Origin of the sequence: Vibrio sp. 1F263, assembly GCF_041439035.1 — a bacterium.
Lineage (GTDB): Bacteria > Pseudomonadota > Gammaproteobacteria > Enterobacterales > Vibrionaceae > Vibrio > Vibrio tasmaniensis_A.
In genome coordinates, this window is record NZ_JBGONI010000024.1 from 1 (window position 1) to 57,671 (window position 57,671).

The 57,671-nt window shown below is 44.6% G+C and carries 45 protein-coding genes and 1 riboswitch (1 of these 46 running past the window's edge); of the genes, 24 read left to right on the forward strand and 21 right to left on the reverse strand.

Going from position 1 to position 57,671, the window contains the following annotated elements; all coding sequences use genetic code 11:
- Nucleotides 1-367 precede the first annotated feature (367 nt).
- Nucleotides 368-1,015 (reverse strand): hypothetical protein, encoded by a 648-nt coding sequence (locus ACED25_RS15180; RefSeq protein WP_371695588.1) that lies wholly within the window; start codon nucleotides 1,013-1,015, stop codon nucleotides 368-370.
- 2 nt (nucleotides 1,016-1,017) lie between these two features.
- Complete coding sequence (locus tag ACED25_RS15185; protein ID WP_371695589.1) at nucleotides 1,018-1,506, reverse strand: hypothetical protein; 489 nt, start codon at nucleotides 1,504-1,506, stop codon at nucleotides 1,018-1,020.
- A 226-nt stretch (nucleotides 1,507-1,732) separates the two neighbouring features.
- Between ACED25_RS15185 and ACED25_RS15190 the strand changes: the two genes are divergently transcribed.
- The gene (locus ACED25_RS15190; protein ID WP_371695590.1) at nucleotides 1,733-3,610 is read left to right on the forward strand and encodes a hypothetical protein; all 1,878 of its coding nucleotides are present in this window, start codon (nucleotides 1,733-1,735) and stop codon (nucleotides 3,608-3,610) included.
- Between the two features lie 432 nt (nucleotides 3,611-4,042).
- On the opposite strand, the gene ACED25_RS15195 is transcribed toward ACED25_RS15190, so the two are convergent.
- Nucleotides 4,043-5,515: a carboxypeptidase M32 gene (locus ACED25_RS15195; protein WP_029225504.1), complete on the reverse strand. Its 1,473-nt coding sequence runs from the start codon at nucleotides 5,513-5,515 to the stop codon at nucleotides 4,043-4,045.
- A gap of 298 nt (nucleotides 5,516-5,813) precedes the next feature.
- On the opposite strand from ACED25_RS15195, the gene ACED25_RS15200 reads away from it, so the two are divergent.
- A complete protein-coding gene (locus ACED25_RS15200) occupies nucleotides 5,814-6,449 on the forward strand; it encodes a LysE family translocator (protein WP_017101085.1) in 636 nt (211 codons plus the stop codon).
- 108 nt (nucleotides 6,450-6,557) lie between these two features.
- On the opposite strand, the gene ACED25_RS15205 is transcribed toward ACED25_RS15200, so the two are convergent.
- Nucleotides 6,558-7,928 (reverse strand): sodium:alanine symporter family protein, encoded by a 1,371-nt coding sequence (locus tag ACED25_RS15205; protein ID WP_017101086.1) that lies wholly within the window; start codon nucleotides 7,926-7,928, stop codon nucleotides 6,558-6,560.
- A gap of 128 nt (nucleotides 7,929-8,056) precedes the next feature.
- Nucleotides 8,057-8,191, reverse strand: a riboswitch (glycine riboswitch).
- A 627-nt stretch (nucleotides 8,192-8,818) separates the two neighbouring features.
- Here ACED25_RS15205 and ACED25_RS15210 point away from each other — a divergent pair.
- Nucleotides 8,819-9,553: a chromosome segregation ATPase gene (locus tag ACED25_RS15210; protein WP_017103097.1), complete on the forward strand. Its 735-nt coding sequence runs from the start codon at nucleotides 8,819-8,821 to the stop codon at nucleotides 9,551-9,553.
- A gap of 329 nt (nucleotides 9,554-9,882) precedes the next feature.
- On the forward strand, nucleotides 9,883-10,071 hold the full coding sequence (locus ACED25_RS15215; RefSeq protein WP_012603781.1) for a hypothetical protein: 189 nt from the start codon (nucleotides 9,883-9,885) through the stop codon (nucleotides 10,069-10,071).
- Nucleotides 10,072-10,171: 100 nt separating this feature from the next.
- On the opposite strand, the gene ACED25_RS15220 is transcribed toward ACED25_RS15215, so the two are convergent.
- From ACED25_RS15220 to ACED25_RS15245, 6 genes are all read right to left on the reverse strand, one after another.
- Nucleotides 10,172-11,713: a sodium:alanine symporter family protein gene (locus tag ACED25_RS15220; protein ID WP_009846571.1), complete on the reverse strand. Its 1,542-nt coding sequence runs from the start codon at nucleotides 11,711-11,713 to the stop codon at nucleotides 10,172-10,174.
- Nucleotides 11,714-12,271: 558 nt separating this feature from the next.
- Entirely contained in the window at nucleotides 12,272-13,426 is a 1,155-nt protein-coding gene (locus tag ACED25_RS15225) for an ABC transporter permease (protein WP_371695591.1), read from the reverse strand.
- Nucleotides 13,423-14,694, reverse strand: coding sequence for an ABC transporter permease (locus tag ACED25_RS15230; RefSeq protein WP_371695592.1), 1,272 nt, complete (start codon nucleotides 14,692-14,694; stop codon nucleotides 13,423-13,425). The genes ACED25_RS15225 and ACED25_RS15230 overlap by 4 nt, the downstream gene beginning before the upstream one ends.
- Nucleotides 14,695-14,701: 7 nt before the next feature.
- Nucleotides 14,702-15,676 carry an HlyD family secretion protein gene (locus ACED25_RS15235; RefSeq protein ID WP_017101092.1) on the reverse strand — a complete coding sequence of 325 codons (975 nt, stop codon included), beginning with the start codon at nucleotides 15,674-15,676 and terminating at the stop codon, nucleotides 14,702-14,704.
- Nucleotides 15,677-15,679: 3 nt separating this feature from the next.
- On the reverse strand, nucleotides 15,680-17,116 hold the full coding sequence (locus ACED25_RS15240) for a TolC family protein (protein ID WP_371695593.1): 1,437 nt from the start codon (nucleotides 17,114-17,116) through the stop codon (nucleotides 15,680-15,682).
- A gap of 213 nt (nucleotides 17,117-17,329) precedes the next feature.
- Complete coding sequence (locus ACED25_RS15245; RefSeq protein WP_009846577.1) at nucleotides 17,330-17,557, reverse strand: hypothetical protein; 228 nt, start codon at nucleotides 17,555-17,557, stop codon at nucleotides 17,330-17,332.
- 661 nt (nucleotides 17,558-18,218) lie between these two features.
- Between ACED25_RS15245 and ACED25_RS15250 the strand changes: the two genes are divergently transcribed.
- The 5 genes from ACED25_RS15250 (at nucleotide 18,219) to gnd (ending at nucleotide 24,724) form a co-directional block, all read left to right on the forward strand.
- The gene (locus ACED25_RS15250) at nucleotides 18,219-19,829 is read left to right on the forward strand and encodes an ATP-binding protein (protein ID WP_371695601.1); all 1,611 of its coding nucleotides are present in this window, start codon (nucleotides 18,219-18,221) and stop codon (nucleotides 19,827-19,829) included.
- 69 nt (nucleotides 19,830-19,898) lie between these two features.
- Complete coding sequence (locus ACED25_RS15255; protein WP_269336130.1) at nucleotides 19,899-20,594, forward strand: response regulator; 696 nt, start codon at nucleotides 19,899-19,901, stop codon at nucleotides 20,592-20,594.
- Between the two features lie 437 nt (nucleotides 20,595-21,031).
- The gene (zwf, locus tag ACED25_RS15260; RefSeq protein WP_029222938.1) at nucleotides 21,032-22,534 is read left to right on the forward strand and encodes a glucose-6-phosphate dehydrogenase; all 1,503 of its coding nucleotides are present in this window, start codon (nucleotides 21,032-21,034) and stop codon (nucleotides 22,532-22,534) included.
- On the forward strand, nucleotides 22,531-23,247 hold the full coding sequence (gene pgl / locus ACED25_RS15265) for a 6-phosphogluconolactonase (protein WP_371695602.1): 717 nt from the start codon (nucleotides 22,531-22,533) through the stop codon (nucleotides 23,245-23,247). The genes zwf and pgl overlap by 4 nt, the downstream gene beginning before the upstream one ends.
- A 28-nt stretch (nucleotides 23,248-23,275) precedes the next feature.
- Nucleotides 23,276-24,724 carry a decarboxylating NADP(+)-dependent phosphogluconate dehydrogenase gene (gnd, locus tag ACED25_RS15270; RefSeq protein WP_004733587.1) on the forward strand — a complete coding sequence of 483 codons (1,449 nt, stop codon included), beginning with the start codon at nucleotides 23,276-23,278 and terminating at the stop codon, nucleotides 24,722-24,724.
- Between the two features lie 129 nt (nucleotides 24,725-24,853).
- Here the strand turns inward: gnd and ACED25_RS15275 are convergent, their stop codons facing one another.
- Nucleotides 24,854-26,014 carry an HD-GYP domain-containing protein gene (locus tag ACED25_RS15275; RefSeq protein WP_371695594.1) on the reverse strand — a complete coding sequence of 387 codons (1,161 nt, stop codon included), beginning with the start codon at nucleotides 26,012-26,014 and terminating at the stop codon, nucleotides 24,854-24,856.
- A gap of 423 nt (nucleotides 26,015-26,437) precedes the next feature.
- Here ACED25_RS15275 and ACED25_RS15280 point away from each other — a divergent pair, with 423 nt between their 5' ends.
- Nucleotides 26,438-26,851, forward strand: coding sequence for a VF530 family DNA-binding protein (locus ACED25_RS15280; RefSeq protein WP_012603790.1), 414 nt, complete (start codon nucleotides 26,438-26,440; stop codon nucleotides 26,849-26,851).
- Between the two features lie 155 nt (nucleotides 26,852-27,006).
- Here ACED25_RS15280 and ACED25_RS15285 read toward each other — a convergent pair whose 3' ends face one another.
- The 5 genes from ACED25_RS15285 to ACED25_RS15305 form a co-directional block, all read right to left on the reverse strand.
- A complete protein-coding gene (locus ACED25_RS15285; RefSeq protein WP_017099079.1) occupies nucleotides 27,007-27,198 on the reverse strand; it encodes a hypothetical protein in 192 nt (63 codons plus the stop codon).
- Nucleotides 27,199-27,425: 227 nt separating this feature from the next.
- Nucleotides 27,426-28,184 (reverse strand): sulfite exporter TauE/SafE family protein, encoded by a 759-nt coding sequence (locus tag ACED25_RS15290; RefSeq protein WP_371695595.1) that lies wholly within the window; start codon nucleotides 28,182-28,184, stop codon nucleotides 27,426-27,428.
- Nucleotides 28,185-28,379: 195 nt separating this feature from the next.
- Nucleotides 28,380-29,900: a tripartite tricarboxylate transporter permease gene (locus ACED25_RS15295; RefSeq protein ID WP_009846586.1), complete on the reverse strand. Its 1,521-nt coding sequence runs from the start codon at nucleotides 29,898-29,900 to the stop codon at nucleotides 28,380-28,382.
- A 10-nt stretch (nucleotides 29,901-29,910) separates the two neighbouring features.
- Entirely contained in the window at nucleotides 29,911-30,411 is a 501-nt protein-coding gene (locus tag ACED25_RS15300) for a tripartite tricarboxylate transporter TctB family protein (protein ID WP_009846587.1), read from the reverse strand.
- 247 nt (nucleotides 30,412-30,658) lie between these two features.
- Nucleotides 30,659-31,630 carry a tripartite tricarboxylate transporter substrate binding protein gene (locus tag ACED25_RS15305; RefSeq protein ID WP_009846588.1) on the reverse strand — a complete coding sequence of 324 codons (972 nt, stop codon included), beginning with the start codon at nucleotides 31,628-31,630 and terminating at the stop codon, nucleotides 30,659-30,661.
- Nucleotides 31,631-32,084: 454 nt separating this feature from the next.
- On the opposite strand from ACED25_RS15305, the gene ACED25_RS15310 reads away from it, so the two are divergent.
- The 11 genes from ACED25_RS15310 (at nucleotide 32,085) to ACED25_RS15360 (ending at nucleotide 48,086) form a co-directional block, all read left to right on the forward strand.
- A complete protein-coding gene (locus ACED25_RS15310; protein ID WP_371695596.1) occupies nucleotides 32,085-35,258 on the forward strand; it encodes an HD domain-containing phosphohydrolase in 3,174 nt (1,057 codons plus the stop codon).
- A 391-nt stretch (nucleotides 35,259-35,649) separates the two neighbouring features.
- Nucleotides 35,650-36,369, forward strand: coding sequence for a GntR family transcriptional regulator (locus ACED25_RS15315; RefSeq protein ID WP_017071741.1), 720 nt, complete (start codon nucleotides 35,650-35,652; stop codon nucleotides 36,367-36,369).
- A 96-nt stretch (nucleotides 36,370-36,465) separates the two neighbouring features.
- Nucleotides 36,466-37,362 (forward strand): methylisocitrate lyase, encoded by an 897-nt coding sequence (prpB, locus tag ACED25_RS15320; RefSeq protein WP_017100223.1) that lies wholly within the window; start codon nucleotides 36,466-36,468, stop codon nucleotides 37,360-37,362.
- Between the two features lie 146 nt (nucleotides 37,363-37,508).
- A complete protein-coding gene (prpC, locus tag ACED25_RS15325) occupies nucleotides 37,509-38,723 on the forward strand; it encodes a 2-methylcitrate synthase (protein ID WP_017100224.1) in 1,215 nt (404 codons plus the stop codon).
- A gap of 101 nt (nucleotides 38,724-38,824) precedes the next feature.
- On the forward strand, nucleotides 38,825-41,461 hold the full coding sequence (gene acnD, locus ACED25_RS15330) for a Fe/S-dependent 2-methylisocitrate dehydratase AcnD (RefSeq protein ID WP_017100225.1): 2,637 nt from the start codon (nucleotides 38,825-38,827) through the stop codon (nucleotides 41,459-41,461).
- Nucleotides 41,462-41,470: 9 nt separating this feature from the next.
- Nucleotides 41,471-42,643 carry a 2-methylaconitate cis-trans isomerase PrpF gene (gene prpF, locus ACED25_RS15335; protein ID WP_017100226.1) on the forward strand — a complete coding sequence of 391 codons (1,173 nt, stop codon included), beginning with the start codon at nucleotides 41,471-41,473 and terminating at the stop codon, nucleotides 42,641-42,643.
- 118 nt (nucleotides 42,644-42,761) lie between these two features.
- Nucleotides 42,762-44,666 carry a propionyl-CoA synthetase gene (locus ACED25_RS15340; RefSeq protein WP_017100227.1) on the forward strand — a complete coding sequence of 635 codons (1,905 nt, stop codon included), beginning with the start codon at nucleotides 42,762-42,764 and terminating at the stop codon, nucleotides 44,664-44,666.
- A gap of 147 nt (nucleotides 44,667-44,813) precedes the next feature.
- Nucleotides 44,814-45,260, forward strand: a complete 447-nt coding sequence (locus tag ACED25_RS15345; protein ID WP_017100228.1) for a hypothetical protein — start codon at nucleotides 44,814-44,816, stop codon at nucleotides 45,258-45,260.
- Nucleotides 45,261-45,498: 238 nt separating this feature from the next.
- Complete coding sequence (locus tag ACED25_RS15350) at nucleotides 45,499-45,900, forward strand: glycine zipper domain-containing protein (protein WP_004733606.1); 402 nt, start codon at nucleotides 45,499-45,501, stop codon at nucleotides 45,898-45,900.
- A 221-nt stretch (nucleotides 45,901-46,121) separates the two neighbouring features.
- Nucleotides 46,122-46,601, forward strand: coding sequence for a GNAT family N-acetyltransferase (locus ACED25_RS15355; RefSeq protein WP_017100229.1), 480 nt, complete (start codon nucleotides 46,122-46,124; stop codon nucleotides 46,599-46,601).
- Between the two features lie 72 nt (nucleotides 46,602-46,673).
- Nucleotides 46,674-48,086: an NUDIX domain-containing protein gene (locus ACED25_RS15360; RefSeq protein ID WP_017100230.1), complete on the forward strand. Its 1,413-nt coding sequence runs from the start codon at nucleotides 46,674-46,676 to the stop codon at nucleotides 48,084-48,086.
- Between the two features lie 101 nt (nucleotides 48,087-48,187).
- Here ACED25_RS15360 and ACED25_RS15365 read toward each other — a convergent pair whose 3' ends face one another.
- A complete protein-coding gene (locus ACED25_RS15365; RefSeq protein ID WP_029225401.1) occupies nucleotides 48,188-48,997 on the reverse strand; it encodes a Cof-type HAD-IIB family hydrolase in 810 nt (269 codons plus the stop codon).
- Between the two features lie 203 nt (nucleotides 48,998-49,200).
- Here ACED25_RS15365 and queE point away from each other — a divergent pair, with 203 nt between their 5' ends.
- Together queE and queC are read left to right on the forward strand one after the other, a co-directional pair.
- Nucleotides 49,201-49,851, forward strand: a complete 651-nt coding sequence (gene queE / locus ACED25_RS15370) for a 7-carboxy-7-deazaguanine synthase QueE (protein ID WP_371695597.1) — start codon at nucleotides 49,201-49,203, stop codon at nucleotides 49,849-49,851.
- A 60-nt stretch (nucleotides 49,852-49,911) separates the two neighbouring features.
- The gene (gene queC, locus ACED25_RS15375) at nucleotides 49,912-50,607 is read left to right on the forward strand and encodes a 7-cyano-7-deazaguanine synthase QueC (RefSeq protein ID WP_017100233.1); all 696 of its coding nucleotides are present in this window, start codon (nucleotides 49,912-49,914) and stop codon (nucleotides 50,605-50,607) included.
- A 2-nt stretch (nucleotides 50,608-50,609) separates the two neighbouring features.
- Here the strand turns inward: queC and ACED25_RS15380 are convergent, their stop codons facing one another.
- From ACED25_RS15380 to ACED25_RS15395, 4 genes are all read right to left on the reverse strand, one after another.
- Entirely contained in the window at nucleotides 50,610-52,598 is a 1,989-nt protein-coding gene (locus ACED25_RS15380; RefSeq protein WP_017100234.1) for a tetratricopeptide repeat-containing diguanylate cyclase, read from the reverse strand.
- A 161-nt stretch (nucleotides 52,599-52,759) separates the two neighbouring features.
- Nucleotides 52,760-53,110: a DUF2750 domain-containing protein gene (locus tag ACED25_RS15385; RefSeq protein WP_017062305.1), complete on the reverse strand. Its 351-nt coding sequence runs from the start codon at nucleotides 53,108-53,110 to the stop codon at nucleotides 52,760-52,762.
- Between the two features lie 131 nt (nucleotides 53,111-53,241).
- On the reverse strand, nucleotides 53,242-53,856 hold the full coding sequence (locus tag ACED25_RS15390) for an OmpA family protein (RefSeq protein ID WP_017103074.1): 615 nt from the start codon (nucleotides 53,854-53,856) through the stop codon (nucleotides 53,242-53,244).
- Nucleotides 53,856-55,163, reverse strand: a complete 1,308-nt coding sequence (locus ACED25_RS15395) for a TolC family outer membrane protein (protein ID WP_009846631.1) — start codon at nucleotides 55,161-55,163, stop codon at nucleotides 53,856-53,858. Before ACED25_RS15395 ends, ACED25_RS15390 begins: the two co-directional genes overlap by 1 nt.
- Before the next feature lie 400 nt (nucleotides 55,164-55,563).
- On the opposite strand from ACED25_RS15395, the gene ACED25_RS15400 reads away from it, so the two are divergent.
- Nucleotides 55,564-57,671: part of a Calx-beta domain-containing protein coding region (locus ACED25_RS15400; RefSeq protein ID WP_371695598.1), annotated on the forward strand (this coding region is incomplete at its 3' end). The annotated region continues 1,557 nt past the right edge of the window; the window shows 2,108 of its 3,665 annotated nt.

Sequence of the window (57,671 nt, forward strand, 5' to 3'; positions counted from 1 at the left end):
GGTTCACACATTGAGCGGTGAACAGCGCTTCATACGACCTCACGTCGCACGCCCCTTCCTGTGTTAGAGCTTTTCTTATTCATAGTCTGTTAGCGTTGATTTGCCATATTCTTGCTAATGTAGGCTGAAAAGGTTAATCCCAAAGTCATTTTCCGTAGAAGTCTTTTAAGTCTTTGGGTTCTGTGTAAAACAAAATAGTCGTGCTTACCTTTGAACGGTGATATCTATCTGTGAATATCGATATGGCGCCCAAGGTACACTCATGGCGTCATGCAAAGGTCGCCGCTTCTCGCCTTTGATCAGGCAAAGAAGCGACATACGCCGTTGTCAGCCCTGAGCAAATAGCCCGGGGTAGCAGGTTGGGCTGCTAACATTTGGCAGCCCGGCGCTCCTCCTCATGATGCTGCTTGTGAACCTCTGGGTTTAGAAGTTCTATGTTATCCAGATCTAACGCCTTGTCCGGATCGTCTGCCCGCCGGATTGTGTGATGAGCCTGCGCGTCGGCGGACAGCGGTTCACCGGAACGCTCGCAATGCGTCACGCCGTCCCGTGCTATTTTCTGTTTTTTAAGTGTTCTCTGGCCTTTTCTGATCTTCACCTCATTGACGCTTCGATCTCTTTCGGACTCCTGGTTATCCCGCACTTTTTCCAGGCACTGGGAGCAGTATCGCAGGTGCTCTCTTTTTTGGGCGTCGTAAGGTTTTTCGATTCGGTCATCGATTTCTTTTCTCAGGGCCGGGGTGCGAATGTACCACTCGCCGCCGGACTTGAATTTGTCTTTGTCGCGCTGTTCTGCCGTGAACTTTCTTGCGCCGACATCGTCTGTTTTCAGTAAAATTTTAGTCCCTCTGGCGTTGATCCCCGTTTTACCATCCGGGGTTCTGACGGAGTGGTTTCCAACCGTTTCCTTGACCTTTTTACCGTCTGTCGGACTTAAGGCTGCAGGGGGCTCGGGGAGATTCAATTCCTCTGGATTAAGCGGGATCACCATGAGCTCTTTTTTATCTGTTGTCATGATTATTCCCCTTTTTCCAGTTCAGCGGTAGCCTGGTCGCCGGATATGACCTCTTCTGTTTCGAAGTCATCCATGGGAATGTTTGCTTGCTCTAAGAGAGCTTTTAAGTTTTCAAATGCCAGCCTTGTTTTCTCATCCTGGTAAAGATCGGCTCTTAAGATATGGATAATTTTGTTTCGCCAGCGTGTTGCTTTGGTGCGGCCTGAAGGGGTGTAGAAGAGATCCAGGAAACCCAACTGCTCAGTCCTGTTGTCGCCGTCAATTTCGGTAAGGCAGTAAATCACTCGGGCTCGTTCGCTGGTAAACATTTGCTCTTCGCGGATGTGGTTCTCGTTTACCCACCCAACGACTTGGAGGAGCTCCTCGTCCGTTTTGGCCTCTATGGAGATAAAGGGCGGGAGATGTGCGAGCAGAGCCGTTGTGATGACATTGTGCGAGCCCGCCTGTTTCAGTGCTTCAATGGTGTGTATTGACAGTAAGTCGGGTTTCATATGCTGTTTTCCTTTTTTGGTTTAGCCTGACTGAATGCGTCATGGGATTTACTTTACAGCGCCTAATGAGGAAGTAAATTACACCATGATGCGTTCATATTTACGCCAAATGGCCTTATCAGGGAGGCTAAAGCTAGATTTTAGTATTATGATTCCCTTTGGCGTTATTTTTACCAATTCTTTCTGTTAATATGCCTACCTGTTTTTTGTGTTAGGGGTGGTGAGTATGTCTGATAGCGAAGTAAACAGTCCGTTTGATCCTGATGTGGCTGCTGATTTTTTTTCACTTCTTCGTGATAAATGGGGTGTAGATCACAAAAAGATTTCCAAGTCCTATACAAACGCGCACCAATTCGCCTGGGAACAAGTGCTGATCCTGGTTATTTACAGTAGGCAGTTCTGTTATAACGAGAGTTTTAACCCGTTTGCTTATGACGCTCAGGGTCGGATGCTTCTGATTCAGTTGGCCTATGAACTTTGCACGCCGCGCAATCATGGGAAAAATCAGCCAGCTGGCTTCGCTCTGGTGCATTATGTGTTGAAACTACTTGATGACGGGGCAGGCATAGTTGAGGTCATTCAGGCTCTAAGTAAAGAAGATCAGGCGTCTCTGGTGTCGAATGAGGACACGAAGCAAGCGGACGAACAGGCTGCATCGGGGGAGTGTGTCGAAAAATCAGACTTTACTGCTCTGAAGCGTCAGCTGCTGTCTTGTATACAGTCACGGCATGTCACGTTTCAGCCTTATGGTTTAGGTGCGTTGGTTAATATACTGCCGTTTAAGCCGATGTATCGCCACGGGATGTTATATGCGGGCCTGGTAAGCCCTGTGGAGATGTTTCAGCCGCTGCTGGCCATTGAGGATATTTCCGAAGATGCCATCTTTTTCAGCAAATTCCTGCATGCATTAAACAGTTCTGTTTGCTCAAGGTTCACGATTTCTCATTCATTACATGATCCTGAAAAGCTAAAACGCCACCGTGAGATCACGGAGAGATGTAAGAAGGTTCGCACGCTTGAAGAGTTGAAATGTTTTTTGAGTGATTTTCCGGAAGTCATTGATCTCTCCTTTCAGTCCGATTTTAAGTCCATGCTGATGGAAGGATTGGCCCATGCGACAAACGGCGCCTTTGATATTGCCAGGCGCTGGGAGCCAGATCTGAAGGGAAAGTTTAGTCGGTCGGTATTTGCGAATGTTTGCGAAGAAGCAGGGAAATCTAATGGAAAGCTCTCTCTTGAGATAGATCTGATGAACTTGAAAACCATCCACGAAATTGGTTTTTTGGATGAGGTGGTGGATTCGCTTCGTGACAAACTCCTTGATAATCTCGGCTATGGAGTAAACAGGGGAAGGAACTGGCGGATAGCGATCCCTGCAGCCTCCTACGGCCTAGCGTTTGATGAGCTGAGTCTTTGGTATGAAGACATAAAGCGGGCCAAGGCAAGGTTATTTATCAAGCTTAGGGATGTACCCAGTTTAGTGGCGGCGGTGATCTATTCTGACTTTAAGTTCGAACAGGGGGCGTTTTGTTCGAATTTGTTCCTCAGTTCAGCTTTGTTGCCCGAAAAGTTGACTGCCAGCGAGGAAGCGATGTTTGTAACCTGCCTTATCCATTATTGCCTGTATAAGCCCTTGCCTTTCGAGATGTTTATTAACATGACACTCTTTGGTGATGAACTGAGCGGGCCGAAAATTTCTGCAGAAGACGATCTGAAGACCGCTCTTGAAAAAGTGAATGCTTATTTGGGTCAACAACAACAGATCAATTTCAAGGAGCGGTATTATTATTCCCCCGATAGCCTGTGGCCTAATAATACCTTGATGAAACAATGGCAGGATGTAAGTCGACTGAGCGCTGACGATGACAGCGGCATTCAAGGTGCCCAAGAGAGACTGAAAAAGACCCCTTCCTACCTTAAGCCAATAAGGCGAGATGGTAACCAAGGTGGCAAGGGAAGCCGAAGGATCCTTGATACTGAAGATTATATTTGTAAGCAACGCACAGCCGGAGCCAAGAGTCGGCACAAATACCCAATCGACATTGATTTCAGGCTCCCTTTGTGGGCGTCTGTGAAAGCTGAACCGGAAACAGCGGATCAATAAGATGCTGGTGTCAGCAGGCTGCTGCCGTGTAACCAGCTCGACGGCAGCCATTGAGCGAATTGTTGGACAAGAAATGACAGAAGAAAGAAGTTTTAATCTGATCGTGTAACTGTTGGTTAACCTCACATATTTGAAAAATGCTCCCAAGCTTCATCGTTTTAAGCTGAAGTAAAAAGCTACTCTTGTTGTGGCATAGTGAACTTGGCCACGAGGTTAGAGGTATTTTCAACGCCTCAGACAATCCGTGAAATACTAAGTTAGGAAAAATTGTAACTCGGAACTGTCCAATTCCGTGCTAGCAGAAGCCAGAATATTCCGTGATTGTTAAGTTCGATGAAGGGATAAAACCTTCAAATCAACCTAAGTATGTTTTGAAAATGTGATTAAAAAGGCTGAATCAATAAACTGATCAGCCTCTATCGATTTATTCCATTAAAGGTAGCGGCTTCTTAAATGATCTTTGAAGTATTGCGCATTCAAGGTTTCACCCGTTGCGCCTTTCACCAAATCATCGGTGCTCAGCAGGCTGCCCTTGCTCCAAATATTCGATTCTAACCAAGTGAAGATAGGTGATAGATCACCACTTTCAATCACAGAGTTCACATCCACCGTTTTCTTCATTGAAGCCATGAACTGAGCCGCGTACATCGCACCTAGTGTGTAAGAAGGGAAGTAACCGAATGCGCCGTCTGTCCAGTGGATGTCTTGCATACAGCCGTTAGTGAAGTTGCCTTGAGTGCTTAAACCAAGGTATGACTGCATCTTAGTGTTCCAAAGTTCAGGGACATCGGTGTGTTTGATTTTGCCGTTGATCAAGTCACGCTCAATCTCGTAGCGCAAGATAACGTGTGCAGGGTAGGTGAGCTCATCAGCATCCACACGGATGAAATCTTTCTTCACGCGAGTGTAGATCTTCTGGAAGTTCTCTTTTTCAAACTCTGAGCCAGAGAATTGCTGCCCCGCCAAGTTTGCTAAGTGTCCAATGAACGGGTCACTGCGGCCGACTTGCATCTCGAAGAACAGAGATTGAGATTCGTGGATACCCATAGAGCGCGCTTCGCCCGCCGGTTGGCCTGCTAGGTGTTTTGGTAAGCCTTGTTCGTAACGCGCGTGCCCTGTTTCATGCACTATACCCATTAAGCTTTGAACGAACTCCGCTTCGTCGTATCGGGTTGTGATACGCACGTCTGAAGGCACGCCGCCACAGAATGGGTGAACACTTTCATCCAATCGGCCGTGTTCAAAATCGAACTGAAGCAGCTTCATCACTTCTAAACCAAGCGCTTTCTGTTTCTCGGTCGAATAGATGCCAGATGGCGCATTAAATTGCTCGCTCGACTGCTTTTCGATCACTTCATCAATCAGGTTTGGCAGCCAAGTTTTAACGTCTGCAAACAAGGTATCAAGCGAAGCAGAGCTAGTACCCGGTTCATAGATATCCAGCATGGCATCATAAGGCGTTAGATTGGCTGCGTCTGCGCGAATCTGCGCTTCTTCACGAGATAGCTCAACCACTTCACGCCAGTTCTTTTCGAATCCAACCCAGTCGTTGTTACCACGTTGGCTGCGCCATGCATGTTCACATTTTGAACCTGCTAGAGATTTCGCTTCCACCAGTTTTTCTGGAAGTAGGTTAGCTTGTTGCCACTGGCGTTTAATTTCGCGCAGAGACGATTGTTGTTCGTTGTTCAGCGCTTCGTTTTCAGCGTCTGCAATCCAATCTCCAAGTTGTGGTTGCGTCATCAACCCGTGAATATGAACTGAAAGCTCGGCCATCGCTTCGCTACGTGCTTGGTTACCACCTGCAGGCATCATTGAAGCTTGGTCCCAACCACAAATCGAGGCTAGGTGTTGAAAGCGTGAACATTTTTGAGAGTGCTCGACTAGTTTTTTGAATGCGCTCATTTGACTACTCTTAATTTGGTTTCTGTAAATGATCCTTAGGACTGCGTCAGCGTTAAGGTTCATCTCTCATGTACTTTGATTAGGGCTCTACTTTTAAAAGACGCTGACCTTCGGAGTCGAAGATATAGCGAGAAAAGCATGAGGCGGTACGATGCCTTGAATTTACTATTTCTTAACAAATTAAACTGTTCTATTGTGCACAAAATCAGTGAGTTGTATAGCTGGTGGCAATTGTTGCTTGCGAATTGTTCAGATACACGGTATTGATGATAGATCGCTGAACAAGAATGACAATGATATGGATATTTTGAACTTTGAGGCATTTCTAATTGCCATCACTATTTTAACGCTAACGCCGGGTTTAGATACGGCATTGGTAATTCGCAACACGAGCCGTTCTGGCTTGGCTGACGGTTGTATGACGAGCTTTGGTATTTGTAGCGGCTTATATGTACACGCGTTTTTCTCTGCTGTGGGTATTTCTGCAATCCTCGCTCAATCAGCTGAACTTTTTCAAGCCGTTAAGATGGTGGGTGCGGTTTACCTGATCTGGCTTGGCTTAAGCAGTTTACGAGCTTTGATGAAAAACGGTGGCGGTTTGAAGGTGGGTGAACAAGCTCAGCAAGCATACAGTGCTAAGCGTTCTTTGCGTGAAGGCTTTTTATCTAATGTGCTGAACCCAAAAACGGCAGTTTTCTATTTGGCCTTTTTACCTCAGTTCGTCAACCCTGAAGGTTCGCCTTTATTGCAATCTATGTTGATGGCTTCGGTACACTTTATGATTGCGATGGTGTGGCAATGCGGTTTGGCAGGGGCACTTAACTCGGCTAAAAACTTGCTTAAGAATGCGAGCTTTATGAAGTGGATGGAAGGCGTGACGGGCATGGTGCTGGTGGGGCTGGGTGTGAAGCTTTTAATGGAAGAACCTAGCTAAGTCATAGTGACTTAGTTTATTGGAATCTAAATCACTGGCACATAGCCATTAGTTTTATAATAAAACGCCCGCACATTATTGCGGGCGTTTTTGATCGCTCAATTCTTATTATGCTTTAACTGCTTCGCAATCCTTTGAGGAAGTTAACGGTTTGAAGAATAGCTTGGTTTCTTCGATAACAACATGGCGCAGTAAGATAAGCCCAATTAGGTTCGGAATTGCCATTAGGCCGTTCACGATATCCGCCATTATCCAGATCATGTCGAGCTTTAAGAATGCACCAGAAGCAACCAAGGCGATGAAGATAATCTTGTAAGGCAATACTGCTTTGGTACCCAGCAAGAAAACAACACAGCGCTCACCGTAGTAGTTCCAACCTAAAATTGTTGTAAACGCAAAGAAGATTAAGCCAACAGAAACCAACATAGGGCCAAGGGTGTCTGCATTCAAACCAACAGCGAACGCGTGAGTGGTCATCGCAGCGCCAGAAAGGTCCGTCTGCCAAGCGCCTGTTAAGATAAGTGCCAGACCTGTCATCGTACAGATGATGATGGTATCGAAGAAGGTGCCTGTCATAGAGACAAGTCCTTGCTTCACACATGAGTCTGTTTTAGCCGCTGCTGCAGCCATTGGTGCGCTACCTAGGCCAGATTCGTTCGAGAACACGCCACGAGCGATACCTGATTGGATAGCAAGCATGATGCTCGCACCAAAGAAACCACCAGTTGCTGCTGTGTTGGTAAACGCAGAAGTCACAACAAGGGTAATGGCATTCAGTAGTTGGTCTGCATTTGAAATCAGAACGCTTAAACACGCGACGACGTACATCACCGCCATCGTAGGAACGACTTTCCCTGCTACTTTAGCGATAGATTGAATACCACCAAGGGTTACAACCGCCACTAGTATCGTGAGGACAACCGCTGACATTTCACGTGAAGCGCCAAATGAGATTTGAGTTGCGTCTAAGATAGCGTTTACTTGTGGGAAGGTACCGATACCGAAGCAAGCAACACCGAGCGCGAAGACAGCGAACATGACAGCTAAGATTCGAGAGCCCACACCGTATTGCAGGTAGTACATTGGGCCGCCAACCATTTCGCCATTGCTATCGGTTCTACGGTATTTAACAGCAAGTAGACATTCTGCGTATTTGGTCGCCATACCAAATACAGCGGCAAGCCACATCCAGAATAGGGCGCCAGGGCCACCAATCTTGATTGCGGTCGCTACGCCTACAATATTGCCTGTACCAATCGTTGCGGAAAGCGCTGTACACAAAGCGGCGAAGCTTGATACGTCACCCGTACCGGATTTGTCTTTGCTGAACACCATTTTTAGCGCGGTTGGGAGGTGTCTAAACTGGAGTAAGCCTAAGCGAAAAGTAAAATAGATACCTGTACCCACTAGCAGAATAAGTAGTGGTGGTCCCCAAACGAATTGGTTGATGGTTTGTAGTGTAGCTTGTAGGTGGTTCATAGATTCCCCTTAATAAATATAAAATTTAAGGAGAAGAGGGAAGGCAGTGCAGATCACAGGGATCGGGAGCACTACTTAATACATACGGATTTCTAGATAGAATTCTTTTGTTAATTAAGGCTGTTGCTTTCCACTCCTCTGTCCTTTTGCCTGAGAGTTTCACTTAGCGAATCACTTATAGATAAGTAACGGGCACTAAGCTTGCTCCTTCGGCGACCGCTTGCTACAAAAAAAGTAGTACGGTTCTCTCCAGAGGTTCCTCCAACGACAGTCCTCACTTTTCTGGATTTCTCCAGCATAAAGCACCTGAAAGATTTACTTCTTCGGCGGGTTTATCTAACTAAATGTTAATATTTAGTTAAAAACCACTCTCCTGCAGTCTTCATCGGAACAATTACCTAAATAATTAGGTAATCTGTAGGCGTATCCTAGATCATATAAAATGTGATGTCAGCTACAAAATATCTGTTTGCTCAAATGTTGTTCAACTAAATGATCAAACAACGAGTCTCTGACGTAACTTGCTTATTTAAATGGTATAAAATAGAGAAACAAGGAGGAGTTATGACTCGATTAATAGCGATTGTTTTTTTATTGGCTTTGGCATTTGTGCTGTTTCGTTACCGGACAAACGAAAAACTGCAAAAATGGGTAGTGATAGTTATCGTTAGCAGCTTCCTTTTGTATACTGCCAGCCTGATGATTTCGGAGTTAACTCGTTAAGTCTGTCTGTAAGCAGATAGGATAAACGTGTTAGCAAAGCTCAAGTGCTTCTGGCTTGGGCAATAGGTTTAACTGAGCTTAAAGTATCAGTATCAGTATCAGTATCAGTATCAGTATCAGTATCAGTGACCGTGTAACGTTAAACAAATTTTTGGGAGTACCCGCTAGTGAACCAGCAATCTGGACAAGGCGAACAAGATGAAGTGGTTGTTATTGAGGAACGCGATAAACGTAGTCAGCTCTATATCGGCATTGCTGCGGTTATCGGTTTGGCGTTAGGCGGCTTAATCGGATCTACAGTCACGGCTTCGAAGTGGGAATCCACTTATCAGGTACTAGAAACTCGTTATCAAGAACTGCGTGATAGTAAAACTCAGTTGGTGACATCAGTTGAAGAGAAAGTGGCAAAAGTTGATACCGAAATTGATGCGAAAGTAGAAGCTGCTCTAGTGAAACAGGCAGAAGAGCATCAAAAAGAACTCCAAGATTTAGCGAAACAATCTGCAGTTTTAGAGAAAGCAAACTACTCGTTAGAGCAGCAGTTAAACGAACAGAAGCAAACGTTAGAACAAACTCAACAAAATAATCAAAAGTTGAGCCGTCAAGCTGATATGCAGTCGACCCTTTTTGAACGTTCGCGTGAGCTTTTCCGCAAAGAATTACAGATATCTCAAGAGCTTGAAAAACTCGAGAAAGAAAGAGATGACATCGAACAGAATCTTGGTTCTTTGAAGAAAGCGTGTGATGTTTTCTTAGATGGTACGTCATGGGATACAAAATCTGACGCCTGTGAGAAACAGGATAATGCCAATTCCCGCTTAAGTGACATCAGACAAATGATTGAAGTTCACACCATGGATATCAAGCAGATCAAGACTCTCACTGAAGAGATGGGTCTATAAGCTGAGCGCTTAATATAGCCATATCACGACTACTTGCAGTAAGAATTTGAACGCCCACATCGCACACGTGATGTGGGCGTTTTGCGTTCTCACCCCCTAAATGGCTAAGATGCGCTTTACATTGTTATTTCTGAAATTAGTGATTAGATACGTAAAATTGATCTTGATATGTGCTTTGTTGGGTAGTTGGTGACTTTGCACGCATATTTACACGCCAGAAAATTAGCATAATTGTTATGTTCTAGGATGAATATGTGGTTTGTTGCCACTCGGTGATTAGACTATCTCAAAGGACAAAGGACAAAGGACAAAGGACAAAGGACAAAGCGATGCCTGAATATTTGTGCGAGACTTGTACCGTAGCTTATTGCTTTGATGATTGTAATTCGGCATTGGCGCAACGAGAAATGATTGAAGTAGAAGAAGTCTTGGATCGTAAACAAGTAAGCCAAGATCCTGAACGGCGGCTTAAACAAGAAAATTCAGACATAAAAAATCCCTACAAGCACAGCCTGTAGGGATTTTGTACGTTGCAATACTGTTCTCGCTTTCTCAAGCAAAGGGTCTTACAAAAATTTTTAGAACAGTGTTATTCGACAATAAATTATTGACGAGTCACTATTTTTCGTAAGTTTTGATTTCGCCAGATTTAACTCGAGCAACAAATGATTGCAGTTCTTTCTTCACAACAGGCATTAGGAAGTACAGGCCTAGAATGTTGAAGATAGACATCGCAAAGATAGCTGCGTCAGAGAAGTCGATTACCGCGCCAAACTGAATCGTCGCACCGATAACAACAAACACACAAAACATCACTTTAAAAATCAGTTCCGTTGTTTTGCCTTCACCAAATAGGTAAGTCCACGCTTTAAGACCGTAGTACGACCAAGAGATCATGGTAGAAAACGCGAACATGATTACCGCTAGAGCGAGTGTGTATTTGAACACTTCTGCCGTTTCAGTAAACGATGCAGCAGTAAGCGTTACACCCGTTAAGCCAGAACCATCGAATGGACCTGTATTTAGACCAGCGATAGTGATAACCAAGGCTGTCATTGTACAAATGATGACTGTATCAACGAACGGTTCTAATAGTGATACTAGACCTTCAGTGATTGGCTCTTTTGTTTTAACCGCTGAGTGAGCGATAGCTGCTGAACCTACACCTGCTTCGTTTGAGAACGTTGCACGTTTTAGACCTTGGATTAAGGCACCAATGAATCCACCAACCACACCTTCGCCAGTAAACGCACCTGTAAAGATTGCACTGAACGCAGGACCCACTTGATCAAGATTAGAACCGATAACAATCAGAGCCATACCGATATACAGAGCAGCCATCCAAGGAACAACTTTTTCCGTTACCGATGCGATAGAAGGCATACCACCAACAATCACAGAGAAAACTAAAGCGGCGAGTACAAGGCCTGTGATGACACCGTATTCACTTGGTACATCGAATGCGTAAGTTAACATGGCATGTGCTTGGTTAGCTTGGAACATGTTACCGCCGCCCAATGCGCCTAAAATACACATTAATGCAAAACCAATAGCAAGGGCTTTACCTAGTCCACCCAACCCTCTTTCACCAAGACCTTGGCTTAGGTAGTACATGGGACCACCGGAAACGACACCTGAAGGTAGGATAGTTCGGTATTTCACACCTAAGGTACACTCACAGAACTTAGACGCCATACCCAGAAGACCACACAAGATCATCCAGAATGTTGCACCAGGACCACCAATTGCGAGTGCAGCACCCACACCGGCAATATTACCAAGCCCAACAGTTCCAGAAAGCGCGGTTGTTAACGCTTGAAAGTGAGAAACTTCCCCTTCGTGTTTGGAGTTAGGGTCTGTGTACTTACCTTTAATAATGTCTATGGCCATCCCGACACGTTTAAATTGAACAAAGCCAAAGTAAACAGTAAAGATGATCGCAGCGAGCAGTAACCAGCCAACAATAATTGGGAAGTTTGCTTCACCTACCGGTACGCTTTTAAATATCAGTCCAACGAACCAACCTGTATATTCGTTGAAAAAACCATCAACACTTTGACTTAAGTTACTGATAGCTTGATTAAATGATCCTTCTTCTGCAAATGCACTGGAACTAAATAATAATATAAACCCAAAAAATAATTCACGTATGTTTTTCATGGTTTTCCCTGTCTTTTTATTAAATTATGTTTGTTGCTGTTGTGTTTTTTCTATTTGATTTTTTACATTTCAGCGACTTATTTATTGCAATTCGACGGCAACATAAACGGCTGTAGCTAGGTCGAAAAATGAAATAAATATGAGTACTGATCTTGCTTTATATGGATATCCTTTTGGTATGTGCACCAATTAGACTATGGCATTCGGCCTGCCAAGCCCTACTGATAATCCTATACACAAAAAAAATACCATCAAAGATTTTTTTACAATAAATTTACAATTGTTCGGGTTTTGTCATTGTTTGGGAATAAGCAGGAATTTTTTAGGTTGGAAAAGGCATATGCAGTAGCTGTTATAGCATGAACTAAGGTGAATGATAGTGGAGGTGCATAGGGAAGTCGGCGAGTTTTAATGTTCAATATGTTTTGGGGAGGTGTTTAAACAATTGATAGCTGAAGATGTAATCAAGCTAAAAGACATTAAAAAAGCCCTTTATCAGAGCTTTGTTAATGGTTTCAATGAGCGTGAGGTTTAGTGCCTGACGAATAGAGACTAGAGTTAAACAGAGCCAATGATACGTTTACTCGATTTGTGGTAAAGCTTAAGTGCGAGTAACGAGCCCCATAGAGCGACTTGTATCCATAGCAATGTCCATTGAGACGCTACCTCTTGCCAAGATGCCCCCATCTGATTGAGCGCTAAAAAACCTTGGATAGCGGGTGTGCTTGGGAATAACTGTGACAGCAGTACTAACCATTCAGGCATCATTTCAACAGGCCAGATAAAACCTGAAGAGAAGATCAGCGGCATTGAACTGATTAACACCACAACCGTGACTAACTCTCTTCTTGGCACTAGCTCACCAATAAAAATCCCGATCAAACAACTGGCCAATAAGAAGGGCAGCAGTAAGGTCAAAATGTTTGTTATGGAGGCAAGTAGGTTAATGCCATACATCGAAAAGCTTGCGCCGAAGTAATACATCGACAACAGGTAATAAATGCCAACTAAGGTACAACAGCGAGCAAGTATCAGTTTCGCTGGAGAGGTCTTACTCCAATAGCCAAACGTCGATTGAGCGTTTTGGGTCGCGCCAACTAAACCAGAAGCCATGGCTAAGGTTTGTTGCAGGATCAACACAAAGACGGCTGGAACCACGTAATCAATGTAGCCCATGCTACTATTGAAGGTTGGTTTTAGGTTCAAGCTGAATGCACTGTAGCCTTTGGCTGCCGATTCTAAAGGTACTCCTTCTACTAACAAGTGGCTGACCTTAACTTGAGCAGCTAACGTGCCGCCAGCCTTGGCAAGCCCTTCAACAATGGTTCCGTAGACCAAGAAGTAAGATGCATCACCGGCGTAAGAAAGCGTCGGGCTCTTACCTAGGAGCAAGTCTTTATAGAAGTTCTTTGGGATGACGAGGAACCCACCAATCTCTTGATTAAGAACAGCTTGCTTAGCATCGGCGATGGTGGAGTCGCGGCGTACCAAGTCAATTTGAGACGTGGCATCTACCATTCTTTCTAACTGGTAGCTGCTTTGGCTCTTATCCAAATTCACAACGGAAGCTTTAAGTTGTTGAGGAACTTGATTTGCGTAAGGCAGCGGATACAAGAATGAATAGAAGACCACACCACCAAATACCGTTAGAAGTACAACAGGGTTGCGCAGTACCGCTAACAGTTCTTGCTTGAGCAGTTGAGTAAAGCTCATCGTTTTACTCCTTGTTGTGCTGATGCATCTGGCTGTGCTGACGATGTTGCTTTTGATGATATAGCCAAGTGTTTCTTAATTAATAACATCACCACGAAAGCAGGAACTGCATACCACAACATCGAGGAGAGGCTGATTAGCGATTGTGCCGCGGTCACGCCATAACTGGATTGTGCTGTTTGTATTTCGATGTAGTGACTCACGGGCAATAAGCTTCTCCAAATTTGAGCTGCCGTGTTCATGTCGGTGACTGGAAAAGTAATGCCCATGAACGCAAAGCTTGGCGCTGTAAAGGCGCCAGCGAAACTCATCGCCCTTGCTGGATCAAGCGTTAAGAAGAAAAACAAACAACCCATGATGATACAACTGATGACGGTAAGCAGTTGGGCGACGGTCAGTGCCACAAAACTGCCGTTAAACGGCCAGTCTAAGAGGACATAGAACCAAAAGCTAAACGCGATACCAAACATCAAAAACAAGACAAGGTAGGGCGTTAGTGTTGATGTTAGTGATTTCATCGGGGCGTTGGATAACCAAGCATGAAGACCACGAGCTCTAACGTTCGCCGTCAAAACCAATATCGTGCCCACCACAATCATGATCTGCCATAGAGCCGGAATAACCGCAGACACTAAGAACTGAGCATAGCTGGTGTTCTTGTTAAACAGTGGCGTAATCTGGCTTTGTACCGTTACCGCTTGCCCCAATGCCGATTGTACCGTGGTATCACCGTGTGAAAGCTGTTTAACCACTTCGAGTTGCGCGTTGAATGTTCCTTGAGCCTGCAACAGAGCCGAGTTCACCAGTTTGCCAATCAAGATAAATTGACTGTTATAGAAAACGGACACTTGCGGGTTCAAGCCTAGGAAAAGGTCTCGGTCAAAGTGTCTTGGTATCACGACATAACCATAGATATCGCGTTCAATCATCGCTTTAGCCGCTTCACTCGCCGAGCTGTATTTCTGAGTCACTTGCAGCGTTGGTGAAGCATCAACAAGGCGCGTGAACTGTTGCGAGATTTGACTGTGTTCAAGGTCGACAACCGCAACCGGTAAGTCGCGAGCGATCCCTTGTGAAAAAATCAGCCAGATACTGGCAGCAAGAAGCAACGGAATCCAAGTTAGGCAAGACAACAGCCATTTGTCTTTGCGGACAATCGCCCACTGCCTAAGCAATGTATTTTTCACTTGACGGTGCTCCGGTGATTGCGTGCCTCTAGATTGCGAGGCTGTAGATCGAGAGCTTATAGAGCGAAAGTTAGCAGACATACGTCACCTAAAGCTCAACCACTAGGCTCATGCCCATACGCAGTGTTTCGTTGGTATCGACAGGGTGCGCTTCTACTTCAAAAGTGCGTAAGTCGAAGCCTTGTGCTGCGTCTGTTGAACGCCAAGTCGCGAAATCACCCATTACGGCAATGTGAGTCACTTGGAAAGTTAATGATCTATCCAGAGCTGGAAGGTAAGCTTCAAATTGGCTGCCTTTCTCAAAATGTTTCAACATATCTTCACGCACATTGAGCACCGCCCATGCATCTTTAGTGTCAATCACGGTCACAACAGGGAAACCTTGAGGAGCTAACTCACCGCTACTTAATAGTACTTGAGCCACTTCACCACTAAACCAGCTGTGGATCTGTGTGTCTTTTGCGTAAGCTTCAACTTCCGCTACTGCGCCAGCTGCCATTAACGCTTTTTGAGCGGCTGCCACTTTGGTTTCGTCACGAGCACCTTCTTGTGCTAATTGATACATTTGGAACGCAGCGCTTTCAGTGTACTTCGCCGCTTGCCACTGTGTTTTGGCTTCATCACGTTTTTGCTCGGCAACCACGCCATCGTTATAAAGGTTGTTTACACGTTGGTAAGTTTTATCCATGAGATCGGCAGCTGCTTTGGCTTTCAACCATTGGTCTTTAGCGGCTTGGATTTGCTGAGTACGCGCGCCATTCTCTGCTTGTTTTGCTAATGCACCAGCGGCTTTTTGACCGGCTTTTGCTTGCTCTAATTTAGCGTCAATTTCTGGGCTAAGTAGGGAGAAGATCAATTCGCCTTTTTCAACCGAATCGCCTTTACGCACGAATATTTCATCAATTCTGCCGGGTACTTTCGATGAGATGCTGTATTGCTGCGCATCTATTTGACCTTGAAGCTTAACAGGCTGTGGTTGGTACGCTTGGTAAAAGCCGTATCCAACCCAGCCAATAATGCCGATACCAACCAGAGAGAGAATAAATGGCTTAATAGGTTTCATGAATTATCCTTTTGACTGGCTAGCGGTGTCTGCTTTTGAATCGAAGTCAGACGGGACAGAAGACGTTAAGTAACTTGAATAAGCATTCATTTCACTGGTGAGTGCTAACAGCTTATTAAGAGAAATTAGGTATTTGAATCGAGCAGCAGATTGCTGTGTTTTAATGCTTGCAAGATAAAGCTCAGCATCAACCACTTCTAACGAATTGGATAACCCTTGAGTGAAGGCTTTTTTACGAAGTGAAAGGTTTTCTTGAGCTAAAGACAGACTTGAGTTGAGGCCTTGAACTTCTTCAATTGCTTGGTTCGCTTCAAGATAGGTCTTTTGTACCAAAACGGTTAAGTCTTGCTTGGCTTGCGACTTAAGAAACTGGACTTGAGACACGGCGCTATGAGCGGCAGCGACTTTGTCGGAACGACCTGACGTGTCAAGTAGCGGTACATTCACACCAATACCGACTAACCAATCGGGTTTCATTTCACTGGCTAGCGAGTCATCTTCGTACAGGCTGTAATCACCGTAAAGGTAAACTTCTGGGTAGTATTTGCCTTTTTCAGCCTTGATCAAGCTACTCGCTTGTTTCTCTTTTGCTTCAAGGATTTTAAGGCCTGGGTAGGTCATGAGGGTTTGATCAACAAATACGTCCATATGAGGCAGGTTTTTGTTGATAAAGAGTTGTTCTGAAGGTTCGACACTTTGGCTCTGACCAAGGATCTGAGTCAGTGCTAATTGAGCAATTTTGAGGTCGTTCTGCGCTTTGGTTCGTTCAACAACGGCTTTATCCAAAGAAGCATCCGCCTGCAGACGTTCTACTCGAGCAATTTGTCCTTGCTGTTCAAGCTTGATGGCGAAATCACGATGCTGAGTTAAGCCAGCTTCAACGGCTTGACGTGTTCTCACGACGTCTTCCGCTAAGATCACCGAGAAGTAATATTTACTTAAGTCTTCGTAGCGAGCCTGTTTCTCCATCAGCAGTTGGCTTTGCGCTTCTTCGCTTTTACCTTCGGCAGCAGTTTGCGCAGCGGTAATTCGTCCGCCAGTAAAGATAGGCCAAATAGCACGGATGGAAGAGCTGAAGATGTCTTGCTCTGTTATGGTCGAGGTAACGCCACCCAATTTAGCTAATAAGGGTGCAAATGCTGGATCTACGCCGCTTAAGCTATCGCCGAACTGTTTACCATTGATAGTCACATCATTATCAAGGTGCGTGTAGTTAGCTCCCAAGGTGATCGAGGGTAGATTAAGGCTACTTGTTGAGTTCTGAAGGTGTTGATAACGCTCAACGTTGGCTTGTTGAGCCGCAAGTGAGTTGTTGTTCTCTTGCAATATTTGCCACGCTTCAGAAAAAGTGAGCGGGGCAGAGAAAACTGGCGAAGCAAATGTGCCGAGAAGCATACTGGCGAGCGCAAGGTGTCGGAATTTTGGTTTGGTCATCTGCATTAAATACCATTTAGAGTATTAGCTCTAATGCTAACAGGGTGATAGTCATTTGTCTTGAGATGATTGTCTCACATGATTAGAAACCCTCATAACTCGTTAAGTTAACGTAATAAAGTACGTGACGTGGGCAACAAAGATCACTGAAACGAAAAGAGCACGACAAAGCGTGCTCTTTAAGTTCAGTATAGAAGTGTTCTTACAAAATGAAGTGGCTTATTTAAAGCTAGGACAATGGTGATCGGCGCGCCACACCAATTGTCTTGAACCTTGCATTGTTTGTAATAAATCTCTACCTGACATTTGCGGGAACGCTAACAATACCTTGAGATCAAGAGGAGAGGTTCCGTCTTTCTCATAGGCTCTTACATGAGTAAAAGTCGATTGTAAGTGTTTGAACAGCATAGTCTTAGTAAGACAAATTCCAAAGTTATCGCGTTTCATTGCCTGGTTTCCTTTTCAACAATGTTTATACGTTATGTTTTTTATCCTGTTTCTATTGGACGTTGCCACTGATCGATACTTCCTGCTCATCAATGTTTTATTATTGGGTGCTGATTTATCAGTCACCTCTGAGTTGTCTACTGGCCTGTCGCGTAAATAGAGATGTATGAATGAGGTTAGGTAGGTAACCTGTTTGTTCAACAATCGTAACGACGAGCGTGCAACTTTTAGTTATAGATACGTCCAGTGAGCGAAGGGTTGTTGCCTTTTTGTTAATCTAAATTTCGATTTAAAGCGCGGTCTGAAAATGAGGACTTATGGCTTGGCAACAACGAACTCCTTCATATGCAACTATTATAATTGTATTTATTTTAAACAACCTAAAAAACACCTAAAAGCTTAGTGATCTAGCTCAATATTTATTCGTTTATTTTGCTTTTTAAGCTAATCCGTTCTAAAAATGAACGATTAATCGAAATGAATAACGTAAAGGATTATCAATTAACAATCTGCTCAATTATTTAGTTGAGTAACAGTCACAAATTCGCATAGCTAGAAAGGTCATGCGGTTAACTTAGTGTTAACATTATTCGTCTAACACTAGGGACGGTGGAATATGAAATGGAGCAGTATCAGTTTCCGTAAAAGGTTACTGATTATCATGACGGTCACTGGCCTTGTTGAGCTTTTGATACTCTCAGCTGCTGGTTTTTACTACATCAAACAATCTCAAGAACAAGAGATGGGTTTGAAAGCGTTAGGTGTTGCTGAATTTCTATCTGAATCGCCACTGGTCACCAGCATTATTCAAGAAAATGGAACGTTGGATCCTAACGGCGTTCCCTACGTTCTGTCTGAAGAAACCCAAGTTAAATTTCGAAACCTTACCCAACTCATTGGTGCGGCGTTTATCGTTGTGGGAGATGATAAAGGTATCCGCCTGATTCACCCTTATGATGACAGGCTCGGTAAACCAATGCGTGGTGGCGATAACCAAAAAGCGTTGATATTGGGCGAGTCTTATGTGTCGACGGCTAAAGGTTCACTTGGCTTCTCTGTCCGTGGTAAATCTGCGGTAAAAGACCCCCAAGGTGCCGTTATTGGGGTAGTGTCGGTGGGTTATCTATTGGATTCTTTGCAAGATCGAATCGAACCTTACTTAGCCTTTTTGATTGTGATGGCGTTGCTGGTGGTTGCCGTCAATGCGGTGATTTCAAGCTATGTGTCTCGCCGTTTTCAGCGCGCTATTTTAGGCTTTGAGCCAGAAGAAATTGGCCGCTTATATGTAGAACTTGATGTGACTATGAGTACCGTGAAAGAAGGTATTTTGAGCATTGATAAGAACGGCATTTTGCGCTCAATAAACAAAAGCGCGTGCGATATTTTGTCCATAGACCGAGATAAAGCACTCAATCAGCAACGTCTATCAGATGTATTAGCGGGCAGTGACTTAGAACAGCTGTTATCGACTGGCGATACCGATCACGATGTTGAGCTGTACCTGAACAATAAGCGAATCATTGCTAATCGCAGCCCAATTATAGTGGCTGGTGAGGTGGTTGGGGCGGTATCCAGCTTCCGATTGCGAGATGAAATCAACGATTTAACAGACCAGCTCTCACAAACCAAAGAGTATGCTGATCTACTGCGTTCGCAAACCCATGAGCATCAAAATAAGCTAAACACCATTAGTGGCTTGATTCAAATGGGCGAGCTGGACTCTGTTCAACAATTGATTGGTCAAGAAACCGCTCATTACCAGAGCTTAATTGAGTTCTTAAGAGAGACGGTGAAAGATCCATTGATTGCAGGCATGCTTTTAGGCAAAACAGAGCGAGCTCGAGAGATTGGTTTGGAGCTTAAAGTTGAAGAGGGATCAAGGCTTGAGGCATTACCCGCTTGGTTAAACGCAGAGGATGTCGTGACGATTCTTGGCAACCTGATTGATAACGCGTTTGATGCCACCATGATGACAATTAAACAAGAAGGGCCAATAGCACCAGCTCGTCGCGTAATCGATGTGTCGATCAGTGATTTTGGCAATGAAATCATAGTGGAAGTCGAAGACAAGGGCTGTGGTTTGCCGAAAGACTTGGCGACCAAAGCACTCACCGAAAAAGGCGTATCGAGCAAAGCGAAGCAGAACCGAGGTGTTGGTTTGTATCTCATTAAGCAACTTTCAGATCGTTATCAAGGGCAATTAGAAATGGTTGATAACCCTGATTTTGGGTCACGCATGACGGTGTATTTACCGAAAGAAGAACAACAATAATAATTGAGCACGGAGCGATCGAGTAAAGATCGTAGTGACGGAAAAAGCATGGTTAAAGGAAGAACATAAATGAACGCAATCACGAGAGTCATGGTCATTGAAGATGATATTGCGATTGCAGAGCTTCACCATCGTTATTTAGAACAGATGGGAGGCTTTGATGTGGTCGGGATTGCGACCACACAGTCTGAAGCATTAATGCAATTGGACATCTTAAAGCCTAATTTGGTTTTATTGGATGTGTATCTACCGGACGGATGCGGACTTGATATTTTGAACCACGTTCGTGGCAGTAATCAGGGCTGTGATGTGATTTTGATTACCGCCGCTCGAGATGTCGACACACTGCAACAGGCGATGCGTGGTGGAGTCGTCGACTACTTACTGAAACCTGTGATGTTTCCTCGTTTGGAAGCGGCACTGAAAAAGTACCAATCGCAACAACAAGAATTTGAAAGTGTGTCTGATTTGAACCAAGGCTTGGTCGACAAGATGCTGCAAGCCAATGCCAAGGCAGACTCTCGAAAGGTTTCTACGTTACCTAAAGGGATCGATGGTGTAACGCTTGATAAAATTAGAGCTATTTTCCAACAAGCCGACATTGCTGATATTACAGCTGATGAGGCAGGTGAACGTATTGGAGCTAGTCGAACCACCGCTCGACGCTATTTGGAATTCCTTATCACGACTGGCGAGTTAGTGGCTGACTTAAATTACGGGTCAGTAGGTCGCCCAGAACGCTGCTACAACAAAGCTAGAAGATAGATTTAGCGACAACAAGTCACAAAGATAAACGCGATGCTATCAAATAAATATAAAGCCAGTTGAGTAAGCTGGTTTTGGTTTTTTCTCCCTTTCTTATTGTTCACTCCACCGACCAGATACCGTTCTTTCTTGACTACAATGTTTGAGAATGCCGATTTGCTTCTTCTTCCGGATAGAACAGCTGAATTATCGATTATAATTTGTTCGAAATCAGTCAATATTTAATCGATTGCTTTCACAGTGGTTGATGTAAATCAAATACTCATAGACAATACTGTCCCGAATAGAGGTGATAGCTTTCACCCTCGTTTACCAAACGCATTCTCAAGTGTAATAGGCACTCGCTATTGATGTAATAGCCAAGACCTATTATCTATTTTCGTATGTCGCTGATACCTTTGGCGAATACTAAAAACCTTGTTTTTATAGGAAAGATGATGGTAATACCTGAAAACAGCAGCATCGTTATTTTTGGTGCGTCGGGAGATCTAACTTACCGCAAGTTAATTCCTGCTTTGTACCACCTGTATGCTAGCAATCAACTTCCAGAATCCTTTGCGATTCTTGGAGTGAGCCGTACTGAGTACAGCGACGAGTCTTACCGTGAGAAGCTGAAGAAGTCTCTTCAGGAAATGGAAAAAACTGAGCCAGAGACGCTGAATGCATTTATTGAACATCTGCATTATCAAGCGATCAACACTTCAGATGTAGACGATTACGCCCGTCTAGCACAACGTCTGGATAAGCTTGAGCAAGACTACCAATTCGAAAACCATAACACATTGTTCTACTTGGCAACCCCGCCAAGCCTTTACGGTGTGATTCCAGCAAACCTTGCTGCACATGGCCTAAACGATGAGAAGAACGGCTGGCGTCGTCTGATTATTGAGAAGCCATTTGGTTACGATTTAGCATCAGCTCAAGCGCTGGATGAAGAGATCCATCATCACTTCCAAGAACACCAGATCTACCGTATCGACCATTACCTTGGTAAAGAAACGGTACAAAACCTTCTAGTGCTTCGTTTCTCAAACGCGATGTTTGAACCTCTGTGGAACCGTAACTTCATTGAATACGTTGAAATCACAGGTGCTGAGTTCCTTGGCGTTGAAGAACGTGGCGGATACTACGATGGTTCTGGCGCAGTTCGTGACATGTTCCAAAACCACCTGCTACAAGTGCTAGCAATGGTTGGTATGGAGCCACCTGCTCAAATCAATGCAGATTCTATTCGTGATGAAGTGGTTAAAGTACTGCAGTGTCTGAAACCATTAGAAGAAGATGATTTGCGTAAAGACTTAGTGTTAGGTCAGTACACAGCATCAGATGTTCGTGGTCAGCACTTACTAGGTTACCGTGAAGAGCATGGTGTCGCAGACGACTCTCGTACTGAAACGTACATTGGTCTTAAAGCACACATCAATAACTGGCGCTGGAATGGTGTTCCTTTCTACGTACGTACGGGTAAACGCTTACCAACACGTGTGACTGAAATTGTGATTCATTTTAAGAACACACCACACCCAGTGTTTGGTCAAGATGCACCAGAGAACAAACTGATTATCCGTATCCAACCGGATGAAGGTATTCAGATGAGCTTTGGTTTGAAAGAGCCAGGTGCAGGCTTCAAAGCAAAAGAAGTGAAAATGAACTTCTCTTACTCTGATCTGCCTGAGACTCAGATGCTAACGGCTTATGAGCGTCTTCTTCTTGACGCACTGAACGGTGATGCGACTCTGTTTGCACGTACCGATGCAGTAGAAGCATGTTGGAAGTACGTTCAACCGATCTTAGATTTCAAGCAAGACCCTCAAGCACTGTTTGGCTATGCTTGTGGTACTTGGGGCCCACAAGAAGCCGATGAGCTTCTGCAGCGTGATGGCCGCGCATGGCGTTTCCCATGCAAAAACTTAACAGACACGGATTACTGCGAACTATGATCAATCACAAGATCTTTGCAACGCCTGAATTAGTCGTTGAAAACCTAGCAAACGAAATGAAAGCTTACAGCGAGCAGGGTAAACCTGTTCACATTTCACTGTCGGGTGGCAGCACGCCAAAAATGCTTTTTAAGCTTTTAGCTCAAGCGCCATACGCAGAAGGCATTCAATGGAATAACCTTCATTTCTGGTGGGGCGACGAACGTTGCGTGGCACCTGATGATGCTGAAAGTAATTTCGGTGAAGCAAACGCATTGCTGTTTACACAAGTAAACCTTCCTGCTGAAAACATCCACCGCATCCGTGGTGAAGATGAGCCAAAAGCAGAAGCAGAGCGTTTCGCGAAAGAAATGGCAGACGTGATTCCAACAGAAAACGGCACGCCTGTTTTCGATTGGATCCTGCTAGGTGTTGGCGCAGACGGCCACACAGCTTCACTATTCCCGGGTGTAACTGACTACCAAGATGAGAACCTATCTGTATTAGCTTCTCACCCAGAGTCAGGCCAGATCCGTGTTTCTAAAACAGCGAAAGTTTTAGAAGCAGCAAAACGAATCAGCTACCTAGTACTGGGTGCAGGTAAAGTTGAGATCGTTAAAGAAATTCATACAACTCCTGCTTCAGAACTGCCTTACCCGGCAGCGAAAATCCAGTCTAAAACTGGTGAGACAGAGTGGTTCCTAGATTCAAATGCAGCAAGTGCTATCGCATAAGTGCGAATAGCCGCAAGGAGATAAAATAATGAAAGGTGATATCGGTGTAATTGGCCTAGCAGTAATGGGTCAGAACCTTATCCTAAACATGAACGACCACGGCTTCAAAGTTGTGGCTCACAACCGTACTGCTGCGAAAGTAGACGAGTTCCTAGAAGGCCCAGCTAAAGGTACTAACATTGTTGGTGCTTACTCTCTAGAAGAGCTAGTTGAGAAGCTAGAAGCGCCACGTAAAGTGATGCTTATGGTTCGTGCTGGTGATGTTGTAGATACGTTCATCGACAAGCTTGTACCACTTCTAGACAAAGGCGACATCATCATTGATGGTGGTAACACTAACTTCCCAGACACTAACCGTCGTGTTGCCGCTCTTCGCGAGAAAGGCATCCACTTCATCGGTACGGGTGTTTCTGGTGGTGAAGAAGGCGCTCGTTTCGGTCCTTCTATCATGCCAGGCGGGTCTCCTGAAGCTTGGGAAGCGGTTAAGCCTATCTTCCAAGGTATCTCTGCGAAAACTGACGCGGGTGAGCCTTGTTGTGATTGGGTTGGTAACGACGGTGCTGGTCACTTCGTTAAGATGGTTCACAATGGCATCGAATACGGTGACATGCAGCTTATCACTGAAGCATACCAGTTCATGAAAGATGGCCTAGGTATGAACCACGACGAAATGCAGGCTGTATTTGCTGACTGGAACAAAACTGAGCTAGACAGCTACCTAGTTGAAATCACTGCTGATATCCTTGGTTACAAAGATGAAGACGGTGAAGCGCTAGTTGAGAAGATCCTAGACACTGCTGGCCAAAAAGGTACGGGCAAATGGACAGGTATTAATGCACTAGACATGGGTATCCCACTGACTCTAATCACTGAGTCTGTATTCTCTCGTTGCCTATCTGCGCTTAAAGACCAACGTGTTGAAGCTGAAAAACTGTTCGGCAAGACTGTTGCTCCAGTTGAAGGCGACAAGCAAGAGTGGGTTGATGCAATCCGTCAGGCTCTACTTGCTTCTAAGATCATCTCTTACGCTCAAGGTTTCATGCTAATGCGTGAAGCGTCGAACGAAAACGGCTGGGATCTAAACTATGGTAACGTTGCTCTTATGTGGCGTGGCGGTTGTATCATCCGTTCTGCATTCCTAGGCAACATTCGTGATGCTTACGAAGCGAACCCAGAGATCGCTTTCCTAGGTTCAGATGCATACTTCAAAGGCATCCTAGACAACTGCATGGGCGCTTGGCGTAAAGTTGCAGCTAAGTCTATGGAATCAGGCATCCCAATGCCATGTATGACTTCTGCACTAACGTTCCTAGACGGCTACACTACAGCTCGTCTTCCAGCGAACCTTCTACAAGCTCAACGTGACTACTTCGGTGCTCACACTTATGAGCGTACTGACCGTCCACGTGGTGAATTCTTCCACACAAACTGGACTGGTACAGGCGGCGACACTGCTTCTACAACTTACGACGTATAATCATTAGTTAGAATCAGTAAAGAACACGTTTGTTCTTTCAGCTGAAACTAGAAAACAAAAGGATGCCAATTGGCATCCTTTTTTGTTGGTTCGCGTTTTCTTTGGTCTACACAACCAAGGCGTTACAGTTCAAACTGTCATGACGTGCGGTCGAACATCATCATTGTATTGTTCCCTAATTGCCATAAAGCCATCTAGGTTCTGTTTAAGAGCCACAACACACTCAGGGTCGAACATCGAACCCGAGTGAGCCTCAATGTAATCCATGACTTCATCGAGTGTCCACGCGTGCTTATAAGCTCTTTTGCTCATCAGCGCATCGAATACATCGGCTAATGTCACTATTCGAGCCTCTAGTGGTATCACTGTGTTACTCAAAGCATCAGGCAACCCAGAGCCATCAAACCGTTCATGATGGTGGCGCACAATATTCTTAATGAATTGAATCTCTTCACTGCACATCGAGCTGTGGTGGGATAGGGCAACCACGTCATCAATCATCTCTTCGCCATACAAGGTGTGATTGTTCATGATGTTTCTTTCTTCGTCATTGAAACGCGCGCTACTGAATAACACCTTATCTGGAATTCGATATTTACCTATGTCGTGGAAGGGCGCATACAACCGAATTCGATGAATGAATTGGTGTGTAATTTCTTCCTTGCTGTGCGACAGAGTACGAGCAATGTGTTCACTGTATTTACCCATGCGAATGAGGTGCTCTTTGGTTTCTGGATCTCGAGCATGACCCATGTTTAAAGCAATCGCTAAAGAGGATTGAAAGTGACGTTGGCGCTCAAACCATTGAACGAAAAGGCTAGAGATCACTTGAGTGAGATAAGCGATATCACACTGGATGGTTTGGTTAGCAAAGAACCCCGCTGATGAAGCATTGATAAACACAAACCCAAGATTACTTTCTTGGTGATGAATAGGTGTTGTGTAACTGCTTTGATGACCGATATCGAGCAGGTGAGATATTTGTTTGGTTGGGCTAATGGTGGTGAGGTCGTGGATGATTCGAGTATCTAAAGACTCAGCCATTCTAGATAACGCTGATTCTGGCTTAAGTTCTTGTTCGATGTAGCGATGCTCGGCTTCTTGGCACAGAGTATCCGAAACAAAATAGTTCGATGCTCTATTTTCATTGCATAGCACGACCGAAAGCCTAGACAGAATGGGGTAATGTTCGCGAGCTAGCCGAAAGAGATCATCAACGATGGCGATAATGTCTTTATCTTGGGCGGCTACTCTGCTGATTTGGGAGTAGTCAAACATGGTCAAAGCCAACCTTTATTTATAGTTATATCATTGTTTAATATCATTATTAGTAGGTTTCTATACCACTTCTAACATAGCACCTCGCTGTTAATTATCAACACTGCGTTCTAATAAGTTTAAATTCCATTGGTAAAGTAGGGATACTTCATTCTTCTATCATGGTTTTTGTTAACTTGAGCTAGTTTGGTGGATCTTTAAGACAGACCCTTTTTAGTAGGGGCGGCTGTATTACACGCAACATCAGGATGGTAAGTGACCATATTAAAATTAAATTGAAAGATAAATAGGATAACGAGCATGCTTTATGCCATCATAAAGGCATAGATAAGGGCAATGGATGATATGCCCAAATGATTGAGCTAGAAGCGGTCAGTGATGACGGTGTTCTAGAGTAAATTCAAGGCCTTTAGTTGCCTTGGGAAAGGTAATGTTATGACTGAAGAAGAAAGAATCGAACTGCAACAAAACAACCCACTGCATGGCTTAAAGCTTGAAACTATGATCAACGAATTAGTGGATCATTACGGTTGGGAAATTTTGGATGCAGCAATGCGCATGAACTGCTTTAACACTAAGCCGACAGTAGCAAGTGCCGTTAAATACTTGAAGAAAACAGAGTGGGCTCGTGAGAAAGTAGAGAATTTCTACCTTTACCGTTTCAAGCGCATGCCTAAAGCTTCTGATATCGAATACCAGATGCCTCCGCGTTCACGTACATTCCGTCACGGGTTAGAACCTCGTGAGCCAATGGAATTAACGGTTGAATCGATTCTAGCATCACAAGCTAAAGCAGCGTCAGCATTTAAAGAGCGTCGTGGCGGCAACGGTCGTAACTTTCGTCGTTAATAGAAATGCGTCGCTAGTAAAAGGACGTCGTTAGTTTTAACGTTGCTATGTAAAGGCGTAAGTCGAACATCGTCAGATAGACGAAGCCTTGACTGCAAAATACAAAAGGAGCCTAAGTGCTCTTTTTTTAGTGCGTGTCGCTTTAGTCGTTCGTCTTAAGCTTCGCGGTTCTTTCTTTGATTCTTCCAAAGGTCAACGACATAAATAATGGCGCTGATCAGTAAGAATAGCGCTGACACAGAAAATAGAGCGGGCATTTTTAAGATCCACGCGAATGTGGCAGCAAGAAAAGCGACAAAGCAAATGAGTCGACTTGATGACATGACATGACCGAGTTTAATGTTCATAACGCCTCCTAATGAAGTCTCACTTTCGACAGGAGAATTATCCCACCTTTGGCAAAATAAAGGCTAAAAAACAGTCTAAATTGTTATCAAATTTTCTAATTGAAGGACTCGCCTCACACATTTTGTCTTGGCTATTTTATAAGCAATAAAATAGCGAAATCGGTATGAGAAGGGTGGAGTCTTTTTTGCTTTATCTTTCCAGTTGCAAGCCTTATTAAACCGAACGTCTAATTAGCATAGAAGAAGTAAGCGGTAATCAAAAAGCTCGCGATGATCACTGTGGTGCGAACATATTGTTGTGGGATACGGCGAGAAACTTTTGCTGAATAGTAACCACCAACCAATGTACCAAATAATACTGCCATGCCAGACGGCCAATCAATCGAACCATTCACAACAAAGAACACGATTGCCGCGAGTGATGCGCATGCCGATACCAACAATTTGATGCCATTCATCACGTTGATATTGGTATACCCTGCCAGTGCCAAGTAGCTCAATGTCACAATGCCTAAGCCTGCATTAAAATAACCACCATAAACACACACGATCAAAAGTAATAAGGCTGAAAAGAACGCGCCTGCGCTGGTGGCGTGCTTATGTTTAGCGGTTACTTTCTTTAGCCATTTATTGAGTGTGCCACCAAAGGTAAAAAGTAGAGCGGCGAACAGTAATAACCAAGGGACGGATTGGGTAAATAGCGCTTCTGGCGTGTGTAGTAGTAAAAATGCACCAATGCCGCCGCCAATTATACATAGCCCGACAACGAGTTTGAGTTGTTTGGTGCCAGATTGGATTTCATGGCGCAGTGCGTAAGCACCACTGATGTAACCAGCGCATGAAGCAAAGGTATTGGTCGCGTTGGCCGCAATCGGAGGGACGCCTGCGAATAACAAAGCGGGGAAGGTGATGAAGCTGCCTCCTCCTGCGATGGAATTCAACACGCCACCAATCACACCTGACAAGAATAGAATCAACCAATCCATAGTTTTAGAATCCAATGCGTTAAATGATGAATCACCTTACTTGATTTTGTTATTAATATCAGGGATATGTGTTTTTCAGGAGTCGGATTGTGAGTTTGCTACCATCTTAGAGCTGTGGTTTTTTGAAATGACTGATACGAAAAAAGGAGCCTGAGGCTCCCTTTATTTCGTTTTGTTTTCTAGGCTAAGCCAAGTTTATACTTCAACAGGCTTTGCTCTAAAGCTCTTGAACAGCTTAACCAGAATAGGACTAGATAGAACCAATACCGCTAAAATAGTGAAGGTCATGGTGATAGGGCGTTCCCAAAGGAAGCTGAGTTCACCATCACTGATCATCAGTGCGCGTCTCAAGTTCTCTTCCATCAAACCACCTAATATGAAGCCAAGCAGTAACGGTGCGAGCGGGAAGTTGGCCAGCCTTAACGCTATCGCCGCCATTGCCACAATTAGCATCACAAACACATCCATCGTGTTGAAAGACACCAAGTACACACCTGTGATTGAGAAGAAGATAATCATTGGCAGTAGTACCGTTCTTGGTACCGCTAGCAGTTTAGAGATATATGGGATCAGCGGTAGGTTTAAGATAACCAGCACGATGTTGCCAAAGTACATCGAGATAATCACCGACCAAAATACATCTGGATGCTCAACGAACAAGCGAGGGCCTGGCTGAATACCGTAAGCAATCAACGCACCAAGCATAATTGCAGTAGTACCAGAACCCGGAATACCGAGTGTTAGTAGCGGAACAAATGAACCGCTTGAAGCTGCATTGTTTGCTGATTCAGGAGCCACAAGACCACGAATACTGCCTTTACCAAACTCTTTCTGCTTGTCTTTTGGCGCTAGGCTGCGTTCCATGCCGTAGCTTAAGAAAGCTGCGATCGTCGCGCCAGCACCCGGAAGCACGCCAGTGAAGAAGCCAAGAATTGAAGAACGAATCGAAACGGGCGCGACTTCTTTGAACTCTTCTTTAGTCACTTTCATGCTGCCAATATCGGCCATCTTTTGGCTTTCTTCGCCGCTGGTGTCTTTCTCAGGTTTCAAAATACCCATTAAAGTCTCACCTAAAGCGAAGGTTGCCATAGCAAGAAGTAGGAAACTAAAGCCATCCATTAGGTCTGTTAGGCCAAACGTGAAACGCTCAACACCAACGCCTTTGTCGATACCAACAGTAGACAGCATCAAACCAAGAATGGTCATCATCCATGCCTTTATTACCTGACCTGGGCCTGCAAACGCTGCTACAGCCGATAGACCTAACAACATCAATGCGAAGTAGTCTGACGACTGGAAGCTCAATGAGACACTTGCTAGAGCCGGTGCTGCAATCAAAAGCATGATTGCTGACAGCGTACCGCCAGTGAAAGAAGAGTAGGCTGCTAGTGCCAACGCTTTACCTGCTTGGCCTTTTTGTGCCATTGGGTAGCCGTCGAATGCGGTTACTACCGTTGAAGAACAACCTGGAGCATTGATTAAGATTGATGACGTTGAGCCACCAAATACAGCGCCGTAGTACACACCTGCCATTAAGATTAAGCCAGAAGAAGGGTCTAGGCCGTATGTAATCGGGATCATCAACGCGATTGCTGAAATTGGACCTAGCCCCGGGAGCATACCAATGAAGGTACCCACGAAGCAGCCCACAATTACCATCATGATGTTCATTGGCATCACAGCGGTAGAAAGTCCTTGTAAAATTCCGTCTAACATAATGTTATCCCTACCAAAGAGTGAAGATTAAGCCAGGCTCTAGGTAGATATCTAAGCCTTGAGTTAATAATAAAAAGAACGCGATAACGAAAGGAAATGACGCGCCAAATAAAATAGATTTACGGCGCTCACCCAATAGGTAAAAGCCAGCAAGCAAGAAGAAGCTAGTTGCTAAAACAAAGCCAAGATAAGTCAGTCCAACACCGTACAAAGCCATCAACACTAAAAAGCCAATGAGCAGCTTCCAGTTCAACGGCGTGGTGTCGCATGAAACCTTCTGGTCCGGTTGTCCTGTAACTAGTAGGATCAACGACAGGCCGATGCCGATAAACGTTAATAGGGTAGGTAAAGTTCTTGCTGTGAAGGGTTCGTACTCGTCACCGGGGAACAAAGGAATTAGCGTGGTTTGGTAGCCATAGCACAAGCACGCCAGCATAAAGATCATGGCTCCGATGCGATCCTTTGAAAGCAAAGATTCCTTACTCAGAAATTTGGTTGGTAAGTCCGACATATCCAACTCCATTTGGGGTGGTATAAATAGTAAAAAAGCCGTACATGAGCGAGTTAATGAAGAATGTCTGGGATCACTAACCAAAGGTAAGCGAATTACGGTACTGGTTTATCAGCCACTTGCGTTTACAACGAATCGGCAAGCGTTAGTAATACGTCTACGAATAAACAAAGGAGTTTGAAGTTAACTCATGTACGGCGAAACAAGGAAAGAGTAAGAGGGCACATAGACCCTCTATGGTTGTTGGTTATTTCAAGAAACCAAGCTCACGCATTAGGTCGCCCATCTGTTTTTCTTGGTCTTCTAGGAAGGCGTAAAAATCTTTGTCAGCTTTGTAGTTGTCAATCCAACCGTTACGGTCACGAACCACTTGCCATTCATCGGTCTTGTACATTTTGCCTAGCGCTACATTCCACTCGTCGATTTTCGCTTGGCTAGTGCCAGGTGCCGCGAAGAAGCCACGCCAGTTAGCAAATACTGTTTCGTTGCCGTACTCAGTTAGTGTTGGGATGTTTGGTGCCGCATCAAGACGTTTTGGTGCCGTTACCGCCAATACTTTTACTTGGCCTGATTTAGACATTTCTAGCACTTCACCAAGGCCTGTCGAAAGCAGTTGTGTTTCGCCAGATAATAGAGCTGCCATTGCTTTACCACCTGCATCGTAAGCAATGTATCGCACTTTCTTCGCATCAAAACCTTCGCCTTTGAACGCTGCCGCCACAACAAGGTGATCCATGCTGCCTCGAGCCGAGCCGCCTGCAATTTTCACTTTACGTGGGTTGCTTTCGAATTCTTTTACTACATCTTCCCAAGTGTTGTACTTCGAATCCGCAGACGCAACGATTGCGCCATAGTCGGCAATAGTTGCTGCTACAGGAGTTAGGTCGCGGAAAGATTGTGGGAAGATACCGGTCAGCGAGCGCACAACGATAGGCGTTGAGTTCACCATTAGCGTGTCTTCTTGACGTTGAGCCGTCTCGATTAGGTGTGCAATGGCTTTACCGCCACCACCACCAGACAAGTTTTGGAAAGAGACATTTTCTACGATGTCGGATTTAACTAATACATCACCCGTACCACGAGCCGTCATATCCCAACCGCCACCAGCGCCGCCAGGGATTAGGAAGTGGATTTTTTCTACGTCAGCAGCAAAAGTGTTAAAAGAAAAGGTTGCTGCGATGATAGAAGCCGCAAGAGTAGGTTTCAGTGCCTTGAACATGGTTCACGTTCCTTATGTAGGGGATCTCTTCAATGGAGAGAAACTTATGTTTTATATCCAGCTGCTAAACACACGAGTAGGGTATTGCTTAGCAGATGACGTTAAAGTTAACGGTGTGTTAAAGAATTGTCTTCAATGCGGCGATATTGAGGATAAAGAACATTGGGTGAATAAAGTGCATAAAGTTCACGGGGACGTGGCTCTAGGATTCTTCAAGAAATAATTATTCTCATTTTTTCTTAAGGTTGTGTGAACAATTTGTTTTGACTATTAGCCGTTTTATACTGTTGGGTATCATTAAAGTAGGTACTTTATTGTGACACAGAGAGAGGGATAGGGAGACGCTCTTGTATATATAGAATAATGTGTTGCTAGGTGGGGTATGCTACTGTAATAATATAAATATTGCTGGCACGTTACATTTCTGAGCTAATGGTTATTCAAGGATCGAATAATGGCATTAAAAAAAATTTCGTTACGATTTACTGTTGGAGGAATGTTTTTACTCGCGACATTTCTTACTGCTGTTGTTGCGGTTTCACTGCAATATTACTTCAGTAAAAAAATGGCGACGGAGAGTACTCTGTCAAAATTGACGATGGTGTCTCATGACCTGAGTGATTATATAGGCGCTATTGATTCTGACGCAGCCAACACTGCGCGTTTACTTGCTTCAGTGAAACGGTCAATCAGTAACAAAATATCGAAAGAAGAGTCGCGTAGTATTCTTTCTGAAGCCATTAAAGATAACCCTCTCTTTTATAGTATTTACATTGGCTCATCCGATGAAAATTTCTTCCAAATTATTAATCTAGAATCTGCCCCTGTCGTTAGAGAAAAAATAGGTGCACAACAAACGGATCGTTGGGTTGTGGTTGAGATTAAAAATATAGGGCAGGAGCGAGTCCGGACAACGAAATACTTTGACCAAGAGTTTACGCTCAGAAGCTCAACTACGGAGCAGAGCAACTACTTTCCAACGACCAGGCCTTGGTATGTTTCTGCCAATGTTCAGTCGGTCGAAAAAACTCAGCCATATCTTTTTCAGCATTTACAAATTACCGGACAAACTTATTCTTTAGCGTTTGATTCGAAAATAGAATCTGAAATTCAACATGTGATTGGTATTGATATTGTGTTGTCTTCTTTGGCTAACAAATTATCAGGTACGGCGCTTGGATTAGCAGAAGATAGTAAGGTTGAGTCTTTCTTATATTCGAAATCGGGAAATATCATTGCGTCCAACCTCAAGGTTAATAATCAGGAATCGGAGTTTGATGTATCAATATTGATACTATCATCTGAGCAAAAAACCTTGGTTAACGATACCCCTCCGCTGCTAGTTTCTAATCAAAATGATTGGGGGCCGATGGACTTTTCTGTGGCGGGAAAACCAAACGGTTATGCGATAGACCTTCTCAAAATGATCGGTGAGATGACTGGGATCAGGTTTGAATTTGTGAATGGCTTTTCTTGGGGAGAGCTTGTCAATAAGTTTCAAGAAGGAAGCATCGATGGGCTGCAATCGGTGCAAAATTATAAAGATAATGGCATAAATGGCCTATACACAACTCCAATCTATGAATTGCCGTTTGCTATCGTGACAAAGGTTGGTGCGAAGGTTGTTACTAATTATGCCGAACTTGAGGGTAAAAAAGTTGCCATTTTATCTGGGTGGTCAATTATTCCTAAAATGAGGGAAGACTTTCCGAATATTGATTTAGTTGAGTTTGAAAACCTGGAGTCTGCATTTAATTCAATTGAAAGCGGAGAGAACTTTGCATTCTTAGACGCTGAACCCGTACTCTCGTTTGCATTAGATAGGTTTTTCCAACCAGGCCTTGTTGTCAATGGGACTCTAGAAGATCTAAAACAGAACTACACAAATCAATTCCATTTGGTGTTGCAGAGCAAGCATAAGCAATTGCTTCCGATTATTGATAAAGCTATCAGTAAATTAAGTGGTGAACAACTTGATGCCTTAGCGAAAAAGTGGCTCCATGATACCGGCTTTAATACGAATACGACGGTTCCTTATACTGAACTTTATGATTTGACTAAGGAAGCAACGGTTGAAGGCAGTATGATAAGGGTAGAGTTGAATGGCGAGATCAAGCATCTCTATTTAAAGAAAATAGACACAGGCGAACACTACTCTGAGTATTTTGCGGTATTGATTCCCGAAACTGAAATCTTTAGTACAGTCAATAAACGTCTAGTAACCTCTGTTGGCGTAACGATGTTACTGATGAGTTTGACCTTACCTATTGCTTGGGTTTTTGGTGCACCGATAGTGCGTCCTATTCGTCAATTAGAGGAGGAGACTCATAAGATCAAGATGCGTGATTATGACAGTGTCGAACTTGTTGACACTCGAATTAAAGAAGTATGGGAGCTATCTGTGGCGGTAAAAGACATGGCGATGGAACTCAAGCAACATGAGCTAACCCAAGAAGCCTTTGTTGAGTCGTTCATTAAACTTATCGCCCAGGCTATCGATGATAAATCCGCTTATACGGCTGGGCACTGTAACCGCGTACCAGAACTGGGCTTGATGTTGGCTGATGCGGCTGAAAAATCCCAGTCAGAGCATTTCAAAGACTTTAGATTTGAGAACGACGATGAACGTCGTGAATTTAGAATTGCTGCTTGGCTTCATGATTGTGGCAAGATCACGACACCTGAACACATCGTCGATAAAGGTACGAAGCTAGAAGCTAACTACAACCGAATTCACGAGTTGAGAACTCGATTTGAAGTGCTTTGGCGTGATGCAGAAATTACAGCTTTGACAAAACAACTCGAAGGATCTCTACCGGCTGAGCTGGTAGCTGATGAACTTGCGTCAACCAAACAGCAACTACAAGAGGACTTTGCTTTTATCGCGGCATCAAACGTTGGTGGTGAATTCATGAGTGAAGATAAAGTCGCACGTATTCGATCTATCGCTGAGACGACTTGGACGCGTAACTTTGATGATCAACTTGGTTTATCACCGATAGAGGCGTTGAACCGAGAACCGAGTGCAAGTTTACCTGCAACAGAGCCACTGTTAAGTGATAAAGCAGAGCATATAGTGAAAAGAGATAGGCCGTTAGAGTTTGACCCGAAACATCAAATTAAAATGGATGTGCCTGAGCACTTATACAATCTGGGCGAAGTCTATAACCTGAGTATTGCGCGTGGTACCTTAACTGCTGAAGATAGGTTTAAGATAAATGAGCACATGCTTGGTACCATCAAGATGCTTGAAAACCTGCCATTCCCGAAAGAGCTAAGCCGTGTGCCTCGTTATGCGTCGACTCACCATGAAACCCTTAAAGGCACAGGCTATCCAAGGAAGCTGACAGGTGATGACCTTTCAATCCCAGAACGTATTCTGGTGATCTCAGATATTTTTGAGGCGTTAACTGCTGCGGATAGGCCTTATAAGAAGGCGAAACCAATCAGTGTTGCTGTCGACATCATGTATAAAATGGCGTTGGACGAGCATCTAGATATCGAGCTGTTTAGATTGTTCTTAACCAGCGGTACTCACCTGCGTTATGCAGAAGAGTATCTCAAACCAGAACAGATTGATTTTGTCGATATCAGCAAATACCTCGAAGTCACTCGTCAGATAGCTTGATTAAAGGTTGGCTTGTTAGAACGGGTTCGATGAATGAAAGGCGCACATGAGTGCGCCTTTTTTATATCTGTTTATCGGTGAGCTGGTGGATAGGCACAAACGGGGCTGCTTTTGACCAGTTCGGCTATAAGTTGTCGACACATCGATTTTAAATGACTTTAGAGTAGGTATCGGGCTGGTTGTTGTTGTCCTGTTTAAATTAATAAATAACAAGTATTTAAGTTGTTTTCAGTGTCCTTTTGGATGAGTTTTTATCGTATATAAAAAATACTACCTTAGTCTAAATTGTCGACAATCTGCTTGATTGTCGACAATTTGATCGTGTATTTTATGTTCATGTTATGAAATTGTTGACAGTTAGGGTCGGCAATCAGAAGTGAGCAGCGTGAATATGAATACTGCGATAAAAGACCTCACCTTAAGTGCAAACACGAAAACACGTGTGAGCGACAAAGAAAACACCAAGTCGGAAAATCTGACTGAGTACCTCGTTGAGGCGATTGTTAACGGTGAATTAGCTCCGGGCAGTAAGATCTCGGAACCTGAATTGGCTAAACGCTTTGAGGTAAGCCGAGGTCCATTACGTGAAGCGATAATGCGTGTTGAAGGACTTGGCCTGATAGAACGTATTCCACATGTCGGCGCTCGAGTTATTACTTTTTCGGCAGACAAACTGCTAGAGCTTTACGCGGTGCGAGAGGCATTGGAAGGCATGGCGGCTCGCCTAGCAGCGCGACATATCACACAAGAAGAGCTTATCGGGCTTGAAGGATTATTGTCGACACACTCAAAGCACATCGATGAAGTCGAAGGTTCTTCTTACTTTCATCAACATGGGGATTTTGATTTCCATTACCGCATTATCAAAGCGAGTCGTAACAGCAAACTCATTTCGCTGCTGTGTGATGAGCTTTATCACCTATTACGCATGTACCGCTATCAATCGCCTAGGGCTCAGTCTCGACCAAAAGAGGCGCTCGATGAACACAAATACATCCTACAAGCGATTCGCAACCGTGATGAAGAGCTAGCAGAAATGCTAATGCGAAGACACATCTCGGGTAGCCGATTGCTTATAGAGCAACAAATTCAATCCAAAGATCTTGATTAACTGGCGACTGGTATTTGCTAGCGGTTCTTCGCTGGCGAGAGCTAAACATCATTAGTCATAAAGATTAGAAATTAACAATTAACAAGGAGCGTCATTATGAAGTTATCAGCAGGAGCCAAGTTCCGACAAGCTGTGCAAGACAACGATCCATTGCAGATCGTCGGCACTGTGAATCCGTATTGCGCGATGATGGCAAAGAACTTGGGTCATCAGGCCATTTATTTGTCTGGTGGAGGCATCGCCAATGCGTCTTATGGCTTGCCTGATTTAGGTATTACGACATTGAACGATGTATTGGTCGATGTTGAACGTATTACCAATGCGTGTGATTTGCCTTTGCTGGTGGATATCGACACAGGTTTTGGCGGCGCGTTCAATATTGCGCGCACGATTCGCGCGATGGAGAAGGCGGGCGCAGCTGCGATTCACATGGAAGACCAAGTGGCTCAGAAACGCTGTGGTCATCGACCAAATAAAGCAATTGTTAGTCAGCAAGAGATGGTCGATAGAGTGAAAGCGGCAACCGATGCCAGAACCGACGAAAGCTTTGTGATTATGGCTCGTACCGATGCATTGGCGGTTGAAGGTATTGATAGCGCGATTGAACGAGCAATTGCGTGTGTTGAAGCGGGCGCAGACATGATTTTCCCTGAGGCGATGAATCAACTAGATCAATACGTGAAGTTCTCGGCGGCGCTGAAATCTGCAACGGGTAAGCACGTGCCTATTCTTGCGAACATCACTGAGTTTGGCCAAACGCCACTCTACAACTGTAATGAGTTGGCCCAATCAAGTGTCGATATGGTGCTTTACCCATTGAGTGCGTTCCGTGCGATGAACAAAGCTGCGGAGAATGTTTACAAACACTTGTTAGTTGAAGGTAATCAAGAAGCTCTATTGGATTCAATGCAAACCCGTAAAGAGCTATACGAACACCTGAATTACCACGACTACGAGAACAAGCTTGATCAGTTGTTTTCAAGCGAAGAGTAAACCGGTTTCAATTAATCAAAAATCAACTTAATCCAATAACGTGAAATGGTTAGTCGCCATATCCAGTACCGATGATAAAGATCACCGGACACATAAACAGGCAGCACCAAAGAGTGCAGGCGACTAACACAGAAAAGGAGTTCACCATGTCTGTATCTTTGAGTGATAAAGCAGCTGTCGAAAAGGTTTCAACAGAAAACCAACAACAAAGCGCAAAAACAGCAAGTGCACCAGTAAGCGCACCTGCAATCGGTGGTGCTGGTCTACGTGGCCAAAGTGCGGGAACTACGGCGCTATGTACGGTAGGCCAGTCAGGAACGGGTTTGACCTACCGTGGCTATGACATAACCGACCTTGCTAATCATGCTCAGTTCGAAGAAGTGGCACATCTGCTACTGAGAGGTCATTTACCCAGTGAAAAAGAGTTAGACGATTACAAAACATTGTTGATTGGTTTACGCGGCTTGCCTCAACCTTTGAAAGCGGCCTTAGAACTGATCCCTGCAGACGCTCATCCAATGGATGTGATGAGAACGGGTTGTTCAATGTTAGGTAATCTAGAGCAAGAGTCCGATTTCTCCGAGCAACTGCCTGCGACTGAACGAATGCTCGCGCTTTTCCCTGCCATTATTTGTTATTGGTACCGCTTTAGTCATGATGGCGTGCGAATTGATACTGAAGATCAAAGCGAAGCATGTCTGGGTGGCTACTTCTTGAAAATGCTAACGGATAAAACACCTAGTGAACTTCATAAGAAGGTGATGCACTGCTCGCTAACCCTTTACGCGGAACATGAGTTTAATGCTTCAACCTTTGCCGCTCGTGTGTGTGCATCCACACTGTCGGATATCCACTCTTGTGTCACCGCAGCGATTGGCACACTACGAGGCCCTTTACATGGCGGTGCAAATGAAGCGGCGATGGAAATGATCCAAGATTGGCAAACCGCTGATGAAGCAGAAACGAACATCATGCAGATGCTTGCTAACAAAGACAAAATCATGGGCTTCGGTCATGCCATTTATCGTGAGAGCGATCCACGAAATGCTCTAATCAAGCGTTGGTCAAAAGAGCTAGCTCAAGAGGTGGGAGATCAACAGCTTTACGCCGTTTCAGAACGTGTTGAAGCGGTAATGAAGCGCGAGAAAGGCTTGTTCTGTAATGCTGACTTCTTCCATGCATCGGCTTATCACTTCATGGACATCCCAACCAAATTGTTTACTCCTATCTTCGTGATGAGCCGCCTTACGGGTTGGACGGCACACGTATTCGAGCAAAGAGAAAACAATCGAATTATTCGTCCAAGTGCAGACTACACCGGGCCAGAGCATCAAGACTGGCTACCAATCCATTTACGTTAGTTCTCTATATCGAGCCGACTTATATCTCGAGGTGACTTTTCTCTTCATGTGATAAGGCCTCGAGAACCAACGAATAGAATTTAACAGATAATGGTGGATGTATGTCTGATGTAAAACTTGAACAAGCTCAGTACCCTGATAAAAATCAGTACCGGAAACTTTTACCCGGAACCCATTTAGAGTATTTCGATGCTTGCGAAGCGGTAGAAGCACTATCTCCAGGCAGTTATAAAACCTTGCCTTATACGTCGAGAGTATTGGCAGAGCAATTAGTAAGACGCTGTGATCCTGAAACTCTTGAAGACAGCTTAAAACAGATCATTGAACGTAAGAGCGACTTAGATTTTCCTTGGTATCCTGCGCGCGTGGTGTGTCATGACATTCTTGGCCAAACAGCCCTAGTAGATTTGGCTGGTTTACGAGATGCAATTGCCGACCAAGGCGGAGACCCTGCCAAGGTAAACCCAGTGGTCGAAACCCAATTGATTGTTGATCACTCGTTAGCCGTGGAACATGCAGGCTTTGATAACCAAGCGTTTGATAAAAACCGCGCGATTGAAGAGCGCAGAAACGAAGACCGTTTTCATTTTATTGAATGGTGTAAAACGGCGTTTAAAAACGTGAGTGTGATCCCAGCGGGTAACGGGATCATGCACCAGATTAACTTGGAGAAAATGTCTCCAGTTATTCAATCTAAAGAAGGCATCGCGTTTCCTGATACCTGTGTTGGTACCGATAGCCATACACCGCACGTTGATGCTTTGGGCGTTATTGCGATTGGTGTGGGGGGCTTGGAAGCTGAGACAGTGATGCTCGGTCGTCCGTCGATGATGCGATTGCCTGATATTGTCGGCGTTAAACTGACGGGTCAACGACAAGAAGGGATAACTGCAACGGATATTGTGCTTGCGATTACTGAGTTCCTTCGCAATGAGAGAGTGGTCTCAAGCTATTTGGAATTCTTCGGTGAAGGGGCTCGTGCACTGACCATTGGTGACCGCGCAACTATCTCCAACATGACGCCAGAGTATGGTACAACAGCTGGTATGTTTTACATCGATGAGCAGACCATTCAATACCTGAAGCTCACCGGTCGAGAGCCTGAGCAGGTTGAATTAGTTGAACGCTACGCTAAGCAAACCGGGCTATGGGCTGACGATCTAGACTCTGCTCAATACGAACGTGTATTAGAGTTTGATTTATCGAAGGTAGAGCGCAATCTTGCAGGGCCATCCAACCCCCATCGTCGTTTGCCAACCAGAGAGCTGGCTGAACAAGGCATCAGTCAAGCATCTTGGAAAGAGCAGCATGCTAAGCAGTACAGCGATGATCAGATGCCCGATGGTGCCGTAATCATTGCGGCAATTACTTCTTGTACCAACACCAGCAACCCAAGAAACGTAGTCGCCGCAGCATTGGTGGCTAAGAAAGCTAATCAGCTTGGATTAGTTCGTAAGCCGTGGGTGAAAACGTCATTTGCGCCGGGCTCTAAAGTTGCCAAGCTCTATCTTGAGTCGGCAGGTTTGCTACCTGAGCTGGAACAATTAGGCTTCGGTATCGTCGGTTATGCGTGTACTACCTGTAACGGAATGAGTGGGGCGTTGGATCCTAAAATCCAACAAGAGATCATCGACCGCGACCTGTACTCAACTGCTGTGTTGTCAGGGAATCGAAACTTTGATGGTCGAATCCATCCCTATGCCAAACAAGCGTTTTTAGCCTCACCGCCGTTGGTGGTTGCTTACGCGTTGGCTGGCACGATTCGCTTTGATATCGAGAAAGACAGCTTAGGCACCGACAACAATGGTAAGCCAATCTACTTAAGTGATTTATGGCCGAGTGATGCCGAGATCGATGCTGTTGTCGGTGAGCACGTTAAGCCTCAGCAATTCCAACAAATCTACGTGAAAATGTTCCAGCCAGACGAGGAACAGGTGACGACTGAGCCGCTTTATGACTGGCGACCTCAAAGCACCTATATACGCAGACCACCTTATTGGGAAGGGGCTCTTGCGGGAGAACGAAGCCTATCTGGTATGAGACCTTTAGCGATTCTAGGTGACAACATCACCACAGATCACTTATCCCCTTCAAATGCGATTCTCGCTTCGAGCGCTGCGGGGGAATACCTCACCAAAATGGAAGTGCCGGAAGAGGATTTTAACTCTTACGCGACCCATAGAGGTGATCACTTAACCGCACAACGAGCAACGTTCGCTAACCCTAAGCTGTTTAACGAAATGGTGAAGGACGCTGGAGAAGTCGTGCAAGGTTCATTAGCAAGAGTTGAACCTGAAGGTCAAGTTACGCGAATGTGGGAAGCGATTGAAACCTACATGAATCGTAAACAACCCTTGATCGTCGTGGCGGGTGCCGATTATGGACAAGGTTCATCACGTGACTGGGCTGCCAAAGGTGTGCGCTTAGCGGGTGTTGAAGTGATTGTTGCCGAAGGCTTTGAACGAATCCACAGAACCAACTTAGTTGGAATGGGTGTGTTGCCTTTGCAGTTTAAAGCGGGAACCAATCGCAACACCTTAGAACTGGACGGTACTGAGCTTTACGACGTGTACGGCAACATTGAAGCAGGTTCTGATTTGGCTTTAGTGATCACTCGTAAAAACGGTGAAAAGCTGGATGTTCCTGTGACTTGCCGACTAGACACGGCAGACGAAGTGAATGTGTACAGCGCTGGTGGCGTATTGCAACGTTTCGCTAAAGACTTTCTCGCCCAGTAGGAGCTTGTGATGAACACTAAACAGATAAAAGTGCCTGCGACCTATATGCGAGGCGGGACGAGCAAAGGCGTTTTCTTCAACCTAAGTGACTTACCTGAAGCTGCGCAAGTTGCCGGAGAAGCTCGAGACGCATTACTTCTGCGCGTGATTGGCAGTCCAGATCCTTATGGTAAACAAACCGATGGCATGGGTGGCGCAACATCCAGTACCAGTAAAACTGTTATTGTTTCGAAAAGCAGTAAAGCCGATCACGATGTTGATTACCTATTCGGCCAAGTAGCAATAGACAAGCCGTTCGTTGATTGGAGCGGTAACTGCGGCAATTTGTCTGCTGCAGTGGGCCCATTTGCAATTCATAGTTGCTTAGTCGATTCGAATCGTATTCCAGAAAACGGTGTGGTGGAGGTGCGAGTATGGCAAGTGAACATAGAGAAAACCATTATTGTTCATGTACCTATCACCAATGGGAAAGTCCAAGAGTTAGGTGACTTTGAGCTCGATGGTGTCACTTTCCCCGCCGCTGAGATCCAAGTCGATTTTCTAGATCCAGCCGATGCGAGTGGCTCTATGTTCCCAACAGGGAATGTTGTCGATTTTTTAGATGTTCCAGATCTGGGGTGTATTAAAGCGACATACATCAATGCCGGAATACCCACCATTTTTGTCGATGCTGGATCGGTTGGTTACCAAGGCACAGAGCTTCAATCCGATATCAATAGCGATGCCAAAGCCTTGGCTCTGTTTGAGTCCATCCGAGCACATGGTGCAGTAGCTATGGGTCTTATTGATTCTTTAGAACAAGCTGAATCACGCCAACACACACCTAAAGTCGCGTTTGTTGCTAAGCCTCAAGCGTACCAAGCCTCCAGTGGTAAATCGGTTGCTGCCGAAGATACTGACCTTCTGGTGCGTGCTTTGTCTATGGGACAACTGCATCACGCCATGATGGGGACAGCTGCGGTCGCCATTGCTTCAGCGGCGAGTGTGCCAGGTACGTTAGTGAACTTGGCAGCCGGTGAGGGTTCCCGAGATTTTGTGACCTTTGGTCATCCATCAGGAACCTTAAAAGTGGGTGCTAAAGCTATTCAGACGGAAAGCGGTTGGAAAATAGAACGGGCGATTATGAGTCGTAGTGCCCGAGTGATCATGGAAGGTGCCATCCGTGTGCCTTTTCCTAAGTAAAGCGATTGTCGTGAACGGTCAAATGTTCACGAACACAACGCTGAGAAAAGAGTGCACCCAAGTGACACAGCCAAAAGCAAGGCGCTTGGACTAATGGATAAATCATGGAGGAGGCATTATGTCTGCTACGAATCGAATGAATAGAAAAACAGATTACATCACCGAGTATCAATGGGCGAGGGAAGACCCCAATTCGTTCTGGGAAACGCAAGCACAAGCGATAGATTGGTTTGAACCACCAAAAACGATATTACAAACTGATGAGAATGGTATTGAGCGTTGGTTTCCTGATGGGGTGATGAACACCTGCTGGCTCGCGCTGGATTATCATTGTGAAAATGGACGAGGTGACAATACCGCGCTGATTTACGATTCTCCAGTTACAGGAAATCAATCCTCATACACTTACAATCAATTGCGTGACCAAGTGGCAAAAGTCGCAGGTATGTTAGCCACGCAAGGCGTAACCAAAGGCGATCGTGTGGTGATCTACATGCCAATGATTCCTGAAGCGGCGATGGCAATGTTGGCCTGTGCACGACTAGGCGCGGTGCATTCGGTGGTGTTTGGTGGTTTTGCTCCTCATGAGCTTGCCGTTCGAATTGAAGATGCCGAGCCCAAGGTGTTGATTACTGCCTCCTGTGGTGTCGAGATAAATAAAGTCCTGCCATATAAGCCGATGGCCGATCGCGCGATCATGGACAGTCGTTGGAAGCCTGAGAAAGTGGTGGTATTCCAAAGAGAGCAGTCTCTAGCCGAATTGAACAACGAACGTGATGTACTTTGGCAGCAAGCTGTTGAGGATGCTTTGCCTCACGTATGTGTGCCTGTTCTAGCGACTGACCCACTATATATCTTGTATACATCAGGGACGACGGGTAAGCCAAAAGGCGTGGTGCGCGATAATGGTGGTCATGCGGTTGCCATGAAATACTCGATGAGCACTATTTACGATATGCCGCAAGATGGTGTGTTTTGGGCAGCTTCTGATGTCGGTTGGGTCGTGGGGCATTCCTACATTGTGTATGCGCCATTGATTCATGGCTGTACGACCATTTTGTTTGAAGGCAAGCCAGTACGAACGCCAGATCCCGGCGCATTCTGGCGTGTGTGTGAAGAGTACAACGTCGATGTATTGTTTTCTGCGCCAACAGCGTTTAGGGCAATCAAGAAAGAAGATCCTGAAGGCGAGTTGCTCACCAAGTATGACTTATCATCGCTCAAGTCGATTTTCATGGCTGGCGAGCGCTTGGACCCGCCAACATTGGATTGGGTCGAATCTCATACCAATAAACCGGTTATCGACCACTGGTGGCAAACCGAAACGGGTTGGGCTATTTCTGCCAATCCAACAGGGCTTGAATCTTTGCCTGTAAAAGCGGGTTCTTCAACTAAGCCAGTACCCGGTTACCAAGTGGAGATCCTCAATGAGTTGGGTGAAATCGCACAAACGAATCAACAAGGGTTTGTGGCACTTAAACGACCATTGCCGCCTGGTTGTTTACCCACGGTATGGCGCAATCATGATCGGTTTGATTCCGGCTATTTGAGTCAGTTCCCAGGCTATTATGTTTCTGGGGACGGTGGCTATCTTGATGAAGATGGGTATCTATTTATCATGGGCCGTATCGACGATGTGATAAACGTAGCGGGACACCGTCTGTCGACGGGAGAAATGGAAGAGATTGTGGGTGGTCACCCAGCCATTGCAGAATGCGCGGTAGTCGGTATTCACGATGACTTAAAAGGACAACTTCCATTAGGTCTAGTTGTGTTAAAAGATGGCGTAAAAGTCGATGGCATTGAGTTACAAGCGGAGTTGGTTGGCAAGGTTCGCAATGAGATTGGCGCGGTAGCCTGTTTTAAGCAAGCCTTGGTTGTTGAGAGACTACCCAAGACACGTTCAGGTAAGATCTTACGCAGAACTATCCGACAGATCGCAGAAGGTGAACAATATGTGGTGCCTTCGACGATTGACGACCCTACCAGCTTAACTGAAATTGCTGAAAAGATCGGTAAATAGACGTCGCAGTTTAGGTAATCTCACCTTCGGCTTGTTGACTTATACATAAGCCAACGTGATGGTTTACCTAAACTCTACTTTATTCATCCGCTTATCCATTACGTTTACTATGACCTCATTATGAATCCCACATATTGAGGTCTTTTTATGCGAGCTTACTTTTTGTTGATTGCTTTATTGGTCAGTGGTGCTGCTAGTGCCAGTATTTCAAAGGATGAAGCGAGTAGAGCGTTGTTAGAACCTTTGAGTCATCCCAAGGTATTTAAATGTGTGTCTAAGACTGGCGTCGATCTCTATCAAGCGGTTTTTGATATTGGTGTGGGATATGAAGCCGACCCGATTAACTCGAAGATGGTCGTTAATTCAAGGAAAGGCCGCTATGAATATCAAATTTTAGGCGCAGTAAGATCTGAAAGAGCCGGTGAAATTGTAGTGCTAACTCGTCATGTGGGAGACGGTGTTAAAGTTGCCGCTATGATTGATGACGAAAATGGCAAGATACTGGGGATCGGCGATAAAAATCATTATCGAGATTGCGGTGTTAGGCCACCACCTAGTGCAGAAAATATGCAAAACTTTTGGTCCAAAGGCTAAGAGTGACATCTGAAAGAGAATAATTATAGAGAAAGAGCGATTGAGGCGACCTAATTGGTCGCCTTTTTTGTTTGTCAGGCTAAGGCGAGCTCAAAGATATATATCAATAAGCACTTATGCGATGGTTGAATGATACATAACTGAACATGATGTATCGTCTAAACGTGGCTTTATTTATCTCATTAACGGTTCTGCTTAAGATGGCTCTATTCCAAACGAAGAACTAAGCGAGACTCCTATGAAATTCACTAAACCTTTTCTTTTAGCGACACTGATTGTGACTCTTTCTGGTTGCGCATCACCAGCAATGGATAACGAAAATGAGAATGCTGCACGTAATCGTGGTGCTGTGGGTGGTGCTTTATTAGGAGCGACAGCAGGCGCTCTAACTGGAGATGCGAGCTTAGCCGCGAAGGGTGCTGCATTGGGTGGTGTGACCGGTGGTGTTGCTGGTTCAATGAAAGATACGGATGATGCAAGAAACGCACAACGAACCCAAGTCACTGCTGATGGTCTGGCGCAAGACAATCGCACTGATGCAGAAAAGCGAGTTGCTGAAGTAGAGGCTGAAATTAAGCTTATTGAACTAGAACAACAGCTTGCTGATCTCAAAGAAGAGAAAGAGGACAACGGTGCATAAAGCTGAAGCTACAGCAAAAGCCAGAGCCACGGCAAAAGCCACAGCTTCGATATTCGTTTAATTCAAAATTATTCAAACAGAATGGCCACGTAATGTGGCCGTTTTTGTATCTAAAATACACACTTCAAACAATGAATTAATTCAATAACTTGTATAGATACTCACGGCAAGTAAACTAGACTCAGTTTAAATATTAATTTGGTTTGAGAAGCGCAATAGTCATGAATGTCACCTTAAGGGCTGCAAAGCACACGGATTTGGAACAACTTAACGAGTTGATGTTCGACCTCCACCATCACCACCACCTTGCTAGCCCAGAGCACTTTAAAACGGCAGAAGAGATTGAGCAGGAAAAAAGCATTGCACGTTACTTGGATGATCCTGAATGCTTGGTTTATGTGGCATTAAAAGGTGAGCTCATTGTTGGCTTTATCTCCGGACATTTTTGTGAGCTTATCTCAACGGTGAGTAAACCGGTGCCGATGGGGAGTGTCGATGAACTGTTTGTCTTGCCTGATTATCGTAAAGAATCGATTGCTGAAAAGTTGTTTAGCAAAGTTGAAGCGACTTTTGATGATTATGGGGTTGAACAAGTCTTTGTAGAGGTTTGGGACTTTAATTCACCCGCCAAGGACTTCTATCAAAAAATGGGGTTCACTCCTCACATTCAATGGATGAGGAAGGCTTTGCACAAAACGTAGACAGCGATTTTGTGCGTGTTTGATTACACTAGAGCAGTCTTTAACTTTTTCTCTTATTTTTAGGTAAACTCGTTGGCTATTCGATATTTATTAGTTTTCATATTATCTCTTTTGAGTACTACTTCCGCTTGGGCAAGCAACACTTTGCCCGATCATATCGCGGGCGCTTTGTGTGTAGTACGTGCTGATAACCAAATCGTATTGGTTGATGAATTGATCACGGGGCAATTGTCTCTACCGGGAGGCACTGTGGTTTCTGGTGAGTCGCCATCGGTCGCGGCGCAACGAGAAACTTGGGAAGAGGCGGGCTTGTCCGTGACGGTCGGTGATGTGTTGGGATATACCGACAGTGCCGTTGTGTATGATTGTGTCTCTGACTCTGAAGTGATCAGTTACAAAGCTCGAAATGAGTTAGGTGGCTTTGAGCTACCAATCTGGTTTGCTCCTCATTATGGTGTGGAAGTTAGTAGAGCGATGTTATTGCCACCTACGGAGTTGCAAGCCAATGAATACCGTTACCCAGAGCAATGGTCTGAGATTAACGAATTCTTTCTATCCGCGACAGATCAACCTGTGACGTATGTGACTGAGCTGGTGGGCGCGGCATCGAAAGTCCATCAAGTTGAATTAAATTGGATTGTGTCGCTTCAAAACGCGTTCGATAATATGCCAAGCGTGTTTGCGAATACTGTGCTTTTAACTGACTCGTTAGCGAAGCCATGGATTTTCATCGTGATATTGCCGCTAATTGCTTGGCATTTTGGCCGTAACTTCGCGTTGAAGTTTGCCTTCACTTTGATCTCGGTGACATTGCTCACTTTAATCGCCCATCAAGGGTTTGGTTTTCCACGTCCGCATGCTTACTTGCCAACATTGAAGCTAGTGATGAGCAGTGGCTATAGCTTTCCAAGTTTATTGGCTGGCTTGTGGGTGAGTTTAACCTTGTTAGTCTTTTGGAAACTAAAGCGCCTCTTGGAGCAAAAATCGATTTTGATAGTGCTCGCGGGTCTACTGTGGATTATGCTATTTACGTCTTATTCAGGCAGTGCGTTCTTTAGTGATGTCTTAATGGGAGGCGTATTGGGCGCGTTAACGACTTGGCACATCGTGAGATTAGATGCGAAACCTGATGTTGATATTAGTGCCTTATTAAGCTCTAAAGGTGTCTGGTGGGCATTGTGCTTACTGTCGATTGTTCTCACGGTTATATGGCCACTGCCAACATTCTCTTTCTGGGTAGCAATTTTGATGACGATTGCATGCTTAGTAACGTTAACGGATTCGAAGCCTTTGGTCGGCCAGTTCTCATTCAAGATTGTATTTGGAGTGATGGCGATGTTGTTAGCGGGGAATCTGCTGATTAGCTGGGCAGGAAGTTTCGTCTCATTCAGTGGCATCGCTTCATTTATCGTTGAGACCTTACGTTTCCCAATCTTGATTCTATTTGGTGTAGTGGCGTTTCGTCTGCCATGGAAAAGAGAGTAGGCGAACCGACTAATATAAAATCAAAAAAGGCTGTGCAGTGCACAGCCTTTGTCATTTCTGCAACAAGCAAAAAGTAATTCTCATTAGAACCTGTTCAGCGTTTACGAGTTGAAGATAAACTTCTCAATCGCGACCGCTACACCATGGTCGTCGTTGCTCGCTGTGATGTGATCCGCCAGTTTCTTGGTTTCTTCCATTGCGTTTTCCATTGCAATGCCAAGGCCAGCGTATTCAAGCATATGATGATCGTTTTCAGCGTCACCCATGCAGATTACTTCTTCTGCTGTAATACCCAAGTGCTTAGCTATCGCCTCAATACCGACACCCTTGTTTGAATTTGGGTTTAGGAACTCTAAGAAGAATGGTGCACTTTGCACGATAGTAAATTGAGCCTTAAGCTCTTGTGGCAACTTGCCGATGATTTCAGTCAGCTTGCTTGGTTCTGTGACAATCATAGTTTTAATGATTTCGTGGTCGTCTTCTAGTTGAGAAAAGTCGAACTCGGTAATCTCTAAGCCATTAATACGCGCTTCAATAGCTGTGTACTCATTGTTTTCAGGCGTGATTAAGCCATGAATCTTGCTGAATGCATGAACATAACCACCAAGCTGTACGGCGAGGGCTGCGATCTCTTTCGCGGCTTTACCATTGCTGATCTCACTGTGAATGAGTTCTTTTGTAGAGACGTTTTGAACCATAGAGCCGTTGTAGAAGAGCACAAAGTCATCTTCGCCGTTGATTGAAAGCTCGTCTAACTTACTCTGCATGCCTTCTAAAGGACGACCAGAAGCCAGAACCACTTTCACACCTGCAGCGCGAGCTTTAGCTATCGCGTCTTTGTTCTCTTGAGAAATCACTTTTTCACTGTTAAGTAGTGTGCCATCCATATCAAGAGCAATCAGTTTGTACATGTTGTTCCTTACCAAAAAATTAAAAGCTAACAAAATCTAATGGGCGAAAGGATAAGGGAACTTGAAAGTTCAGGCTAGGGCTTTGATCAACTCATTTATCAGTACTCATTTGTTTGACCAAAAGGGGCAAGTGCTTTAAGGTCTGCGGTTGATTAATTTCATCAAATGATTGAGCTGAGGGTAAGTTGTACAAGATTAATGAAATGTTTGAAACCATCCAGGGCGAGGGCGTATTTACCGGCGTTCCTGCTGTTTTTGTTCGACTGCAAATTTGCCCTGTAGGCTGTTCTTGGTGTGATACCAAACAGACTTGGGAAGCGTTGCCGGAAGATGAAACGAGCCTTGGTGATATTATGGTTAAGACAGAGGATTCACCGACTTGGTCTGCAATTGATGCGCAAGGAATCGTGAATGAATATATCAAGCAAGGTTACACCGCGAAGCACATTGTGATTACTGGTGGTGAGCCGTGCATCTATGATCTTGTCCCTCTTACTGAAGCATTTGAGCAGCACGGTTGTCGCTGTCAGATTGAGACCAGCGGAACATCAGAAGTAAAAGCCACACTGGATACTTGGGTTACGGTGTCACCAAAAATCGCAATGAAAGCCAAATTGGATATCCTTGATAGCGTACTCGTTCGTGCGAATGAAATCAAACACCCTGTTGGTACAGGTAAAGACATCGAGCAACTCGATGCTCTTATTGCTAGAGCCGATGTCCCTGAAAATACAGTCATTGCGCTTCAGCCGATTAGCCAAAAAGAACGCGCAACTCAGCTTTGTATTGATACCTGCATTGAGCGCAATTGGCGCTTATCAATCCAAACTCACAAATATTTGAGCATCGCATAGGTTGTATTTGTTTACTTGCCTATATAAGTCGCTAGTAGAAGATTCTCGTAAGGATTTAAGATGAAAAAAGCAGTGGTAGTATTCAGTGGTGGTCAAGACTCAACAACGTGTCTTGTTCAAGCATTAAAAGAGTATGATGAAGTTCATGCGATTACGTTTGATTATGGTCAGCGCCATAGACTCGAGATTGAAGTGGCTGAGTCGTTGTCAAAAGATCTTGGTGTGAAAGCACACAAAGTGATGGATGTGACTCTGTTGAATGAACTGGCTATTAGCTCTCTTACTCGTGACGATATTCCTGTCTCTCATGAGCTACAAGAGAATGGGCTACCGAATTCTTTCGTTCCCGGTCGTAATATTCTGTTCTTAACTTTGGCGGGTATTTACGCTTACCAAATCGGTGCAAATACCGTAATCACGGGTGTGTGTGAAACAGATTTTTCAGGCTACCCTGATTGTCGTAATGACTTTGTGAAAGCGATGAACTCTGCGCTTGTACAAGGTATGGATAAGCAGCTTGATATTAAAACACCGTTAATGTGGCTCAACAAAGCTGAAACATGGGCGTTGGCAGATCAGTATTCAGCACTCGAACTTGTTAGAAACAAAACACTGACCTGCTACAACGGTATTATCGGCGATGGCTGCGGCGACTGTCCAGCGTGTGAACTACGCAAAATAGGCCTTAGCGATTACCTAGGTGATCGCCAAGGTATTATGGCTGAATTGATTCGCAAGCAGGGTGAGAATAAATAACCTCATGAGTCAATAGGTTCGTTATAAGCATCAATGATGCAGTTTCGGCCGTTGCTCTTTGCTTGATACAGCGCCTGGTCAAGCACTGAATACAAGTCATCAAAGTCACTTAATGCGTTTGAGGTTGCTAAATAAGCAAAGCTCGCGGTTACATTAAGTGGCTTTTTGTTTTCTGATAAGAAGACTGCACTCGAAATGGCATAATGTAACTCCTCTACACGCTCTTGTACTTCAGCTGGTTTTGTATCAGTAAGCACGATCAGAAATTCTTCGCCGCCTAAACGCCCGAACAGCTCACCTTTAATTAAATGTTGTCTTATTTGATGACTTATATGAACGAGCGCTCTATCACCAGTAGGGTGGCCATATTGGTCATTAATTTTCTTGAATTTATCTAGATCGAGTAAAACGAGAACATGTTGTTTTTCTGTTCCTTTACAGGCTTTGATACGCTTGACTCTTCGTATTATCTCGGTGCGACTATACGCCTTTGTCATGGCATCGATTGCTGCTTTCGCACGAATGGCTTTGTTTGTGAAGATCATAAAGCTAGCCGCACACAGCAATAGAATAACAATGATGTTATACACCATCCTTTGATGTTCCATCTTTTCGATTTGAAGTCGGTCTAAATTTGCTTGATGTCTCAGGAAAGAACTCTCTAGTTCTTTTTCGTACCTAGCATGAGCTAGATCTAGTGCTTCAAAAGCCAACCTGTTATCTATATCTCGGGTTTCGAACTGTATTAATGTGTATCGCTGATAGAAATAGAAAGCTTGCTTGTAATCGCTGAGAGTTTGATAAATATCAGAAAGTTGAAGTAGTGCTTGAGCTGTGTATTTGTGTCTTGTGACTTGTTCGGATAGCTCCAAAGCTTGTTGTGCATAATTGAGCGCTTCCGTTTTAAGTTTTTGGTCTTCGAACATATCGCTGATTGCCAAGAAAGCGTTGATTCGAATGACATCGTTGTTTAGCTTGCTTGAAGCCGACAGAGACTCTACTAAGTAGTCTCTCGCCAAATCATAGTTCTTCGTCTGCGTGTATGCTTTTCCTAAACCAAGAGTTGTTAGCGCAATACCGTAGCTATGAGATGATGTAGTCAACAGTGCTTTTGCTTTTTGAAAGTGATTAATTGCTAGGTCACTTTGTCCTTGATTAAGGTAAAGATCTGCAAGGCTATGATGAACTTGTGCTTTCATCAAATCAGAAGCATCCGATCTCAGAGCGAGTGCTTCTATGAGGTACTCTGCCGATTTATCATATTGCTTTAACTCTTTGAGCAAATTACCCACATCGTTATAGATCCCCGAAATATCATGTCCTTGTGGGAACACGCTTATCAGTGATAGGTAAGTATCTAGCGCGGCTTGATAGTCGCTGCGGAAATGGTGATTGTTAGCGATCACTCGATAAGTGCCAAATTTTGGTAATACAGGGTCAGCAATGTCATGCAAATCCGACTGAAGTGCAGAACAATAATAGTTCGCTTGATGATATTTAGCTTGCTCATTGAGAGAACGACATAATTGATATTTTAATAATGCTCTACCTGTAACATCGTTGATTGATTGCATTTTTACTAATATGGACAAAAAGCCTTGCTGAGCTTCTTTGTACTGACCTTGTCCATCATTTACTAGGGCATTAATAAACGCTTGTTCTATTGCTTGGTAGTCACTGTCGTTTGAAGCGATTCCATAAAACGGTTGATCGCGCTGGCTCATGTATTGATATAGCAGTGCCGATAGGTAGAGCTTATCCCCGTAGGTTGTTGAGCTAGTGTAGCGTGTTTGCAGCATGTTCAATGCGCGCGAAGGGGAATGAGTTAGAGTCGACAAATAGAGTGCGTTCCAATCAGCATTTGGAGTTGTGTGGGGAGCTAATGCCGAGGAGCTAATTGTTGGATAAGATTCATGATCCAATGTTGATGCTTGGCTAAAAGAATAAAGATTGATGAAAAGCAAAAAGGCAATGAAAATGAAGTGAATCACGAGATAATATCAATCAGATAAAGAACGATATTCTATTGTTAGTTTGATGTTGCTTCAATTTTTTTGGTAGGTTGATGGTTTTTTATGTGAGGTAAATCTCTAATTCTCAATGGCTTATTATGGGTAACCGGTCGTACGCTATGTACGACCGATCTTGAAAGCTAGATGTATAATTTCGCTAGATCAGAAGGCTCTAGTTCTTTGCCTTCTAATGTTGCATTCCAGTTAGTACCAACAAGAACACCATCTTCAGCTAGGGTCAGTAACCAATCTTCTACAAAGATATCTAGTGGGATTTCTAATACTTCGAAGTCTGCCCACTCTTCAACGTTGTGAGTCTGAGCGTCCTCTTTTGAAGACCAGAACGGCATCACTTCACTGTTTTCGAATTCACTTGAGTCACATGCTAGCCAACCTTCTTCGTTGCGAAGGCCCCATACCAGTTTAGTTTCTTGTGTTTCAGAAACGAAAAGTTCTAGATTTGCTTGAGTATCAGCGGTTAGTTTGCTCATGAATAATTTCTCTATGTTGATAACAAGACAAGATTAACATTATACAAGGGGTAGGTATATGGCGATCAAGGAATTATAAGGATACTGAAACGCTTACCAAACGTTTCAGTATGGTTTGGGTGCGGTAGAATCTATTTGCCGATTTTAGTAAATATATGCCACTCTTCTTTGATGTTGCCTTTAAATCCGACAACAGAGGCTACGACTTTTCTGTTCAATGCATGATTAGTTTCAGTGTCATTATCACGGAAGCCTGCATCTCCGTACCCTACGGTATAGACTCTTGATGGCGGGATACCGTTGCTGATGAGCGCACGTCTTACATTGACCGCACGTTCTTCTGAGAGCTTGAGATTGTATTCGGCATTACCTACTTTACTAGCATAACCTTGCAATTGAATACTTGTGTTTTCGTAACGCTTTAGAAACGCAGCCATTTGACGAATTTGGCTCAGAAACACAGGTTTAATTTCTGCAGAGTCATTGGCAAATAAAATATGAAGATCTTTTTCTTCGCTAGACTCGAAATACGAGCCACAGCCATCATTATCTATTTCAGCGCCTATTTGTGTGTCTATACATAAATCGCGAGCGTTGATAACACCATCATTATCATCATCTTCGAGATCATAACTTTGTGTGGTGCTAGGAAGAGCACGATAAGTGAATTCATCATTTGTTTCAGCCATGATGTTGGCAGAAGCAACCACGAAGCATAGTGGGAGTATAGTTTTGAGAAGCTTCATTAATATTCTACCTTTTCATTCCATTCTTGTGGAGTCTCTACACGTAACCCTGTTAATAGGTTACCTGTTGCATTCATGACTCTATATTTTGCGTACTGTACATCGTACTTAGCGTCTAAAAATCCCTTACGTGCTTCGAAGAGTTCATTTTCAGTGTTAAGTAGATCGAGAAGGGTACGCTTACCAATTCGGTATTGTTTTTCATAAGAGATAACGGTGTCAGAAGCTGAATCTACGTGATCCGACAAGAAATCTTTCTGCTGAACGGTTAAGTCAAGAGCGCTCCATGAAAGGCGTAAGCTTTCTTCTACATTACGGTAAGTACTCTCACGTAGGTCTTTTGCTTTGTTGAGTTGATAAGCGGCACTTTCGGCACGGTCTTGATCGGCTCCACCGTTATAGAGATTGTACTTTAAGCGAAGCATCGCAGAAAATTCATCGCTGTTGCCTTTCGTACCACCTGCATCATCGCGCCACCTTTGAGCGGCTTCAAAAGAAACAGTTGGGTAGTTGGTACTCTTCGACTGCTTGTATTGGAACTTCGCTGAATCTACGTCAGCTTGTGCAATTTTGATAACCGGGTGTTGGTTAAAGGCTTTTGCCAAAGCACCGTCGATCGTATAAGGAATAGAGCCTGCGTCAGCACGTGGATATACCAAGCCTAGTGGGGCTTGGCCAACAAGGCGTTTGAATTGAGTATGGGCATCAAATAAATTATTTTGAGCTGCCAGCAAATTACCATGAGCTTTTGCAATACGAGCTTCTACCTGAGACATGTCTGCCGTAGACCCAATGCCTGAATCAACTCGTTTCTTGATATCTATATAGATATTTTTGTGCGTCGCCAGATTGTTTTCAGAAAGTGTAAGCACTTCGTAAGCTTTAACGGAATCAAGATAGACTTTGGTTACTTGCAGTGCAATATCTTGAGCGCTAGATAGCAATTGATAACGGACAGACTCTGCATCAGCAGCGGTACGATCAATGTCGTTAGAAGTATTCGCGCCATCCCAAATGAGTTGTGTCAACGTAATTGCTGCTTCTTTACGTGTTAGATCTGTTGAGCTCGAATTCGTCGCCAAATCCGTATATTCGTAACCAATGCCACCGTCTAAATCTATACTCGGGCGGTAAGCTCCACCAGAAGCATCGTTAAGGTAACGTTGACTAACGTACTGGTTATATGCCGCTTTGATTTCAGGGTTACTTTCTAAAGTAAACGCGACGGCTTGCTCTAAGGTCTGTGCGCTAGCCGGTAAACTGAGTGCAATAGCCAACCCTAATGTAGTCGTTTTAATCCAGTTCAATTTCAATCTCCCAAAAATGGAGTATCACCTAAGTTTGTCGCTTTTAAGCTTGAATATATCAAATTTAGATGAACCGCCAAAAAAATAACGAATGCTCAATGAGCATTCGTAAATGGTTGTAAAGTTGTTAACCGATCGCCGTACAATTTAAGTCGATTTTGAGTACTTAAATTTGATTTGAGTGTTTGGGTTATCTTTCCCTAAGACAATAACTTATATGGAAGTTTTCGTCATCTTAATTATCACTCAGTGACCGTTATCATTCGTTTACATTGTAAGTTATTAAAGATGTAATTCATAGCTAGGAATTATATGACATTAGATGTTATATTGTCACTAGATTATAAAATCGATGTCACTATTTTGACGTCGCAAACAGAAAATGAGCTTAGGGATTTATATGGACATGACAGTATTGAATGCGAGCGGTGCATTAGCATTAGGTCAACGCATTGTTATTTCGATAGATGGCACAATCACGGTCCTAGAAGACGGCCAGCCATTACAAGCTGGGGATGTCGTTTTAGAATCCCAAAATGTAAATTCTGAATCTCAGATTTCAGTTAAGCGCTTTACGCCACAAGGAAAAGATGGCGATGAAGTCGATCTTGACCAAGATATTGAAAATATTTTTGCCGCTTTAGAAGAAGGGCAAGATCCTACAGAGTTAGGCGAAGAGTTCGCAACTGCGGCAGGTGTACGAGGTTCGAGCCTAGTTAGCAGTGGAACTATTGAACGTGATGGTGACGAAACCATCCCAGTTACCGAATTTGTAACAACAGGTTTCGAAGGCCTAGGTCTGTCTCGTACTCAAAGCTTAAGTTTGCTTGATCTATTCCGCTCAGTGGAAGTTGAGCCAACAGTAAGTATTGAAGACAGCCAAGTCATTAATGAAGGCTCAACAGCAATTTTCGACGTAAGTCTAAGTAAAGCTGCGTCAGGCGATGTAAGCGTTACGCTTGAGACGTTATACGGAACGGCAACAGCGGACGACATTACAAGCGTTGTTGTGAAAGATGCCGCGGGTAACGTAGTGACACCTAACGCTGACGGCTCTTACACCGTCAAAGCGGGTGAAACTAAGTTAGTCGTTGAAGTCGAGACCAAAGACGACGGCACGTACGAAGGTGATGAGAAGCTGAGCCTGAAAGTGACCGGCGCCACGGGCGTGACAGGCTCAGGTACTGGCGAGTTGACCATCAAAGATGACGGCACTGGCCCTGTTGACCCAACCGATCCTACTCCCCCAGTGAATCCAGACGATCGCCCAACGGTGAGCATCGAAGACAGCAAAGTGATTAACGAAGGCTCGACAGCGAGCTTTGATGTGAGCTTAAGCAAAGCCGCGTCAGTCGACGTGAGCGTAACGCTAGAAACCCTTTATGGTACCGCAACAGCGGATGATATCACCAGCATTGTGGTGAAAGATGCGTCGGGTAACGTAGTAACACCTAACGCGGACGGCTCTTACACCGTAAAAGCGGGTGAAACTAAGTTAGTCATTGAAGTCGAGACCAAAGACGACGGCACGTACGAAGGTGACGAGAAGCTAAGCCTAAAAGTGACCGGCGCAACAGGCGTGACAGGCTCAGGTACGGGCGAGCTAACCATCAAAGATGACGGCACAGGCCCTGTTGACCCAACCGATCCTACTCCCCCAGTGAATCCAGATGACCGCCCATCGGTGAGCATCGAAGACAGTAAAGTGATTAACGAAGGCTCGACAGCGAGCTTTGATGTGAGCTTAAGCAAAGCCGCATCAGTTGACGTGAGCGTAACGCTAGAAACCCTTTACGGCACCGCAACAGCGGATGATATCACCAGCATTGTGGTAAAAGATGCCGCAGGTAACGTAGTAACACCTAACGCTGATGGCTCTTACACCGTCAAAGCGGGTGAAACTAAGTTAGTCGTTGAAGTCGAGACCAAAGACGACGGCACATACGAAGGCGATGAGAAGCTGAGCCTTAAAGTGACGGGAGCCACCGGCGTGACAGGCTCAGGTACGGGCGAGTTGACCATCAAAGATGACGGCACCGGCCCGGTTGACCCAACGGATCCTATTCCTCCAGTGAATCCAGATGATCGCCCAGCGGTGAGCATCGAAGACAGCAAAGTGATTAACGAAGGCTCGACAGCGAGTTTTGATGTGAGCTTAAGCAAAGCCGCATCAGTCGACGTGAGCGTAACGCTAGAAACCCTTTACGGCACCGCAACAGCGGATGATATCACCAGCATTGTTGTGAAAGATGCTGCAGGTAACGTAGTGACACCAAACGCTGATGGCTCTTACACAGTCAAAGCGGGTGAAACTAAGTTAGTCGTTGAAGTCGAGACTAAAGACGACGGCACATACGAAGGTGATGAGAAACTGAGCCTGAAAGTGACCGGCGCAACAGGCGTGACAGGCTCAGGTACGGGCGAGTTAACCATAAAAGATGATGGTACCGGTCCTGTTGACCCAACCGATCCTATTCCGCCAGTGAATCCAGATGATCGCCCATCAGT

Excerpts from the sequence above, each read along its gene's own strand:
- ACED25_RS15180 (WP_371695588.1), bottom strand. The coding sequence starts at position 1,015 with ATGACAACAGATAAAAAAGAGCTCATGGTGATCCCGCTTAATCCAGAG.
- ACED25_RS15185 (WP_371695589.1), bottom strand. The coding sequence starts at position 1,506 with ATGAAACCCGACTTACTGTCAATACACACCATTGAAGCACTGAAACAG.
- ACED25_RS15190 (WP_371695590.1), top strand. The coding sequence starts at position 1,733 with ATGTCTGATAGCGAAGTAAACAGTCCGTTTGATCCTGATGTGGCTGCT.
- ACED25_RS15195 (WP_029225504.1), bottom strand. The coding sequence starts at position 5,515 with ATGAGCGCATTCAAAAAACTAGTCGAGCACTCTCAAAAATGTTCACGC.
- ACED25_RS15200 (WP_017101085.1), top strand. The coding sequence starts at position 5,814 with ATGGATATTTTGAACTTTGAGGCATTTCTAATTGCCATCACTATTTTA.
- ACED25_RS15205 (WP_017101086.1), bottom strand. The coding sequence starts at position 7,928 with ATGAACCACCTACAAGCTACACTACAAACCATCAACCAATTCGTTTGG.
- ACED25_RS15215 (WP_012603781.1), top strand. The coding sequence starts at position 9,883 with ATGCCTGAATATTTGTGCGAGACTTGTACCGTAGCTTATTGCTTTGAT.
- ACED25_RS15220 (WP_009846571.1), bottom strand. The coding sequence starts at position 11,713 with ATGAAAAACATACGTGAATTATTTTTTGGGTTTATATTATTATTTAGT.
- ACED25_RS15225 (WP_371695591.1), bottom strand. The coding sequence starts at position 13,426 with ATGAGCTTTACTCAACTGCTCAAGCAAGAACTGTTAGCGGTACTGCGC.
- ACED25_RS15230 (WP_371695592.1), bottom strand. The coding sequence starts at position 14,694 with ATGTCTGCTAACTTTCGCTCTATAAGCTCTCGATCTACAGCCTCGCAA.
- ACED25_RS15235 (WP_017101092.1), bottom strand. The coding sequence starts at position 15,676 with ATGAAACCTATTAAGCCATTTATTCTCTCTCTGGTTGGTATCGGCATT.
- ACED25_RS15240 (WP_371695593.1), bottom strand. The coding sequence starts at position 17,116 with ATGCAGATGACCAAACCAAAATTCCGACACCTTGCGCTCGCCAGTATG.
- ACED25_RS15245 (WP_009846577.1), bottom strand. The coding sequence starts at position 17,557 with ATGAAACGCGATAACTTTGGAATTTGTCTTACTAAGACTATGCTGTTC.
- ACED25_RS15250 (WP_371695601.1), top strand. The coding sequence starts at position 18,219 with ATGACGGTCACTGGCCTTGTTGAGCTTTTGATACTCTCAGCTGCTGGT.
- ACED25_RS15255 (WP_269336130.1), top strand. The coding sequence starts at position 19,899 with ATGAACGCAATCACGAGAGTCATGGTCATTGAAGATGATATTGCGATT.
- zwf (WP_029222938.1), top strand. The coding sequence starts at position 21,032 with ATGGTAATACCTGAAAACAGCAGCATCGTTATTTTTGGTGCGTCGGGA.
- pgl (WP_371695602.1), top strand. The coding sequence starts at position 22,531 with ATGATCAATCACAAGATCTTTGCAACGCCTGAATTAGTCGTTGAAAAC.
- gnd (WP_004733587.1), top strand. The coding sequence starts at position 23,276 with ATGAAAGGTGATATCGGTGTAATTGGCCTAGCAGTAATGGGTCAGAAC.
- ACED25_RS15280 (WP_012603790.1), top strand. The coding sequence starts at position 26,438 with ATGACTGAAGAAGAAAGAATCGAACTGCAACAAAACAACCCACTGCAT.
- ACED25_RS15285 (WP_017099079.1), bottom strand. The coding sequence starts at position 27,198 with ATGAACATTAAACTCGGTCATGTCATGTCATCAAGTCGACTCATTTGC.
- ACED25_RS15290 (WP_371695595.1), bottom strand. The coding sequence starts at position 28,184 with ATGGATTGGTTGATTCTATTCTTGTCAGGTGTGATTGGTGGCGTGTTG.
- ACED25_RS15295 (WP_009846586.1), bottom strand. The coding sequence starts at position 29,900 with ATGTTAGACGGAATTTTACAAGGACTTTCTACCGCTGTGATGCCAATG.
- ACED25_RS15300 (WP_009846587.1), bottom strand. The coding sequence starts at position 30,411 with ATGTCGGACTTACCAACCAAATTTCTGAGTAAGGAATCTTTGCTTTCA.
- ACED25_RS15305 (WP_009846588.1), bottom strand. The coding sequence starts at position 31,630 with ATGTTCAAGGCACTGAAACCTACTCTTGCGGCTTCTATCATCGCAGCA.
- ACED25_RS15310 (WP_371695596.1), top strand. The coding sequence starts at position 32,085 with ATGGCATTAAAAAAAATTTCGTTACGATTTACTGTTGGAGGAATGTTT.
- ACED25_RS15315 (WP_017071741.1), top strand. The coding sequence starts at position 35,650 with ATGAATACTGCGATAAAAGACCTCACCTTAAGTGCAAACACGAAAACA.
- prpB (WP_017100223.1), top strand. The coding sequence starts at position 36,466 with ATGAAGTTATCAGCAGGAGCCAAGTTCCGACAAGCTGTGCAAGACAAC.
- prpC (WP_017100224.1), top strand. The coding sequence starts at position 37,509 with ATGTCTGTATCTTTGAGTGATAAAGCAGCTGTCGAAAAGGTTTCAACA.
- acnD (WP_017100225.1), top strand. The coding sequence starts at position 38,825 with ATGTCTGATGTAAAACTTGAACAAGCTCAGTACCCTGATAAAAATCAG.
- prpF (WP_017100226.1), top strand. The coding sequence starts at position 41,471 with ATGAACACTAAACAGATAAAAGTGCCTGCGACCTATATGCGAGGCGGG.
- ACED25_RS15340 (WP_017100227.1), top strand. The coding sequence starts at position 42,762 with ATGTCTGCTACGAATCGAATGAATAGAAAAACAGATTACATCACCGAG.
- ACED25_RS15345 (WP_017100228.1), top strand. The coding sequence starts at position 44,814 with ATGCGAGCTTACTTTTTGTTGATTGCTTTATTGGTCAGTGGTGCTGCT.
- ACED25_RS15350 (WP_004733606.1), top strand. The coding sequence starts at position 45,499 with ATGAAATTCACTAAACCTTTTCTTTTAGCGACACTGATTGTGACTCTT.
- ACED25_RS15355 (WP_017100229.1), top strand. The coding sequence starts at position 46,122 with ATGAATGTCACCTTAAGGGCTGCAAAGCACACGGATTTGGAACAACTT.
- ACED25_RS15365 (WP_029225401.1), bottom strand. The coding sequence starts at position 48,997 with ATGTACAAACTGATTGCTCTTGATATGGATGGCACACTACTTAACAGT.
- queE (WP_371695597.1), top strand. The coding sequence starts at position 49,201 with ATGTTTGAAACCATCCAGGGCGAGGGCGTATTTACCGGCGTTCCTGCT.
- queC (WP_017100233.1), top strand. The coding sequence starts at position 49,912 with ATGAAAAAAGCAGTGGTAGTATTCAGTGGTGGTCAAGACTCAACAACG.
- ACED25_RS15385 (WP_017062305.1), bottom strand. The coding sequence starts at position 53,110 with ATGAGCAAACTAACCGCTGATACTCAAGCAAATCTAGAACTTTTCGTT.
- ACED25_RS15390 (WP_017103074.1), bottom strand. The coding sequence starts at position 53,856 with ATGAAGCTTCTCAAAACTATACTCCCACTATGCTTCGTGGTTGCTTCT.